The organism is Streptosporangium sp. NPDC050855 (genome assembly GCF_044456585.1).
Taxonomy (GTDB): Bacteria; Actinomycetota; Actinomycetes; order Streptosporangiales; family Streptosporangiaceae; genus Streptosporangium; species Streptosporangium longisporum.
On sequence record NZ_JBITFY010000009.1, the window covers coordinates 114963 to 170883 of the forward strand.

Sequence of the window (55921 nt, forward strand, 5' to 3'; positions counted from 1 at the left end):
GATCACCGCGCGGTGGCCGCCGGGATCCGTATCGGCGACGCCGGCCCACCCTGACGGCCACGGACGACACGGACGGCCGCGGACGGCACAGACAGCACAGACGGCCGCGGAGGCGGTGCCCGGCCTTCCCGGGAGAGGCCCGGTGTTCCGGGGAGGGCGCCGGGGCCCTCAGGTGTGGTCGATCTCCTCGATGATCTGGCCACCGAGCTCGCGCTGGATGAGGGCCATGCCGGTCAGCGCGTCGACGTCGGCGTCCGCGTCGTTCAGCGGGTCGACCTCGTCGGCGTCGGGGGCGGTGCCGCGCGAGGCGCGGCCGGGCACGGCGTCCGGCCAGGCCGCGGCCTTGGCGCCGTTCTTGCCCGGCGCCCTGGGGCCGGTCTGCGCCGCGGCCTTGGCGGCCGATCGGGCGGCGGCCAGCCCGGGACCGGGCGGGGGAGGCGATCCGGGGTCCTCCGGCATCGGCTCGTCCGGCCAGGACTCGTCCGTGGGGGACGAGACCGGCCGGGCGGGCGCCTCCCGTACCGCCGCGGGCGGTGCCTCGGCGGGGGCCTGCGGCGGCTGCGGTGCCCGCTGCCGGTCCGCGGGCTGCTGGGGGGCGTCCGGGCGGAGCGGTGCGGGCTGGGACGGGGCGGGCTGAGGGGTGACGGGCGGGGGGGAGGGCCGGCGCGGGGCCGGTGCGCGTCCCCCGGCCGACGGGGCGGGACCGCCGCCGACGACGGCCTCGACCTTCCAGGTGCCGCCGAGGACCTCCTTCAGGACCTCCGCGACGACCGCGTCCTTGCCGCCGCCGGTGAAGTTCCTCATGGCGCCGACCTGGGTGAACCCCAGGGTGACGATGTTGCCCTCGACCCCGGCGATCTGCGCGTTGGTGTTGACGTTGGCCCACACGACGATGCTGCGCCGCTTGAGCGCGGCGAGCACCTGGGGCCACGCCTGCTGCACCGTTCCGGTGGCGGAATCCGGGACGGCACCCGGGGCGGGCTCGGACGGCCCCGACGGCCCGGCCTCGTCGGCGGTGTCCGCCACCGCGCCGGCGGGCTGCTGGACGGGGGGCCGAGCCTGCTGTTCCTGGGCCGCCTGTTCCTGGGCCGCGCCGGGCCGGACCGTCTCGGGCCAGTCGTCGTCCGCACCGCCCGCGCCCTGGTCGGGGACGGGCGCCGTGGCCGCGGGCGCCTGCGACGGCTGCGGCGGGGGCGCCGTCTGGACCGGGGGCGCGGGTGTCTGGACCGCAGGTGCGGACGCCGGGGTCACGGCCCGCGGGGCCGGTGCCCGCGTGACGGCGGAGGCCGCGGGAGCGCCGGGGGCCCGCGAGATCGCGGGGCCGGCCGAGGCGGCGACCCCGCCCTGTTCCAGCCGTTCCACCCTGGCGAGCAGCGCGGCCTCGCCCTCGGCGGCCCCGGGGAGCAGGATCCTGGCGCACATGAGTTCGAGCAGCAGCCGGGGCGAGGCGGCCCCGCGCATCTCGGTCAGGCCGGTGTTGAGGATCTCCGCGGCGCGGGTCAGCTCGGCCGGGCCCATCGAGCCCGCCTGTTCCTGCAGGCGCTCCAGCTCGTCCGCGGGCCTGTCGAGCAGCCCGCTGGTGGCCGCCTCGGGCACGTTGGCCAGGATCACCAGGTCGCGGAAGCGCTCCAGCAGGTCCATGGCGAACCGGCGCGGGTCGTGACCGCCCTCGATCACCCGGTTCACCACCTGGAAGGCGCGCGCGCCGTCACGGGCGGCGAAGGCCGCGACCACGTCGTCGAGCAGGTCGCCGTCGGTGTAGCCGAGCAGGGAGACCGCGCGGGCGTAGGTGATGCCCGCCTCGTCGGACCCGGCGTACAGCTGGTCCAGGATCGAGAGCGAGTCGCGGGCCGAACCTGCACCGGCCCGCACCACCAGCGGGAGCGCGGCGGGCTCGAAGGGGACCTTCTCGGAGGTGAGGATCTCCTCCATGAGCGTGCGCAGCGCGGCCGGCGGGATCAGCCGGAACGGGTAGTGGTGGGTCCGGGACTTGATCGTCCCGATGACCTTCTCGGGTTCGGTGGTGGCGAAGACGAACTTCAGGTGCGGCGGGGGCTCCTCGACGAGCTTGAGCAGCGCGTTGAACCCCTCCCGGGTCACCATGTGCGCCTCGTCGATGATGTAGATCTTGAAGCGTGACGACACCGGTGCGAAGAAGGCCCGCTCGCGCAGGTCGCGCGCGTCGTCCACGCCTCCGTGCGAGGCGGCGTCGATCTCGATGACGTCGAGGTGGCCGGGACCGGTGGGCGCCAGGGCCACGCAGGACTCGCACTGCCCGCACGGGTCGGGGGTCGGGCCCTGCTCGCAGTTCAGCGAGCGGGCCAGGATGCGCGCGCTGGACGTCTTGCCGCACCCGCGAGGTCCGCTGAACAGGTAGGCGTGGTTGATCCGTCCGCTGCGCAGAGCCTGGCGCAGCGGCTCGGTGACGTGTTCCTGGCCCTTGACCTCGGCGAAGGTCCCGGGCCGGTACTTGCGGTACAGCGCAAGACTCATGCGGCGATCCCACCTGGAGGGGCCTGAAACGAAGAGACCCCTCGCACACCCGCCAGAGCCCGCTTATCCTTGCTGCCTTCCGGCCCTGGGGAGGTTCACAGGATGACGCCGCGCGAGGGGTCGGCCCCCAGTCTAACCTCAGATTCGAGTGGTCGGTGTCGGAAAATCGATGGTCCGTGCACCCCGAAAGTTGGGTAAGCTTCTCGACGGAGGATTCGCCTAGTTGGCCTAGGGCGCACGCTTGGAAAGCGTGTTGGGGGCAACCCCTCAGGAGTTCGAATCTCCTATCCTCCGCCAGCACCACCAGCCGTAACACGAAAGCCCGCTCCACCTCGGAGCGGGCTTTCGTGCGTCAGGGTCTCGGTCGGCCTGTTCGGAGGGCTTTTCGCTCCCGTGCGGCGCCTCTTCCGGAGCGACGGCCGCGGACGGCTCCCGCGCGGTCAGGCCAGGGTGTCCTTGACCTTGATCAGACCGTCGTCGATCACGAACTTCTGGTTGGTGTTGCTCAGACACTGCCACAGGTAGGCCTTGGTGAGATTGGTCCGGGCGTTGCTGACGTCCAGGCACATCGGGGTGGCGGAGGCGAGGGTGTCCTTGAGGGCGATCTCTCCCTTCCTGACGACCCAGATCTGGTTGGTGTTGTTGTTCTGGCACTGCCACAGGTAGACCTTGGTGAGATTGGTCCGGGCGTTGCTGGCGTCGAGGCACATCGGGGTGGCGGAGGCCAGGGTGTCCTCAACCTTGATCGTGCCGTTGTCGATCACGAACTTCTGGTTGGTGTTGCCCAGGCATTCCCACAGGTAGACGTGGGTGAGATTGGTCCGGGCGTTGCTGGCGTCCAGGCACACGGCGGGTCCCGCCACGGTGCGGCCGACGGGCGCGGCGGCCGCCGCGGGCAGGACGGTGACCGTGCTCGCGGCGATGACGGCGGCCGCGCCGGACAACAGACGACAGGTGAGCGACATGGTTCCTCCCAGGAAAGATCGACAGAACTCGATCACGTTCTCATAACGAATCGCAGTCGATCAATCACCGTCGGTGAGCGACACGTCGCGTGCGCCGTCACTTCGCGCCGGCCCTCCGACCCGGGGTCGCGGGGTGAGGGAGCGAGCAATCCCGATTTCGGGACTAATCCCCATAAAGGGGTACATAAGACGGCAGGCCACTCATCCCCCATCCGGCATGTCAGGCCTTTCTCAGGGCAGGGGAAGCGCCCCAAGCGGATCGAAGGGACGTCGGGCGATGGATTTCAAGGACGATGTCCAGCTGGACAACTCGCAGGTCGAGAGTCGCGGCAGGGGCAGGATCCCCGGTGGCGGCCTGGCCGTCGGCGGTGGCGCGGCCGGGATCATCGCGCTCATCGTGGCGCTGGTGTTCGGGGTCGACCTCGGAGGCATCACCGGCGGCGGCGGTGGCGGCGAACCCGCGGCCGTGGGCCCGAGCTCCGACCTGTCCGCCCAGTGCAAGACCGGACAGGACGCCGACCAGAACGAGGAGTGCCGGGTGGTCGGCGTCGTCAACAGCATCCAGGAGTACTGGCCCAAGGCCGTCCAGGGGTACGAGCCGGCCAAGACCGTGATGTTCTCCGGACAGGTCAGCACCGCCTGCGGGGACGCCGACTCCGCGGTCGGGCCGTTCTACTGCCCGGCCGACCGCCAGGTCTACCTCGACCTCAGCTTCTTCAAGGAGCTGGAGAGCAAGTTCGGCGCCAAGGGCGGCCCGTTCGCCCAGGCGTACGTCATCGGGCACGAGTACGGCCACCACGTGCAGAACCTGCTCGGCACGAACGCCAAGGCGCAGCAGGGCGACCAGCAGGGACCCCAGAGCGCCTCGGTCCGGCTGGAGCTGCAGGCGGACTGCTACGCGGGGGCCTGGGCCAAGAACGCCTACGAGACCGGCCTGTTCGAGAAGCCGTTCACGAAGACGGACATCGAGGAGGCGCTCAGCGCCGCGTCGGCCGTGGGTGACGACAGCATCCAGGAGCGGACCCAGGGCCGGGTCAACCCCGAGGGCTTCACCCACGGGACCTCGGCGCAGCGCGTCAAGTGGTTCACCACCGGTTACGAGGGCGGAGACCCCGCCAAGTGCGACACCTTCGCCGGGAGCATCTGAGGGCCCCGCGAGCTGGGATGCGAGGCCGACAGGGCGAAGGGCGGGATTCTCTCCTAAACTACGTACTGTGATCTTCAAGCTGATCGGCGATGAACGGCCCTATCCCGCGCACGGCCTCTCGCACCGAGAGTGGGCGCAGATACCGCCCCGGCAGGTCCGGCTCGACACGTTGATCACCACGAAAGCGGTGCTCGACCTGCACTCCCTGCTGGCCAAGGACTCCACGTTCTACGGCGACCTGTTCCCGCACGTGGTGCAGTGGCGCGGCGAGCTGTACCTGGAGGACGGCCTGCACCGAGCCCTGCGCTCGGCCCTGCACCAGCGCTCGGTCCTGCACGCCCGCGTCCTGGACCTGCCCGAGCAGGGCTGAGCCCTCACCGGAGGGCACGGGGGAGTCTTCGCCGGAGGCGGCCCGGGTCTGCACCGGAGGGCACGGGCCTGTATCGAGAGGCGCGCAGACGACGAAGGGCCCCCGCGCTCGCGGGGGCCCTTCTCGTGTGGCGGTGGAGGTGGGATTTGAACCCACGGATAGGTTGCCCCATCACACGCTTTCGAGGCGTGCGCCCTCGGCCACTAGGCGACTCCACCGCGGAGCAGCTTACCGGATAACCGCTATTGCTCGCGCATCCGGCGAGCGGTGAAGAACCCGGTGAGAACCGATGCGCACTCCTCGGCCAGGACGCCTCCGAGGACCTCGGGGCGGTGGTTGAGGCGACGGTCCCTGAGCACGTCCCAGAGCGAACCGGCCGCACCCGCCTTGGCGTCCTCGGCGCCGTAGACGACGCGGTCGACCCGGGCCAGCACGGCGGCCCCCGCGCACATGGTGCAGGGCTCCAGCGTGACCACCAGCGTGCAGCCGGTCAGCCGCCACTGTCCGCGTGCCCGCGCGGCCTGACGCAGGGCGAGGATCTCGGCGTGCGCGGTGGGATCGACCGAGGTCTCCCTGTCGTTCCCCGCGCCCGCGAGCACCGAGCCGTCCGGGCCGAGGACGACCGCGCCGACGGGCACCTCGCCGCGGGCCCCGGCCTCGGCGGCCCGCTCCAGGGCGACCCGCATCTGCCGCGCGTACCCGGCGGGCGCCTCGCCGGTCATCACGCGTCCGGCGGGACGGCCGGAAGGGCGACCGGCGTCCCGGCCGCCGCGCCCGCCGCGGGCGTCGTCACCGCAGCCGGTCGAGCTCGTCCGCGAAGGCCAGCCGCTCGGCGATCACCGAGAGCGTGTCCCCGGGGAGCGCGCCCTCCTCCATGCTGAGCTCGACGAGCTCGTCGGAGCTCAGGCCGAGGTCCTCCAGGAGCTCGAAGTCGCCCGCGGGCCGTACGCCCAGGTCGGGGGTGTCCTTGTCGACCGCCACCCCGGCGAGCTCGGTCAGCAGCTCGCCCAGGCCGTCGGAGAGGCCGGCGTGGACGTCGGACAGGAACGCGCGCGGCTCCAGGTCACCCTGGTAGCGGACGATCGCGAACCACTCGTCCTCCACCTCCACGCAGAGCAGCGCCAGCTCGTCGCCGGTGAGCCCCAGGTGCTCCTGGACGGCGTCGCCGAGGTCGTCGACGAGTTCGGCCTCGCCGAGGTCGACCTCCGCGCCGTTCCAGCCGTCCGCCGTGCGGACGAAGGCTGCGGAGAACACGCTGTTGCCGGATGGTGTGGAGGGCATGGCCGATCTCCCGGGTTCAACCGAACACAGAGTCGATGGCGCGCTCGAACGGCTCGGAGAACCCCAGCCGCGCGGCGATGCTGGACAGGACGTCCTCGGGCAGGAGGTCGATGTCCCCGGACAGGATGCCCAGCTCCATCTCGTCGAGACCGAGGTCCGCGAAGATCGAGAGGTCGCCCGCGGGGAGGGCCGTCTCCTCGTCCTGGAGGATCGCGTCGAGCTCGTCCTCGTCGGGGACCGGCACGTCCAGGTACTCCAGCGCCTGCTGAGCGAGCGGGAAGTCCCAGGACGCGGCGATGTCGGAGAGGAAGACCTCGACCCTCTCGCCGAACACCCGTAGCGCCACGAAGAACTCATCCCCAACGGCGACCAGGCCAATCGTGCCGCTCATGCTCGGCTGCTGGCGAAGGGCGTGGATGAGACCCTCGAGGTCGGATGTGAGCGCCACCGGGAGCATCTCCGCTTCCCAGCGGTCGTCCTCGCGGTAGATCACGATGGCAAAGTCCAGCGAGTCTTCGTCTGACATGGCCATCCCCACCGAATGCTTTCTCTACGGAGGTCAATGCTTTCAGAAGCGGGACACCCCCGTAGGCCTCTCCGACCAAATTGTGATCAAATCCGAGTGAGCGGGTGATGTCGAACGGACACCCGCCGGACGCGTGCCGGGGAACCCGGCTCGTCGCCGGTCACCGGCCCAGGATACCTTTGGCCACCATGGAAACCCTGGTCGTCGACCACCCCCTGGTGGCCCACAAGCTGACCGCGCTGCGGGACGTCACCACGGACTCGCCCACGTTCCGGCGTCTCGTCGACGAGCTGGTCACCCTGCTGGCCTACGAGGCGACCAGGCAGGTCCGCGTCACCGAGCTGTCGGTGCGGACCCCGGTGGCCCCGGCCACGGGGGTGCGGCTGGCGCAGCCGTACCCGCTGGTGGTCCCGATCCTGCGGGCGGGGCTGGGGATGCTGGAGGGCATGACCCGGTTGCTGCCCACGGCCGAGGTCGGCTTCCTCGGGATGATCCGCGACGAGTCCACGCTGCAGGCGCAGACCTACGCCACCCGGCTGCCCGACGACCTGTCGGGACGGCAGGTGTACGTGCTGGACCCGATGCTGGCCACCGGGGGCACCCTGGCCGCCGCGATCCGGTTCCTCTTCGACCGGGGCGCCGACGACGTGACCGCGCTCTGCCTGCTGGCCGCGCCCGAGGGCATCGCCCACCTGGACGAGGCCTTCGCCGGGACCGGCAGGCCGATCCGCCTGGTGACCGCGGCCCTGGACGAGCGGCTCAACGAGCACGGCTACATCGTCCCCGGCCTGGGCGACGCCGGGGACCGCCTGTACGGCGTGGTCTGACCCCCTCACCCTTCGCGGGATCGACGCCTTCACGGCCGGCGCGGGTTCCGCGGCACGGCCCGGTGGGGCCGTCCCCCCTCCTTCCCGGTAACGAGTCCCGGTGACGCCTCCCGCGCCCGGACGGCCGGACGTTGTGATGTCCTGACGTTTCCCGGGCCGTTCCTTTCCCCTGATGGACGGTTCCTCTACCGCTCGCCGGTTACAGCAGGTCGCCGACCGGGTACGAAGCGTGGCGAAGACATCTCTTCTGTGTCCCCGGTCCGCCGAGGCCGCGGGCGCACACCAGGGAGAACCATGAGCGAGCGAATCATCCCGGCCACCGAGCCGGACCCGTACGCGGACTTCAGCGCCGCGCTGAGGGACGAGTTCTCGAAGATCCATCCGGCCTCCACGGTGACCCGCTGCATAGAGGCGGCTCACTACGGAGCGCTGGAGGTGGTCGGCCACGCCCATCCGGCGCTGGTCGAGCGGATCGCCCGCAAGCACCTCGAGGTTCTCGCGCTGGTCGCGAGCGAGCGCGGGTGACGGCGCCGTCGCGGTGCCGATGACGGAGATCGCGGACGCGGGGATCGCGGGAGACCGGGATGAACGCGCGACACGGGGGCGAGGGTCCACGGGCGCCCCACGGGGCCGGTTACGGGATTGTCACGGCCGGTGTGAGACCGGATGAGCCGATGCGCTTTACCGCGGCATGGCCCTGGGTAATGTATACGACGGGTGCAGTGGGTGAGTGGTAGTAGGAGGCCAAGGTGCAGGTCAAGAAGGTTCTATCGTATAGCGCTGTCGGTTTCGTGGCGTTTTTCCTGTTCACACGACCAGATGACGCAGCCAACGCCGTGAGGGGTGCCATGGACACGGTTTACACAGCGGCCGATTCATTGGCCCAGTTCGTCTCACATCTCTCATGAGGCTCGTGACCCACGGGGACTCCGCTCCCTCGTCGGTCAACCGCTACCTGCTCCCCCACGAACACCAGGTCATCATGGTGCGGCGCCACCCGGCCGTGCTGCTTCGCGCGGTCGCCGAGGTCTTCGGCGGCCTGATCCTCGCCGGACTGCTGAGCAAGTGGTTCGGCGACCAGGGCGGCGGTGGCGTGCTCGTCGTCGTCTGGTGGGCCTGGCTGCTGCTGCTGATCCGCTTCGTGTGGAAGGTCGCCGAGTGGTCGGTCGACTACTTCGTCGTCACCTCCAAGCGGATGCTGCTCACCACCGGCCTGATCACCCGCAAGGTCGACATGATGCCGCTCGCCAAGGTCACCGACATGAGTTTCCAGCGCTCGATCCTCGGCCGAATGCTGGGGTACGGCGAGTTCGTTCTGGAGTCGGCCGGTCAGGACCAGGCACTGTCGCGGGTGAATTACATCCCCTACCCGGAGACGCTCTACCTGGAGGTCTGCCAGATGCTCTTCCCGGGAGGTAATGACTCGGATGATTAAGGGCTTATGTCCCTGATGGCAGCAATGTCCGTGATGACAGCAATGCTGTTTGATCGCCGACACTTTCTGGTAAGGATTTTTCACGTGGGGTTACCGGCTTCGGCCGCTTCGTGTCATCATGGCCAGAACGTTGACCATCCCCCGCCCTGAGAGATCAGATGCCGAGTCAGGGAACCATAGGTGACCGCGTCCGCGGCCTGAGACTGAGCAGACGCATGTCCCAGGCCCAGCTCGCCGGGCCCGACCTTTCCGACAGTTACGTCTCCCTCATCGAGTCGGGCAAGCGGACGCCGACCCCCGTGGTCGCACGCCTGCTGGCCGAACGCCTGGGATGCACCACCGAGTTCCTGCTGCACGGGATCGAGCCGCGCCAGCGCGTCGACACGGAACTGGGCCTGCGCCACGCCGAGCTGGAGCTGCTGCACGGCGACCCGGCCGTCGCGGCCGACCGGTTCGGTGAGATCGTCAAGGTCGCCGGCGAGGAGAACGCCATGCTGGCCGCGCACGCGCGGCTCGGCCAGGCTCGGGCACTGGAGATCCAGGGGCTGCTCGGCCCGGCGGTGGAGGCGTTCGAGTGGCTGCGCCGGGAGGCCGTCGCCCACCCGGAGCGCCTGGCCGACCTGCCGCTGGTCGTGGCGCTGAGCCGCTGCTACCAGCGCGCCGGGGACACCCTGCGCGCCCACGACCTGGCCGCCCACGCGCTCGCCGAGGTCGTGAGGCTGCCGCTGGCGCACGGGGAGCTGGCCGTCGAGCTGGCCGCCTGCCTGATGGAGGCCCCGGTGGCCGGCGAGGCCGCCATGTCGTACGTCCGGCACGTTCTCGCGGTCAACGGCGTCCCGGCCGCGGTCAACCGTTCCGCGGAGATCCACGCCCTGTGGCGGGCGAGCGTCGTCGCCTCCGACGGTGAGGACTCGGCCCTGGCCGTCCGCCTGGCCGACGACGCGATCGCCACCGGGCGCCCGGCGCGGATGGCCGCCCAGCTCGCCCTCGTCGCGATGCACTGGGTGCGTCAGACCACCCGCGCCGGCGGTCCGCTGGACGATGCCGACCGGCTGGCGACCTCCGCGAGCAAGGTCTTCTCGGTCTTCCCCGAACGCGCCAGGGAGCGGGTCGAGAGCCTGGTCGTGCTCGCCCAGGTGCGGCTGGGGACGGGCGACACCGCGGGCGCGGTCTCGCTCGCCGAGAGCGCCCTCGGCATGCTGGACGGCCGCGGGGGCGTCACCGCCGCGACCGCGCAGCTGATCCTGGCCCGGATCACCCTCGGCCGCGACCGGAGCGGTGTTCCGGCCGCGCTGGAGGCCGCCCGGCGGATGCTGGAGGAGGTCCGGCCCGGACCTTCCAGCCCCGATCGGGAGGCCGCGCGGGTCTGGCGAGCCCTCGGTGACCTCTATGGCGAGGTCGGTGCGGGTGACGATCAGGCCGCCGCGTATCGTAGGGCTCTCGAGGCCGCCGGAGTGCGCGAGACGATGGTGGGCGTGACGGTCGATCCGGCCCTGGTCCGGTGAGGCGGTCTCGTTTGAGGGGTTCCAGTTTGTTCTTGCGCCTCCGGAATAACTAGGGTCTACCAGTCATTGATTCGTAGGATGACTGGTTTCCCAGGAGGAGGCGGACGGTGAGTCTGCGTACTGCGCAGCGAGCATCCCTCGTCGACCAAGTGATCGACCAACTCAAGGAGCAGATCACTTCTGATTCCTGGCCGATGCACGCAAAGATTCCCACCGAGACCGTCCTCGCCGAGCAGCTCGGGGTCGGCCGCAACACCGTACGCGAGGCGGTGCGCGCGCTGACCCACGCGGGCCTGCTGGAGTGCCGTCAGGGTGACGGCACCTATGTCCGGGCCACCAGCGAGCTGTCCGGGGCCATGCTGCGGCGCCTGCGCACCGCCGAGCAGCTGGAGATCCTGGAGGTACGGCGCGCCCTGGAGGTGGAGGCCGCGCGGCTGGCGGCCACCCGGCGCACCGAGGCCGACATCCTGCTGATCGAGGCGGCGCTGGCCGAGCGGGACCGCGCCTGGGAGCGGGGTGAACCGAACGCGTTCGTCGAGGCCGACCTGGCCTTCCACATCGCGGTCGTCCGCGCCACGCACAACATGGTGCTGATCGACCTGTACGAGGACTTCTCCGCGGCGCTGCGCGCCAGCATCACCGCGGCGGGCACCTCGCTGAGCAGCACCCTGAACAGCACGTACATCCCCCACGACGCGATCGCCCGCGCCATCTCGGCCGGTGACGCCGCCGCGGCCGAGCATGCCGGGCACGCGTGCATGGAGCACATCCTGATCGCCCTGACCGAGGAGCAGGAACTCTCCGCCTGACCCGTTCCGTCCCGCCGTCGTGGCGCGGGGGCCTGTCCGGCCCCGCGTCCCGGCGGCGGTCGCGTCTCGTCGGGCGTCTCACCGATCGCAAGGTGGCGGAGGGCCTGCACGTCTCGTTCCCCGGTGCGGGCGCGGGGACGCCGGTCACGAGAGTGCACGCGTGTGCTGTCGTGGGTGCCGCGTGAGGTCACCGAGGGTTCGGGCGCGGGAACGCCGGTCACGAGAGTGCACGAGGGAGCGGAAGGTCGGCGCGTCTCGTCGGGCGCCCCCGGGTCTGCTCCGGATCGGGCGGCCCTCAGGTCAGGCGCAGGGACATCACGAGGTAGCGGAAGGCGGGCGCGGCGTCGCCGGGAACCTCGGTGATCAGCGCGGGCCGGCTCGGTGACTCCATGTTCAGCCGGACGAACTCGGTCTCGACCCCGCTCAGGCCGTCCAGCAGGAACTGGGACTGGAAGGCGATCTGGAGGTCGTCACCGGACAGCTCGGCCTCGACGACCTCGGTGCCGCGGCCGATGTCCCCGCCGCCCGCCTGGATCAGGACCTGTCCCTGCTCGAAGGAGAGCCGGATCGCGGTGTTGCGCTCGGCGACCAGCGCGACCCGCTTGATCGCTTCGATGAACGGGGCCGTCCGCATGTCGGCCCGGATCGACCAGTCGTCGGTCAGCCGCGAGCGGTAGTCGATGAACTGCTCGTCGAGCAGGCGGACCGTGGTGCTCCGGCCGACGCTCTCGAAACCGGCGATGCCGTCGCCCAGCGCCATCGACACCTCGCCGTCCCGCAGCGACCTGGCCACGTCGACGAGCACCCGCGCGGGCACCATGGCGGCGGCCGTGACGTCCGGCCGCTCGGGCCGCCAGTCGAACTCCCTGGCCGCGATGCGGTAGCGGTCGGTGGCGGCCATGGTCACGCCCTCGCCGGAGATGTCGACCCGGATGCCGGTCAGCATGGGAAGGGACTCGTCCCGGCTGGCCGCGGGGGCCACCTGGCCGACCGCGGTGGCGAAGATCCCGCCGCCGACCGCGCCGATCCTCGGCGGCATCTGCGGGAGGGCCGGGAAGTCCTCCACCGGCATGGTCAGCAGGCCGAACTCGGCGCTGCCGCAGGTCAGGACCGCCTCGGAGGCGTCGGTGACGACCTCCACCGCCTCACCCGGCAGGCTGCGCGTGATCTCGGCGAGGATCCGGCCCGGGATCAGCGCCCGGCCGGGCTCGGCCACGACCGCCTCGATCGAGACGCGGGCGGAGACGTCGTAGTCGAAGGCCGAGATCACGAGATCCTCCTCGTCGGCCTCCAGCAGCAGGCCCGACAGGACGGGCAGCGTCGGCCGGCTCGGCAGCGCCCTGGCCACCCAGGCCACCGCGTCGGCCAGGACATCACGGTTCACCCGGAACTTCACCTGATCACCCCTCCGTCCCGAACGGCGATCCCACACGGAAGCCGTACATGCAGCACGTTATCCGCTGCCACCGACGAAACGTCAGGGGTCGCGGGGGCCGGAGGAGGACGGGACGGGGGCGGTCAGCCGCGCGCGGCGTTGAGATAGGTCAGGACGGCCAGGACGCGACGGTTGTCGTCGTCGGAGGGGGCCAGGTCGAGCTTGGTGAAGATACCGGCCGTGTGCTTGCCGACCGCGCTCTCGCTGAGGAACAGGCGCTGGGAGATGGCCGCGTTGGAGCGGCCCTCGGCCATGAGCTCCAGCACCTCGCGCTCGCGCGGCGTCAGCGCGCCGAGCGGCTCGTGGCGGGCGGTGCTGGCCAGCAGCTTGGCGATGACCTCGGGGTCCATCGCGGTGCCTCCTGCGGCGACCCGGCGGACCGCGTCGACGAACTGCTCGGCGTTGAAGACCCGGTCCTTGAGCAGGTAGCCGATCGCGCCCGAGCCGTCGGCCAGCAGCTCGCGCGCGTACAGCTGCTCGACGTGCTGGGACAGCACCAGCACCGGCAGGCCGGGGACGGCGCGGCGGGCCGTCAGCGCGGCCTGGAGCCCCTCGTCGGTGAACGTGGGCGGCAGGCGCACGTCGACCACGGCCACGTCGGGCCGCAGGTCGAGCAGCGCCCGCAGCAGCTCGGGCCCGGACTCGACGGCCGCGACCACCTCGAAGCCGTGCGCCTGGAGCAGGTGCACCAGGCCGTCGCGCAGCAGGTAGAGGTCCTCGGCGATGACGACTCGGGGGCTCACCGCCCCAACCATAGGCGAGTCGGCGCGACCTCGGCCAGCCGGATGCGGCGGGCGTGCTGGAGGGGGACGAGCATGGCCGCGGCGTACATGGACAGGCCCAGCATGATGTTGAAGACGATCAGCGGCCACTGCAGCGGACCGGGCAGGTAGAGCGCGAGGAACCAGCTGCGGTTCTCGATGTCGATGATCTTCATGATCGCCGCCACCATGCCCTGCGGGAAGAGCGGGAGCCAGCCGAGCCCCCAGCCGAGCCCGACGATGACCATCTTGCCGCGCGGCAGGGGCGGCTTGACGGCCGGGTACTTCTCGGCGAGCGCGTTGGGCAGGTCGAAGGTGGCGGTGGTCGGTCCGCCCTGCGGGCTGTTGACCGCGAGCACCCCGTCGAAGGCCGCGAGCCTGCGCTCGATGCCGCGCAGGCCGCTTCCCCGCGCGGGGTCGGCGCCCCCCGAGCCGTCGTCGGTGACGACGACGCGCAGCGCGTGGCCGTGCCCGCTGATGTCGATCCACACCCGTTCGGCACCGCCGTGCCGGGCCGCGTTGGTGAGGAGCTCGCTGATCGAGAAGTAGGCGGCCGACTCCACGGGCGAGTCCGGGCGGGTGTCCAGGTCCACGGTGACCGCGACCTTGAGCGGGCTGTCCATCGCCAGCGCGCGGACCGCGTCGCCGAGACCGCGCTCGGCCAGCACCGGCGGGTGGATGCCCTTGACCAGGTCGCGCAGCTCGACCAGCGCGGTGGAGGAGGCCTCCCTGGACTTGGCCAGCAGCGCCTTGGCCGCCGCCGGGTCCTTGTCCATGAGCTCCTCGACCGCGCCGAGCGTCATGCCGATCGCCACCAGCCGGGCCTGCGCGCCGTCGTGCAGGTCGCGCTCGATCCGCCGCAGCTCGGACGCCTGGGAGTCGACCGTGGCCAGGCGGGCCTGGTCGAGGCGCTGGACCTGCCCGGTGAGCACCGACTCGGCCGTGGGGGAGAGCAGCAGGAGGTTCCACCAGGCGTACCCGCGCAGCAGGTGGGGGACGGCGGCCAGTGCCACGACGGCGGCGCACCCCAGGGCCACCGGCCACACGGGCGAGTCCTGGGACCCGGCGGCGAGCACGGCGCATCCGGCCAGCGCGAGGGGGAGCAGCAGGAAGACGCCGGCCAGCGGGCTGAGGAACAGCCACAGACCGTCCCGCCAGGTGGCCGTGTCGCCGACCAGCCACTGCCAGCGGTTGTTCCAGTCGGGCCAGCGGCCCGTCTTGTACAGCTGGCGGTCGTGCCGGTACCAGCCGTCGGGCTGGGGCCGCACCGGCAGCGGCTCCGGCAGGTACGGGGCCGGTATCCCGATCCCGAGCCACTCGGCGTTCAGCTTCCTGACCTGGCCCGTGCGGCACCTCATCGCCTGGGCCAGCGGCGGGAAGAGGAAGACCAGGCCCAATCCGAACGCCAGCACGACCCCGATCAGCATCAGGGCCACCATCACCACGTCCGCCAGGGCCATCACTCCGAGCGTCAGTGCCCTGCCGACCGCAACCGCGTACGTCCTCATGTCCCCAAGTGTCGGCCATGAGGCCCGGCGTTCCCAGTGGGGCCGCGCGCCGCCGGGGGGTGGAGGTAACCCCACCCCGGGCGGATGCCTGACCCGACCCGGGCGGGTGCCCAGCCCGATTCTCCGCGGCCCGCCGCGCTTCTAGCGTCGTCGGCATGAAGGTCATCGAGGTCAACGACCTCCGCAAGCGGTACCGCGATCACCTGGCGGTGGACGACGTCTCGTTCACCGTGGACGAGGGCGAGATCTTCGGAGTCCTCGGCCCCAACGGCGCCGGCAAGACGACCACCGTGGAGTGCGTCGCCGGCCTGCGCGTCCCCGACTCCGGCACGGTGAGCGTCCTCGGCGGTCTCACCGGCGCCGCGCTCAAGGAGCAGCTGGGCGTCCAGCTGCAGAGCTCCACCCTGCCGGAGAAGATCAAGGTGCGGGAGGCGCTCGACCTGTACGCCTCCTTCTACCGCACCCCCGCGGACTGGGGCGAGCTGCTCGAGCGGGTCGGGCTCTCCGCCAAGCGCGACACCCCCTACGGCAAGCTCTCCGGCGGCCAGCAGCAGCGGCTCTCGATCGCGCTGGCGCTGATCGGCAGGCCCCGCGTGGCGATCCTGGACGAGCTCACCACCGGCCTGGACCCGCAGGCCCGGCGGGACACCTGGGAGCTCATCGAGCAGGTCCGCGACAGCGGCGTGACGATCCTGCTGGTCACCCACTTCATGGAGGAGGCCGAACGGCTCTGCGACCGGCTCGCGCTGTTCGACGCGGGCCGGGTCGTCGCGGTGGACAGCCCCTCGGGCCTGATCGCCCGGGTCGACGGCCGGCAGATCGTCAGGTTCCGGCTCACCGGCCCGCTCGACGACGCCGTGCTGCGCGACCTGCCCGAGGTCGTCACGGTGAGCCGCAGCGGCGAGCAGGTGACGGTCACCGGGACCGGGAACCTGCTGCTCGCGATCGCGACCGGCCTGGCCGGCGCGGGCGTCACCCCCATCGACCTGCGCGTGGAGCGGACGACGCTCGACGACGCCTTCCTCGGCCTGACCGGAAAGAAGATCTCCTCATGAGGAAAATGCTGCTGATCGAGGCCAGGCTCCTGCTGCGGGAACCGGCCGCCGTGGTCTTCGCGATCCTGCTGCCGCTCGCGCTCCTGCTGGGACTGGGCAGCAGCATCCCGGCCATGCAGGAGGTCAACCCCGACCTGGGCGGCCAGCGGGCCATCGACACCCAGCTGCCGGGCATGATGGTGATCCTGGCCGTGGTGACGATGGCGTTCACCGTCCTGCCGGGAGTGCTGGTGAGCTACCGGGAGACCGGCGTGCTGCGCCGGATGTCCACCACCCCGGTCAGCCCGGTCCGGCTGCTGGTCGCCCAGGTGGTCAACAACCTCGTGGTGGCGATCGCCGCCACCGTCCTGCTCATCGTCCTCGGCCACCTGGTCCTCGGTTCGGTCCTGCCGCAGAGCCCGCTGGCCTTCGCGGGCGTGTTCGTGCTCGGCACGGCCTCGCTGTTCGGGGTGGGCCTGCTGATCACCGCCCTGGCGCCGAACGCCAAGTCCGCTCCCGCCATCGGGTCGCTGCTGATGTTCCCGCTGATGTTCATGGCCGGCATGTGGGTCCCCCGGGAACTGATGCCCGACCTCCTGCGCAGGATCGGGGACTTCCTGCCGATGGCACCGTTCGCCGACGCGCTCCGCGCCACCTGGGCCGGGCAGACGCCGCAGATGCTGCACCTGGTGGTGATGGCGGTGACCCTGCTGATCACCGGCGCGCTGGCCGCGCGGTTCTTCCGGTGGGAGTGACGGGCCCACGGCGGCCGGGCCGGAGTGACCGCCCACCGGCGTGACCGGCGTGACCGCTACGACTTTCCACTTTCCACGACCTCTGCGGCCGCTGTGGCCGCGTACGCGTACAGGATCGCCGTGATCCGTCCTTTGCAGGGGCAAGGGCGGGCCACGGCTTCCTCGTCACAGTCTTCCTGCCGTCTCCGCGGTCGTCCGGTGGCGGGGACCGGGCCGCCCCGGCGCGTCCGTACGAGCGGGCGCACGACCGTCCTGCACGACCGGCCGCATGACCCCGTCCTGCATGACCGGGCGCACGACCTGGCGGGGTCCCGGGCCCGGGCGGGAGAGCGTGCCGGGGCCGGTCACCCGGCGCGACCGTGCCCTCCGCGCGGGATGCCGGACGGCGGGGAGATGGTTATGTCACTCTTGGGTGATGCTGATCCTGGCGCACGTGAGTGACGTCCACATCGACGGTTCTCCCCGCAGCATCGACAGGGCCCGATCCGTCATGCGGCACCTGGAGAACCTTCCTGGGACACTGGACGCGGTCCTGGTGACCGGCGACATCGCCGGCAACGGCCTGATCGAGGAGTACGAGATCGCGCGCGAGCTGCTGACCACGCGCCATCCGACGCTCATCTGCCCGGGTGACCGCGACGTCCGCCCGGCCTTCCGCAAGGTCATGCTCGAAGAGGACGGCGACGGCCCGATCAACCAGGTCCTGCGTCTCAACGGCCTGACCGTGGCACTGTGCGACTCCAGCATGCCCGGCCGGCCGGAGGGCCTCCTGGACGACGAGACGATCGGCTGGCTGCACCGCGTGCTCGGCGAGGCCCCGGACACCCCGGCCGTCGTGGGCATGCACCACCCGCCGGTCTCCCTGGGCCTCCCGTACGCCGACGCGATCCGGCTGCGCCACCCGGAGCGGCTGGAGGGGATCGTACGGCAGTATCCGCAGGTGGTGGCCGTCCTCGCCGGGCACGCCCAGACCGCGGCCGGGACCGTCTTCGCGGGCCTGCCGCTCGTGGTCGCCCCCGGCGTCACCTCCACGCTCCGGCTCGCCCAGGAGCTGAGCACGCCGGTCCCGCTCGACTACGACCTGCCGCCGCAGATCGTCCTGCACGTGTTCGACGGCGGCCGTCTGGTCACGCACTTCCGCCCGATCCTGTGAGGTTCTGCGCGGTCCCGTGACGTCCTGCCAGGTTCCGTGATGGTCCGCCCGGCCGTGAGGTTTTGTTATGCGCTGCCGGGTCCCGCAGGTTTCGTCATGTCTGCCGGGCTCCGTGAGGTTCCGCCCGGTTGTGAGGTTCCGTCCGGTGCGCGTGAGGTCTCACGGGGACCCCTGAGGTCTCACCGTCCCGTGAGGGGCGGGGACGGCCCGCACCCCGGCCCGGAGCCGGTCCGCCCCCCTTCGTGCTCGCACCGCCCCCTGTCCCCACCCGGCCGGACGGTTGGGGGAAATCGTCTCTCGTGCCCGTTTGCCCGGTGAACAGGGCGCGAATTCGCACGATCTTTGAACCCATCCCGGCCCGTCGCCGTACTGCCTGCCGAGAGCGGAATCGTCCGGCGTCCGGAACGGGAGGGCAGAACGTGATCGCGAACGCCCGGTGGAGGCCCGCCTCGGCGGGTCCCGGCACGAGCACGGTCCCCTCCGGCGACCGGCGGAGCCGGCGCCGACGCCTGCGGCCGGTCGACCTCCCCGCCGACGAGGTGACGGTCGCGCTCACCTCGCTCTCCCCGGCGCACCGCGAGATCCTCGACCAGACGGTCCTGCGGAACCGGTCGGTGAACGACGCCGCCGCGGCGCTGGGCTTCCCGGTCGCGACGGTGAAGTCCCGGGTCCACCAGGCCCTGCGCGCGCTGCACGCCGCCCTTGAGGACAGAGGGGCGACGGCATGACCTCGCGGGTGGAGCACACCGACGTGGGGGCGTACGCCCTCGGCCTGCTGGAGGAGGACGACCGGGCGGCCTTCTCGGCGCACCTGCGCACCTGCGCGGCCTGTGTCGCGGAGCTGCGGGAACTGTCGGGGGTGGCGGACGCGCTGACCGGTGTCGGACGCCTGGGGGACGGCGGCGTGACACCCGGCGGCAGGAGGCGCGCCGAGGTGATCGACCTGCCGCGTCACCGCAAGGTCACCGACCGGCGTACCCGCCGTGGAACGTTCATGATCGGTGCCGCCGCGGCGGTGACCCTGGTGGCCGGCGGGATCGCCGCGGGAACGGCCTTCTCCACCGAGGGCACGAGCGCCCCGGCCGGCCACTCCGCGCCCGGACCGGCCGAGGACGCCTACCGGGGCGGCGTACCGCTCGCGGGCACCGGGGCCTCCGGGGTCGCCGGTGGGCTGGTGATCGAGACCAAGGGATGGGGCACCCACGCCGTCCTCGAACTCAAGGGGGTCAAGGGCCCGCTGGAGTGCGAGCTGATCGCCGTCTCCACCGCCGGTGAGCGGCGGGTGGTAACCGGCTGGGCGGTGCCGGAGAAGGGGTACGGGGTCCCCGGCTCCCCCGACCCCCTCTACATCCACGGCGGGGTCGCCTGGGAGCCCGCCGGGATAACCCGCTTCGAGGTGCGCACGACGGACGGGGACACGCTGCTCACCGTCGCCGTCTGACCGGGGCCCTGGCCCTCCCCGGGGGCCGGCTCTTCTCGACCTCGGGACGCCGGACCATGGGGCACGGCCTCCGGGCCGGGGGCCAGCCCTGCCGTACGGGCTCGGGCTCCTCGGCGGCGCGCAGGTCGTAGGCGGTGCGTGACGTCACGATCTCGGCGACGTTCTCCTCGCACCAGGTCCTGACGCCGTTCATCAGCCGTACCACGCTGTGTCCCAGCGAGCTGAGCCCGTACTCCACCCGGGGCGGGATCGTCGGGTAGACGGTGCGGATCACCATCCCGTCCCGCTCCATGGCGCGCAGCGTCTGGGTGAGGCTCTTCTGGGTGATCCCGTCGAGCCTGCGGCGCAGCACGCCGAACCGGACGGGGCCGTCCTGCAGAGCGTCCACCAGCAGGCAGGTCCACTTGTTGGCGATCGTGTCCAGGACCGTCCGGGAGGTGGGTCAATCCGATCGATCTCGTCGTCCGCGCCGGTTTCCACCCGCTGCTCGGCGACCCGCCCTTCACCCTCGGCTGGGACGTCGCCGGCACGGTCGAGTCCACCGGACCCGGCGTGTCCACCTTCGTCCCCGGTGACGAGGTGCTGGGCCTGCTCGCCTTCCCCGGTCCCGGGAACGCGTACGCCGACTACATGATCGCCTCGCACGACGAGATCGTGCACCGGCCCGCCGCCCTCTCCGTGCCGGAGGCGGGCGGGCTCCCGCTGGCCGGGCTGACCGCCTGGCAGGCCCTGGCCGGCATCGCCGACGTCGGCGACCCGGGCCTCACCCCGGAGCGCGCCGCCGAGCTGGGCGTACGGTTCGCGGTGGTGAGCGTGCGCCCCTCCGCGCCCGACCTGTCGCGACTGACCGCCCTGGCGGAGGCGGGCGGGCTCAGGGTCCACGTGGACCAGACGCTGCCGCTGACCGACGCGGCCAAGGCGCACGAGCTGCTGTCGGCCCGCCGTACCACCGGGAAGATCGTGCTGATCCCCTGACCCCGGCCGGGACGGCGGGCCCCGGATCAGGCGGCGGCGTACGGGCGCGCCGCCTTGCCGTCGCGCAGCGTCCGCGCCCACCAGGTGAGCTGGTCCAGCAGGACCTTGGCCGCGCCCTCGCACTCCTGCGGGCTGGTCGGGGCCCCGGCGTCGTCGAACCGGCTCCAGACACCGTGGAAGCTGACGGTGTCGCGGACGGTCACCGCGTGCAGCTCCGCGAAGACCAGGCGGAGCTGCTCGACCGCCCTCAGGCCGCCGGACAGGCCGCCGTAGGAGACGAACCCGACCGGTTTGGTACGCCACTGCCGGTCGTGCCAGTCGATGACGTTCTTCAGCGAGGCGGGGAAGCTGTGGTTGTACTCGGGGGTCACGACCACGAAGGCGTCGGCCGCGGCCAGTCGCGGGGTCAGGGACTCAAGGGTGCGGGCCGCCTCCGGGGCGGGCCCCGAGCCGAAGCCCGGTAACGCCAGCGGCAGCGGGAAGGCGGCCAGGTCGACGATGTCCACGTCCAGATCCTGGCGCGGGCGGGCCTGGTCGGCGAACCAGTTCGCGACCGTCGGGCCGATTCGCCCGTCCCGGACGCTGGCCACGATCACCGCGAGTCTGACGGTCTGCTCGGTCATGAGGATCCTCCGACGGTCGGGGCGCTCCGCATCCTTTACGGCGCCCTGCGAACAGGGTCGTACCTGAACCTTGGTTCAGGTCAAGGAGGAGAGGCGGGCCGCCGAGAGGTTTTCATCCGGCCCGGCGGCCGGCGGCCTGTCACCCGGGACGGCCGCCCCTGCCCCGCGTGAGGCGGCACGGCTCCGTCCCGGTCGCGAGCCCCCGGCCGGGAGAGGTCATACCGGGGTGGCACAGACCCTGGACATTGGGCCGATGCTCCGGCGAGGACCTCTCCGCCACGATGCTCACATGCCTGTGACCGTGTTCGGCCTGTCCCCCGTCGAGCTTCCTGCCCTGGTGGCAGCCGTCGTGCTGGTGTCGGCCCGCTGGCTGCCGCCCGGCGCGCGCCGGCTCTCCACAACGGCCGGTGCGGCGGTCCTCACGGTGTCCGCGGTCGCACTGATCGTGCTCGGGATCCGCTGGCAGCTCGTCCTCGTCCTCGCCGGGGGGGCCGCCGCGTCGGCGTTCACCGCCCTCCCTCTCCTGAAACGGCGTGCCGGGCGACCCACGTGGCGGGCACCGTGGTGGCTTGCCCTGCCGGGGTCGGCGGCGTGCCTGGCCCTGGTCCTCGCGGGCGCGGTGGCGGCGTGGGCGCTGCCCGTGCCCGTGTTCCCGGAACCACCGGGCGCCTACGCCGTCGGGACCACCGTCGCGCAGTGGACCGACCCCGACCGCGCGGAGGCCGCGACGTCCCGGCCCGACGACAGGCGGATCGTCGTCGTCCAGCTCTGGTATCCCGCGCAGGGCGTCGCACCGGGCGCCCCCCGGGCGCACTACCTCGGCCGTACGGCCCGGGAGGCGCGGCTCGTCGCCCGCGGCGAGGCCGACTACCTCGGCATCCCGGGTCTCCTGCTCGACGAGGCGGCGCGTGCCGGCACCCACGCGGTGCCCGGCGCCCCGGTCCCCGGCTCGGGCGGCCGGTTCCCCGTGGTGTTGTTCTCGCCCGGGCTCGGAGGGGTGCGGACCCAGAACACCGCATGGGCCGAGGACCTGGCCAGCCGCGGATACGTCGTGGCGGCCCTCGACCACCCCTACGACTCGGCCGTCGTCACCCTCGCCGACGGCCGGACGATCCGCACCCGGCTCGCGGCCACCGGCGACCAGGCCGAGGACGACAGGCGGGCGGCCGGGTGGACGGCGGTCAGGGCCGCGGACCTCGGCTTCGTCCTCACCATGCTCGACCGGCTGGACCGCGGCGAGATCCCGGGTCCGCTGACCGGTCGGCTCGACACCCGCCGGGTCGCGGCGACCGGTCACTCCCTCGGCGGCGCCGCCGCCCTGCTGGCCGCCCGCCAGGACCGCCGGTTCGCGGCCGTCGTGAACCTGGACGGCTTCCCCCGCGATCCGGCGCCACGGCCGTTCCACCAGCCCGTGCTCGCGCTCACCCACGACGTCGGACCGGGCGAGGAGGCGAAGTACGTCTCCCGCCTCACCGGGGTGCTCCGGCTCAGCACGGCGACGGGCTACCGGCTCACCGTCCCCGGCTCGGCCCACCTCACCTTCACCGACGCCCCGCTCTACCTGCCGCCCCTGCCCTCGCTCGTCGGCTCCATGGGCCGGACCGCCGGGCCGCGCCTCACGGCGGCGGCCACCGCCGTCTTCCTGGACGCCACGCTCCGTGGTAAGCCAGGCGACCTGGCCACGGCCCTGTCCGCGTACGGTCACCTGACGGTCCACTAGAGGCGGCCACCGGGAGGAGGCGGCACGCGGCTCGAAGCCCTGCGGCCGTCTCCTAGTGGGGCGCCATGTCGACGAAGCGGCTGTAGTGGCCCTGGAACGCCACGGTGACCGTGGCGGTGGGGCCGTTACGGTGCTTGGCCACGATCAGGTCGGCCTCTCCGGCCCGGGGCGACTCGCGCTCGTAGGCGTCCTCCCGGTGCAGCAGGATGACCATGTCCGCGTCCTGCTCGATGCTTCCGGACTCGCGCAGGTCGCTGACCATGGGCCTCTTGTCGGTCCGCTGCTCGGGACCACGGTTGAGCTGGGAGATCGCGATCACCGGAACCTCCAGCTCCTTGGCGAGGAGCTTGATGGCCCGGGAGATCTCGGAGACCTCGTTCTGACGGCTCTCGGTCTTCTTGGGCGAGGACATCAGCTGCAGGTAGTCGATGATGACGAACCGCAGGTCGTTGCGCTGCTTGAGTCGGCGGCACTTGGCCCTGATCTCCATCATCGACATGTTGGGCGAGTCGTCGATGAACAGCGGCGCCTCGGCGACCTCGCCCATCCGCCGGGCCAGCTTGGCCCAGTCGTCGTCGGTCATCGTGCCCGAGCGCATGGCGTGCAGCGCCACCCGCGCCTCGGCCGACAGCAGACGCATGGTGATCTCGTTGCGCGACATCTCCAGGGAGAACACCACGGTCGTCATGCCGTGCTTGATCGCGGCGGACCGGGCGAAGTCCAGCCCGAGCGTGCTGTTGTGGGTGGGGACGCACGTCCGTCCGGCGAGGTACATGTGGTCGGCGGCGTCGACCTCCACGCACCTCACCGGCCGCGAGGGCACCGGCCGGACGTCGACGATCCGGCGGACCTCGGTCGTCGCACCGGCGCCGGTCACCTGCCGGACGGCCTTGTCGGGCAGCCGGAACACCTTGTCGGACGCCATGAAGTCGATCACGTGGTGGCCGTGGGGACCGGCGTCGCCGTCCCCGGTGACCGGCGCCGTCATGGTCGCCAGGTGGCCGAGGCTCAGGACCAGCTCGAAGGCGTCCCGGGCGAGCCCGTCACCGGTGATCGAGAGCCGGATCCGGCCGTCGGGGTCGACGTGGCCCCGGGTGTCGAGGAGACCCGCCAGCAGGGCGCGCCGCTGCTCGCGGGAGGCCCGCAGGTACGTCCCGGGAATGCGCTCCTGGCCGAGGACACCGAGGAGACCGGTCGTCGCGAGGGTTCCGGGAAGGCCGTCGAAGGCGTCGCCGGGCCGGCCGGGGGCGCGGCCGGGCGAGTCATCCGGGCCCTCGGCGGCGATCCACGACTCCTCGGCCTCCAGGTTGAGGACGATCTCCGGGTCGAGCGCGACCGGCCACGGGCCGTCGCCCTCACCGGCGTTCCGGGGATCCGTGGTGTTCCCGACGTCCGTGGCGTTCCGGGCGCCCATGGTGTTCCGGGGGGCCGTGGTGTTCCGGGCGTCCATGGCGTTCCTGCCGACGTCTCGGCCGGTGACCTCGCCGATGTCACGGCCCGGGCCGGTGCCCCCGATGCGGCCTGCCTTCCCATCGGCGGTGCCGGCGCCCTCAGCGGCCCCGGGACGACCGTTCGCGGTGGCACCGAGCCGGACGCCGAGCCCGACCCCGAGCGCGTAGGGAGAGAACGGCAGATCCCGTTCGGGCAGGTCGAACGCGGCGGCGACGGCGACCGCGTGCTCCGACCGCCCGCCGGTCGAGGTGGCGCGCAGCGTACGGGCGATCTCCTCCGTCGTGACGACGCTCTGGTGCGCGTCGGCGGCCCGGAAGGCGACGGCGCCCGGACGCGCGACGGCCTGGTGCGCGGTGACGCTCCGGTGAGCGGCGGTCCCGGAGACGCCGGCCTCGGAGACAGCGGTCCCGAAGACAGCGGTCCCGGAGACGCCGGTCCCGGGGGCGCTCAGTGTCCGCCACTGGTGCTGCGCGTCGGCGACGATCACCGTGCCGTCGTCGAACTCCACCTCGTAGCAGGGGCGCCCGTGCATCACGCCGGTCGCCGCGACCACCCGGGTCGGCCTGCCGTCCGCGCCGATCAGCCGGTCCCCCGGCCTCACCTCGCCCATGGTCGTCCAGCCGTCCGGGGTGGGGAGCGGCGTGTCGAGGGCGAGCGCCTTGCCGATGGCGGGGCGGGCGGCGACGACGATCATCTGACCGGGGTGCAGGCCGTTGGTGAGCGCGTCGAGATCCTGGAAGCCGGTGGGGACGCCGACCATCTGGCCGCCCCGGCCGCCGATGGCCTCCAGCTCGTCCAGGGCGCCCGGCATGATGTCGGCCAGCGGGACGTAGTCCTCGGAGGTGCGGCGCTCGGTGACCTTGTAGATCTCCGCCTGGGCGCGGTCGACCAGGTCGTCGACCTCTTCGTCCTGCCCCCCGTAGCCGTAGGAGACGATGCGGGTGCCGGCCTCGATGAGGCGGCGCAGGATGGCCTGCTCTCGGACGATCCGCGCGTAGTAGCCGGCGTTGGCCGCGGTCGGCACGACGGCGGTCAGCGTGTGCAGGTAGGCGCCGCCGCCGATCCGGGCGACCTCGCCCCGTTTCTGCAGCTCGTCGAAGATGGTGACGGCGTCGGCGGGGTCACCGCGGCCGTAGAGGTCGGTGATGATGTCGTAGATGATCTGGTGGGCGGGCCGGTAGAAGTCGTCGGATCGCACGATCTCGACCACATCGGCGATGGCGTCCTTGGAGAGCAGCATGCCGCCCAGGACCGACTGCTCGGCCTCGATGTTGTTCGGCGGGGTGCGCTCGAATCCCGGCTGGAAGACCGGTGGCTCCGCGATGCTCACCGCACACCCCCTCTTTCGAACACAGTTGCGTTATCTCTATTTGTAGCCGACCGGGCTGACAGTTTCGCCGCTCCGCGCCATGCTGGCAACGCGGCCTGTAGACAGGGGTGTGGATAAGCTGTGCAGTTCTCCCCCCAGGGTGTGGGCGCCCTGGGGACAGCCTTGTGGATAACTCTTGTCCACATCTGTGGATAACCCTGTGACCAGCGGAAACGTCATCCACCGCCTGTGGAGAAAAGAAAGTTGGGGCGACACGCCGAGAGTGGCCCCAGATGGCAGGACCCGACCGCTTCCTCCCGCCGGTGATCCATCTGCGGGTAAGGGGCACAATAAATACGTGCCTCTTACTTCTGGCCCCGGGCGCCCCGGCCGCCGAGGTCGTCCCGCCCGCGACGGCCGGCCGGGCCGTGACGGCCGGCCGAGTCGTCCCGGTCCCCCGGACGATGACGAGAGCCCGGACGGTGACGAGAGCCCGGACCGCGACGGCCGTGCGGGCCGTGACGGGTCCCCGGGCCGTGACGGCCGTGCGGGCCGGGACGAACCCGCGGGACAGGACGGCCCCGCGGGTGGCACCGGACACGCGAACCGGGCCGGGGGGTCCCCGGGCCGCGAGTACGACCGGCAGATCCTGCGGCTCGCGCTGCCCGCGTTCGGAGCCCTGGTGGCCGAACCGCTCTTCCTGCTGACCGACACCGTCGTCGTCGGCCGCCTGCCCGCTCCCGCCCTCGGCGCCCTGGGCGTGGCGAGCACGGTGCTGAGCTTCCTGGTGGGGCTCTGCGTCTTCCTGGCCTACGGCACGACCGCGGCGGTGGCCCGGCAGATCGGGGCGGGCGAGACCGGCCGTGCCCTGCGGCAGGGTGTGGACGGCCTCTGGCTGGCCGCCGGGGTCGGAGTGGCGATCATCCTGGTGGTCTGGCCGCTGGCCCCCTGGCTGGTCCAGCTGATCGGCGCCGAGGGGGAGCTCGCCCGGCAGGCGGTGACCTATCTGCGGATCAGCCTGCTGGGCGTCCCGTCCATGCTGCTGGTGCTGGCGGGCACGGGCGTGTTGCGCGGCATGCAGGACACCACCACCCCGCTGCTGGTCTCGGTGGGCGCCTTCCTGCTCAACGCCGGGCTCAACGTCCTGTTCGTGCTGGGACTCGGCTGGGGCATCGCGGGCTCGGCCTGGGGCACGGTACTGGCCCAGTCGCTCGCCGCCGCCGTCTATCTCGGCCTGATCCTCGTCCGGCACCGCGCCCCGCTGCGTCCCGACCTGGCGGGCGTGCGCGCCGCGGGCTCGGCCGGGATCGCCCTGGTCGTCCGTACGGCCTGCCTGCAACTGGTGCTGGCCATCGCTGCCGCCGCGGCCACCCGCATGGGAGAGGACCAGATCGAGGCGCACACGATCGCCGCCAGGATCTGGACCCTGCTGGCGTTCGCCCTGGACGCCATCGCGATCGCCGGGCAGGCGATCACCGGCCGCGCCCTGGGCGCGGGCGACGTGGCGGGGGTGCGCGGGGCGACCTGGCGGATGGTGCTCTGGGGTGTCGGCTCGGGCGTGGTGCTCGGGCTCGCCGTGGTGGCCGCCCGGCCGTTCGTGCCCGGCCTGTTCGACGCGGGGCCCGCGGTGTCGGCACACCTGCTCGGCCCGCTCTGGGTGGTGGCCGCCCTGCAGCCGGTCGCCGGGGTGGTGTTCGTGCTGGACGGGGTGCTCATCGGTGCCGGGGACCGGCGCTACCTCGCCTGGGCCGGGATATGGACGACGCTCGCCTACCTGCCCGCCGCGTACCTGGTGGACCTGGGCGGCGGTGGCCTGGTGGCGCTCTGGCTGGCGCTCGGCCTGTGGATGGCCGCCCGGCTGGTGACCCTGTCGGTCCGGGCGTACGGGACGGCATGGCTGGTGGTGGGCGGCTGACCGGGCACCGCACGGGCCGACCGGGAACCGTGCCGGACGCCGTACGGACTTCTGGCCGAAAGCCGGACCTGAGCCGGGCCGGAAATCGTGCCGGGGTGGGGTCCGGGCGGGCGTGACTCCGCCGACCGGAGGGAGCGTCGCCCGGTTTCCCCGTTCCACAAGGGGATGCGGGCCGATTCACGGTGACCGGATCGGCGGGTGATGCGTCCGTGACGGCCGGTGCCCACAGGCCGGGTGATCCATGCGTGACACTGTGGTGTCCACCACGTAACCGGATAGCCCTTGTCCAGCGGAACTCTCCTACGGCACTGTGAAACAAGTCCGGCAATATGGGTTATTCACCCACCACGATTGGTCACATCGTGCCCGAAGGTCCTTCCCTGTCGATAGTCCGCCGTATGCCACCGAGCCATGCCACCGGCCGGTGGACCGGCGCGCGCCACGGCCTGCCCACCGCCTACCGCAGGAAGGACCTCATCGTCCTCGGCCTCGGTGTCATGATCGGCGCGGGCATCTTCAGCCTCGCGGGCCGTCAGGCGGCGTCCATGGCCGGGCCGGGCGTGATCCTCTCCTTCATGATCGCCGGAATCACCACCCTGCTCGTGGCCTTCTGCTTCGCGGAACTGTCCTCGGCCATGCCGAGCTCGGGAAGTGCCTACACCTTCACCTACGTCATCTTCGGCGAGGTGTGGGCCTGGGTGGTGGGCTGGTCCCTGGTGATGGAGCTGCTACTGGCCACCTCGGTGGTGGCCCGCGCGTGGTCGCTCTACGCCGCCCAGATGCTGACCGACTTCGGCGTGACCTTCCCGGACCTGATCTCCGGGGTGGTCGGCCAGCCCGAGGGGTTCGACCTCTTCACGCTGTTCATCCTGGTGGTCCTGACGGCCGTGGTGGCCCTGGGCGCCCGCGTCGGCCTCCGCGCACTGTGGATCATCGTGGTGGCCAAGCTGCTCGCCATCGGCGCGGTCATCGTGGTCGGTGCCCTGCACTTCGACCAGAACAACCTCGCGGCCATCCCGGTGCCGGCGGCGCCCGCGGCCAAGGCGGCGGACACCATGGACTCCCCGGTCCTCGGGATCATCTTCGGCCAGACGGGCGCCTTCGGCTGGTTCGGCATCTTCGCCGCCTCGGCGGTCATCACCTTCGCCTACATCGGCTTCGACGTCGTGGCCACCGGCGCCGAGGAGGCCGAGGACGCCCCCCGCTCGATGCCGAAGGGCATCATCCGCAGCCTGGTGATCACCACGGTCCTGTACATCTCGGTCGCCGTGGTGATGGTCGGCATGACCCCGTACGACGAGATCAACAAGGACGCGCCGCTCGCCAACGCCTTCCGCAGCGCCGGCGAGGGCTTCATGGTGCACATCATCAACATCGGGGCCGTGCTCGGCCTCACCACCGTGATCCTGGTGCTGCTCGTCGGCCTGACCCGTGTGCTGTTCTCCATGGCCCGCGACGGGCTGATCCCCCGCTCGCTCTCCAAGATCAACCGCAGTTACCACAGCCCGACGCGGGCCACGCTGATCATCGGCTTCCTGGCGATCCTGCTGGCCCAGTTCGTGAACGTGCTCACCCTCGAACCGCTGGTCGTGATCGGCGCCCTGTTCGTGTTCATCGCGGTGGCCGCGGGGGTGCTCAGGATGCGCAGGACGATGCCGGACCTGCCCCGCGGGTTCCGCACGCCGCTCTCCCCGGGCGTGCCGATCGCCTCGATCCTCGCCTGCCTGTGGCTGATGGTGAACCTCCAGCTCATCACCTGGCTGTACTACATCATCTGGATGGCCTTCGGCGTGCTGGTCTACCTGGTGTACGGCAGGCGCAACAGCGTGCTGGCCGAGCTGTCGCAGACACCGCCCGCGCCGCCCGAGCCGCCCGATGACCGCTCCCGCCGGGGACCCTTCGACCCTCCCGGCCCGTCCGATCGCTCCGGCCCCGGCGGACCCGGGCCCTACGGGTCTCCCGGTCCGTACGGACCGCCCGGACCCTACGGACCGCCCGGGGGTTCCGGCCCCTACCCCCAGCCCGGTGGTCCGGGACCCTACGGACCTTCGGGGCCTTCGGGTCCTCCCACGCCCCCTGGTCCGTACGGATCGCCGGGCCCCTACGGGCCTCCCGGACCCTACGGACCGCCCGGCGGTTCCCGGGGCAGGCACCGCCGCTGACGCGGCGCAGAAGGCTGATGCAGCGCAGAGGGCTCCCTCTCCCCGGGAGGGGGCCCTCGTGGGCCCTCGGCGGGCCCTTTCCTCAGTCCGTGCACCCCGCGCGGCCCCCGCACAGGCACGAAAGGGTACGAGGGCGGCAGGGCGCCCGGCGGCACAGGGACGCCGGGCGGCTCACATGCGCCCGGCCTCGAGCACCGTCTGCACGAACTCCCTGGTGCGGGCCTGCCGGGGAGCGGTGAAGATCTGCTCGGGAGTGCCGCGCTCCAGCAGCACGCCACCGTCCAGGAAACAGACGGTGTCGGCGATCTCGCGGCAGAAGCCCATCTCGTGGGTGGTCAGGATCATGGTCATCCCGCCCGCCTTGAGCTCCCTGATGATCTCCAGCACCTCCCTGACCAGCGCCGGGTCCAGCGCCGAGGTGACCTCGTCCAGCAGCATCAGCCGAGGCCTGGTGGCCAGGGCCCGGATGATGGCGGCGCGCTGCTGCTGGCCGCCGGAGAGCTGGTCGGGGTAGGCGCCCGCCTTGTCCGCCAGGCCGAACCTGTCCAGCAGTTCCCTGGCCTGCCGCTCGGCCTCCCGCCTGCCCACGCGGTGCACCTTGCGGGGCGACAGGGTGATGTTGTCCAGCACGGTCATGTGCGGGAACAGGTTGAACGCCTGGAAGACGATGCCCATCCGCTTGCGCACCTCGTCCGGGTCGGCCCGGGCGTCGGTGATCTCCTCGCCGTCCAGGAGGATCGTGCCGTCGTCGACGGTCTCCAGCAGGTTCACGCAGCGCAACAGCGTGGACTTGCCCGATCCGGACGCCCCGATCAGGCAGACCACCTCGTGCGGTTCGACCTTCAGGTCGATGCCGCGCAGCACGCTGTGACCGCGGTAGTTCTTCCACAGGCCCTCGACGCTCAGCAGGCTCATGACCCCTCCTCCGCCGTCACCGGGCGGCACACCCGGCCGTGACCGCCCTGACCGCCCTGACCGCCCTGAGCACCGTGACCGCCCTGGCCGCCGATCCGCCCGCTCACTGGCTCCGCCGCCGCTGCGAACGCGCCGCCAGGTAGTCGGTGAAGCGCGCCATCGGGATCGTGAGCAGGATGAACAGCAGTGCCGCCACCAGGTAGGGCGTGTAGTTGAAGGTGCTGGCCGCGTGGATCTGCGCCTGCCGCAGCGCCTCCAGCGGGCCGATGGTGGCGACGAGCGCGGTGTCCTTCTGCAGCGAGACGAAGTCGTTGAGCAGCGGCGGCACCACCCGTCGCGCCGCCTGCGGCACCACCACGTAACGCATGGTCTGGCCGTGGCTCAGCCCCAGGGAACGGGCGGCGGCGCGCTGGCTGGGGTGCACCGACTCGATGCCGGCCCGGAAGACCTCCGCCACGTACGCGCCGTAGGAGAGGGTGAGCGCGATGATGCCCAGCGTCGCCAGGTCCGTCGGCGTGCCCTGCAGGTCGAGCGCGGGCAGGCCGAACCCCACGAGGTAGATGATCAGGATCGTGGGGATCCCGCGGAAGATGTCGGTGTAGAGCACCGCCAGGGCGCGCAGCGGGAAGAACACCGGGGCCTGCAGGTTGCGGATCAGCGCGACCAGCAGCCCCACGACGAGGATCAGCGGCTCGGCGATCAGGAAGATCTTGATGTTGAGCAGGAAGCCGCTCAGCACGTCCGGCAGCGCCTCCAGGAACTGGCCGGAGTCGAAGAACGTCTCCCGTACCCGCGGCCATCCCGGAGAGGTGGTGAAGAGCCAGGCGAGCAGGACGATCACCAGGACGGTCGAGACCGTCGCGACGGAGCCGGAGCGCAGCGACGACCGCCTGCGCAGCCGTTCCCGCTCGATCTGACGGTCGCTCTTGGTCCAGCCGTCCGGCACCTGCAGGCGTTCGTCGTTCCTCATCGGACGTCGTCGGTCGTGCGGGGGCGTGACGTCACTTCAGCTCCGGGGCACCCGCGGCGGAACCGAGCCACCGGGTCTCGATCTTCGCCAGCTCACCGGACGTGGTCAGCTCCTCGATCGCCCCGTCCACGCAGCCCACCAGCGGGCTGCCCTTCTCGAAGACCGCGCCGAAGACCTCGGGAACACCGGAGGCGGTGCCGAACTGACCGACGATCCTGGAGTTGTCGACCTGGGCCGCGGTCACGTAGAAGGCCGTGGGCAGGTCCACCACCACGGCGTCGACCTGCTTGTTCTTCAGCGCGTTCACGGCGTCGATCTGCTCGTTGTAGACGTTGGGGTCGGCCGAGGGACGGATGACGTCCTTGACCGCCTGCAGCGAGGTGGTGCCGACCTGAACACCGATCTTGGCGTCCTTCAGGCCCGCCAGGTCGGTGGCGGAGGCGACCTTGGAGCCGTCCAGCGCGACCACGGCCTGCTTGACCGTGTAGTAGCCCTTGCTGAAGTCGACCACCTTGGCCCGGTCGGGGGTCACCGAGACCTGGTTGAGGTCGAAGTCGAACTGCTTGGCGCCGGGGGCGAACGCGGAGTCGAACTTCACCGTCGCCCAGGTGACGTCACCGGCGGCGAAGCCCAGCCGGTCCGCGATGGCGTAGGCCACCGCGCTCTCGAACCCCTTGCCGTTGGACGGGTCGTCGTCGGCGAACCACGGCTCGTAGGCGGGCTTGTCGGTGCCGATGGTCAGCTTGCCGGGGGTCTTCAGCGGCAGGCTCTCCTTGGCGCACGCTCCGGCTCCGGTCCCGGGTGAGGCCGTCCCGGTGGCACTCTGGGCCGAGGGGCTCGCCTGGGTCGTTTCCGAGGCCGGCGCACAGCCCACCACGGCCGCCGCGAGGGCGCCGAGGGCGAACAGCGTCGAGGGACGGACCATGACATGACCTCCAGATGAATCAGCGACCCCCGAATTGTACGTATCCGCGATGACCTGGGACGACAGGGGTGCACCGGAGGTGGCGGAGCGCTCCCGCGAAGGACACGGCGCGGCCTTCGAACGGCATGGACGGTCCCGGACAGGAACATGGCGGTTCTGGACGGCACGGGCGATCCACGAAAGGACACGGCTTTCCAGGAACGGGCACGGGCGGTCCAGGAACGGGCACGGGCGGTCCAGGAACGGGCACGGGCGGTCCAGGAACGGGCACGGGCGGTCCAGGAACGGGCACGGGCCCTCTCCCCGTCGGGGAAGAGGGCCCGTGTCAGGTAAGGCAGGTCAGGCCGCGACGACCTCGACGTCGAGGGAGGCGGAGACCTCCGGGTGCAGCTTGACGCTGACCCGGTGGGTGCCGAGGCTCTTGATCGCGGGAGCGATCTCGATGCGGCGGCGGTCGAGCAGGGGGCCACCGGCGGCCTTGACGGCCTCGGCGACGTCGCCCGTGGTGATGGAGCCGAACAGACGGCCGGACTCGCCGGCCTTCGTCTTCAGCTGCACCTTGAGGGCCTGGAGCTGGCCCGCGACCTCCTTGGCGGTGCCGAGGTCGCGGATCTCGCGGGCGTCACGAGCCTTCTTGATCGAGGCGATCTGCTTCTCGCCGCCGCGCGTCCACAGGATCGCGAAGCCGCGGGGGAGCAGGTAGTTGCGGCCGTAGCCGCTCTTGACCTCGACGATGTCACCGGGCGTGCCGAGGCCGGTGACCTCACTGGTGAGAATGAGCTTCATCTGTCCGACCTCCCTTAACGCGCGGTGCTCATGTACGGCAGGAGCGCCATCTCACGAGCGTTCTTGATAGCGGTCGCCACGTCACGCTGGTGCTGGGTGCAGTTGCCCGTCACCCGGCGGGCACGGATCTTGCCGCGGTCGGAGATGAACTTCCGAAGCAGCCCCGTGTCCTTGTAGTCGACGTAGGAGATCTTGTCGTGGCAGAACAGGCAAACCTTCTTCTTGGGCTTGCGCAATGCCGGCTTGGCCATCGTGGTGCTCCTTTCAGAGCCCCGCCTTCAGGCGGGAATGGTCGCTGCGGATATGGACCGGGGTGCGGGGCGCGATCGGGGCCGCCCCGCAGGAGTCTGGCTAGAAGGGCGGTTCGTCGCTGAAGTCGCCGCCGCCGAAGCCGCCGCCACCCTGCTGGCCGCCCTGCTGCTGGCCGCCGCCCCCGTAGTTGTTGCCACCGCCGCCGCCGAAGCCGCCACCTTGCGGTGCGGCGGGCGCCGCGGAGGCCCACGGGTCGTTGGCCGGGCCGCCGCCGAAACCGCCGCCACCGCCACCGCCCTGACGGGCGGTCTTGTTGACCTTGGCGGTCGCGTTCCTCAGGGAGGGGCCGACCTCGTCGACCTCCACCTCGTAGACGGTGCGCTTCTCGCCTTCCTTGGTCTCGTAAGACCTCTGGCGCAGCCGTCCCTGGACGATGACCCGCATGCCGCGCTGCAGGCTCTCGGCGACGTTCTCCGCCGCCTGCCGCCACACGTTGCAGGTCAGGAACAGGCCTTCGCCGTCCTTCCACTCGTTGGTCGTCTTGTCGAGGAACCTCGGAGTGGACGCGATGCGGAACCGGGCCACCGCTTGCCCCGTTGGGGTGAAGCGCAGCTCGGGATCGTCGACGAGGTTGCCGACGATGGTGATCGTGGTGTCGCCTGCTGCCATGGCTAGCGCTGCCCTTCCTGCGGCCTTCGCTGGTTATCGGCTCAGAGTACGGCTGCCGTCCGACAAAAGCCGGGGTTTAGTGCACGTCCGGGCGCAGGACCTTGGTCCGCAGGATTCCCTCGTTGAGGTTCATCTGCCGGTCGAGCTCCTTGACGGTGGCCGGCTCGGCGCTCAGGTCGATGACGGCGTAGATGCCCTCGGGCTTCTTCGCGATGTCGTAGGAGAGCCTGCGGCGGCCCCACACGTCGACCTTCTCCACGGTTCCGCCGTCGTTGCGGACGACCGTGAGGAACTGGTCGAGGGAAGGGGCGACCGTACGCTCATCGAGCGAGGGGTCAAGGATGACCATCACTTCGTAACGGCGCATGCTGACTTCCAACCTCCTCTGGACTGTTGCGGTCACGACACGGTGTCGTGACAGGAGGACGCTGACGTACCGCACCCCTGGCGCCCATTTCGGCGTCCGGGGTGGAGGGTGGGCGATAACACACCCGTTCGACGTAGCCGTGTCAGCCTACCAGTCCGGCGGGGGTTGGCCCGTCGCCTCGCCGGGCACGTCCCGGGGTGAGAAAGAGGAGGCGATGACCATGCCTCATGTGTTCGGTCCCGCCCGGCAGGGGCGCTTCCGGTTCACCCTGAACAGCGACGGACGGCCGCACACCGTGGAGAACGCGCTCAGCGTCGTCACGGTCGTGTGCGGGCTGGCCGCCTTCGCGGCCGGGTTCCTCCCGGCCATGCACGTCCTCGCCTCGTGGGCGGGGGCGCTGGGGTTCGGCGTGGGGCTGTACTCGCAGTACGTCTCGGCGACCAGGCCGGAGCGCGCGCTGAACATCGTGGGAATCGTCGCCTCGTTCGTCGGTGTGGCCTTCGGCGTCCACCACGGGGGCTTCCTCCCGTGACGCCCCGACGGCGGCCGAGGCCACACCGGCGATCGGTCGGTCAGGTGCCCAGGTGCAGGTCCACGCCCAGCAGCACCAGGAACCACAGGAGGATCGCGAGCAGTGCCTCGGCGATGTCCTTGAGCAGGGCGGGCGTGATGTAGTCGTACACCCAGGCGACGTACAGGCCGATCAGGACGTAGATGAGGAAGACGAGACTGATCCCTCGGCGACGGTAAGCCATGTGAACTCCTCGTTCTGGCCCGTGGGGGCGGGCGGTGGGGCGCGCCCTGCGACTGCCCCGGCCCCGGGCGTTGAAACGGCTACTCTCGGATACATGCCGCTTATCGGAGCTCATGTCGATCAAGACGATCCGCTGGCGCACGCCAGGGCGCGAGGCGCCGAGGTCGTGCAGTTCTTCCTCGGCGACCCGCAGGGCTGGAAGGGCCCGGTCATCGGCGAGGGGACCAGGCAGATCAAGGACTCGGACGTGGCGGTCTACGTGCACGCCCCGTACGTGATCAACGTCGCGACCGCCAACAACCGGGTCCGCATCCCCAGCCGCAAGCTGCTCGGCGCGCACCTGGCGGCCGCGGCCGAGCTGGGCGCGCGCGGGCTGATCGTGCACGGCGGGCACGTCGGGGCCGGTGACGACCCGCAGACGGGCTTCGACAACTGGCGCAAGGTGTTCGAGCGCCTGGAGGGGCACGACGTCCCGGTGCTCATCGAGAACACCGCCGGCGGCGGCAACGCGATGGCACGCAAACTGGAGCGCATCAGCCGGCTCTGGGACGCGCTGGACGGCTTCGACGTGGGCTTCTGTCTCGACACCTGCCATGCCCACGCGGGCGGGGAGGACCTGGCGGACGTGGTCGAGCGGATCATGGCGATCACCGGCCGCATCGACCTGATCCACTGCAACGACTCGCGGGACGCCTTCGACTCGGGAGCCGACCGGCACGCGAGCCTGGGCGCGGGCACGATCGACCCAGAGCTGATCCTGGGGGTGTGCCGGGCCGCCGGCGCGCCGATCGTGGTGGAGACTCCGGCCGACGGCCAGGCCCAGGACATCGCCTTCCTCAGGTCGAAACTGTAGACGGACGCGTGGACGGCGCGGCGGACGATCCACAGCCTGTGGATAACTTCATGGGATTACTTCTCCCCACGAATGGGTAAGGGTTCCGGCCGCGCCGCTCCGCCCCAGGTCAGCCCACCCAGGCACCGTCGACGAAGATCAGGGTGTTGAGGGCCATCAGCGGCCCCACCAGCAGGGCGTAGACGACGATGACCCATTTTCTCCACGGCGCCGGGCCGTTGCCCGCCCTGGCGATCAGGATGAAGAGCGGCCACCACAGCAGCGCCGAGCGCGGGACCGACAGGTAGTAGGCGGAGCAGAGCAGGGCGCCCACCTGGAGCCCCACGTACACGAACTCGCTCCACCTGCGCATCAGGAGCAGGACCAGCACGAGCACGATCCCGACGAGCGCCCCGGCGATCTCCAGCCGGAACGCCCAGGCGACCCTGCCCTCGCCCATGGCCGCGTTCCACGTCGTCATCAGCGATTCCCAGGGCCAGACCATGTGCCGTCCCCAGCCGGCCTCCTGCGCGGTCTTCCAGGCCAGCCAGTCGCCGGTACGGGAGTACTGGTAGGCGGAGTACAGGGCCAGCGGCACGAACGGGAGCAGCAGCCACCCGGCCCGCCGTACGGGCTGCCGCCGGGCGAAGAACTCCACGATCAGCGCGCAGGCCAGGAACAGGCCGGTGATGCGCGCGCAGGAGGCGCCCGCGGCCAGGACGGCGGCCAGCGGCCAGCGGCCCTGGCGCGCCGCGAGCCAGGCCGGCAGGGCGAAGGCCAGGAAGAGCGACTCGCTGTAGCCCGCGAACAGGAACACCGCCATCGGCCAGAGCAGCAGCGCCAGCACCGCGCGCCACCCGGTCCCGGGGCGCCCCTCGAACTCGGCCAGCCTGGCCAGCGCCATCATCGCGACCGCCCCGGCCGCGAACGAGATCAGCAGCCCGGCGACCGTCCAGTCGCCCACCAGCAGGTGCACCGCGCGGAGCATCAGGGGCATCCCCGGGAAGAAGGCGGGCAGTCCCCTGTCGGGTTCGGCGCCCGGAACGCCGTCGTAGCCGTGCTCGGCGATGGTGACGAGGAGGTTGGCGTCCCAGTTGCGCCAGCGCTCCAGGAAGGGTCGCGGGACGGCGTCCCCCTCCATCATCGCCTGCGTCCCGACGACGACCAGGGCGATGATCCCCACGCGGGAGGCCAGCCAGAGCAGCAGCCCCTCCGTCGCGGTGTCGCGCGGGGGCTCGACGGGGGTGGTCACCTCGGCAGGAGTGGTCACAAGGTGGAATTGTCGCGGATCACCCGGTCTCGCTGCCAGCCCCGGCGGCCATCGGAAGGATCACCTGGCCCGTCACGGGCCCGGGCGGATCGCCCGCCCCCCTGGGCCGCGGGCGGTGAGCCCCGGGCCGCGACCCGTGAGCCGCACAGCCCGCGGGCCCCGGCCCGTGAGTGGCACGGCCCGGGGCCACGGGTCGCCGACGCTAGGAGAGCGCGAGCCTGAAGCGGTCGGGCGCCCCGTCGAAGACGCCGCCCGCCCGGTCGTCGCTCCCGTCCTCGCGGATCACGTCTCCCTCCGGGACGAGGATGTCCCGCACCACGAACCCCATCATGATCAGGATGGTGATCACGCGCCCCCACACCGCGGTGAAGTACGTGTCACCGGCGATGCCCAGGGCCTCGTTGCCGGGCTGGATGCCCACCAGGTAGAGCCAGATCGCGAAGAAGTACCAGCACTCGGCGAGCTGCCACAGCGCGATCGGCTTCCAGCCCGGCCTGGCCAGGACCGCGAAGGGGATCAGCCAGAGCACGTACTGCGGCGACCAGACCTTGTTGGTCAGCATGAACGCCGCCAGCGTGAGGAAGCAGAGCTGCATCAGCCGGGGACGCGTCCTGGCCGACAGCGAGATCACCGCGATGGCCAGGCAGAACGCGGCCAGCGAGACGACGCCCAGCTTGTCCAGGAGCTCACCGTCGCCCAGGACCGGCCACTGCTTCTGCTGGAAGAAGTACCAGATCGAGCCCCAGTCGGCCGGGCGTTCCTGGCTGAAGACGTAGAACCGCTTCCAGCCGTCGAAGGCGAAGACCATGATCGGCACGTTGACCACGAGCCAGGCGCCCACGACGCCGGCGAGCGTCTGCAGGAACGGCTTCCACCTGCCGGTGCGCAGCGTGAGCAGGAAGAGCGGGCCGAGGAACATCAGCGGGTAGAACTTCGTGGCGATCGCCAGGCCCAGCAGGACGCCCGCCAGCCACTGCCTCCGCTTCGACCAGGCCAGCAGCGCGCCCAGGGCGAGGGCGTTGGCCGCCAGGTCCCAGTTGATGTACGCGGTGAGGATCAGCGCGGGCGCCAGGGCGTACCAGAGGGCGTCCCAGCGCCGGGCCGGGCCGGCCAGCGTGGCCATCAGCAGCACGCCGACGACCAGGCAGATCGCCATCAGGACCACGGTGAGGTCGTAGAACGCCGTCCCGGGATCGCCCATGGAGCTCACGATCCGGCGGAAGAACTCCATGATCCCGCCGATGCCGACGGGGTACTCGACCGGGTAGTCGAAGTAGGGGACCTTGCCCTCGTTGAGCTTCTCGTTCCACCACAGGGGATAGATGTCGGTGTAGCAGAAGTTCGTGAACTGCAGCGTCCCGTGGTTCCACGCCCCGCCGACGCGGCACGGCCACTTCCAGAACCAGGCCAGCACCGCCCCCAGCCCGGCGAACAGGGCCAGGGGCACGTACGGAAGGGCGCGGACGCCGAACTCGGGCAGCTCGCTCCGGGGCGAGGTGAGGTTCTTCATCAGGGCCGCCGGCCGTTCTGGGCGGGTACCGGCACGGTCGCCGCGGCGGGGGTGCCGTTCTGGCCGAAGACCCCCTCGGGCTGCTGGTCCCCGAAGTCGTCCTCGCCTCCGCCTCCACCGCCGTCCCCGCCGCCGCCGTCCCCGCCGCCGCCGTCGCCCCCGCCGCCGTCCTGGCCGACGTCACAGGAGCCGTCCCAGGGCAGGCACTCGCCGTCGGGGTTCTGGGTCCCGTCGTCGCCGCCGTCGGGCCAGTTGTTCTCGTCACCGTTCTCCTCGGGGAACGGCTCGTTCTCCTCGGTCGTCGGCGTCGGGGTGGGGGTCGGCGTGGGCGTGGCCAAGTTGTTCTGGATGCCCGAGTCGGCCCTCGGCGGGAACGGCACGACCTCGTGCTTGGCGGTCGCGACCTGCATGAAGTCGTGCCAGATCTGGGTCGGGGTGCCGCCACCGCCGATGAAGGAGGGCATGGGCTCCTCCTTCCACAGGATCTTCTCGTTGGGGATCTTCTTGCTGGGCAGGCCGTACTTGTCGACCTTGTACCTGCGCGTCCCGGCCCTGTTGTAGGGCACGTCCTTGGCCATGCCGACCGCGGTGACCAGCTGCGGGGTGTACCCGACGAACCAGGCGTCCTTGTAGCCGTTGTTGGTGCCGGTCTTGCCGGCCACCGGGCGGGTGCCGATGTTCGCGGCGGTGCCGGTGCCGCTCTTGACCACGGCCTGGAGCGCGACGGTCGCGTCGGCGGCGGACTCGGGGGTGATCACCGTCTTCTCCACGGCCAGTTCCGGGTACTCGACCGCGCCGTTGGGGGCGATCACCTTGACGACGGTGTGCCAGTCGACGTGCTTGCCCTCGTTGGCGAAGATCGAGTACCCGGCGGCCTGCTCGACCGCGGTGACCGAGGCGCTGCCGATGGTGACCTGGTACTTCTGCTGCTCGACCGCGTAGTCGACGCCGTTCTTGCCGCCGTAGGCGGGGTTCAGTTTGGCCCTCTCGCCCACGCCCGCCTCGGTGGCGATCCGCGCCACCTCCTTGAGGGTGACGGCCTCGCCCATCTGCACGAACACGGTGTTGACCGAGCTGGCCATGGCCTTGACCATGTTGATCGGCCCGAATCCCTGGTTGCCCGAGTTGCTGATCGGGGTGGTGCCCGGCATCTTGATCGTGGGCTTGCCGTCGACGTAGCTGTTGAGCGACTTGCCGCTCTCCAACCAGGCCGCGAGCACGTAGGGCTTGAAGGCCGACGCCGCCTGCTTGGTGGTGTCGAACGCGCGGTTGACCGAGTACCTGATGAAGTCGTCGCCGCTGTAGAAGGCGAGCACCCGGCCGTTCTTGGGGTTCACCGAGGCCATCGTGGCGTGGATGGTCGGGTCCAGCCCGGAGGTGCGGGCCTTCACCGCCTTCTGCGCCTCCTCCATGAGCTTCTTGTCGAAGGTCGTGTAGACCTTGTAACCGCCGGTCTCCAGCTCCTCGCGCGGGAGGCCGCGCGCCTTGAGCTCCCTCAGGACGATGTCGAGCATGTAGCCTTGGAGCCCCTTGAAGGGCTGACTGATCTTGTACTTGGCGAACTTCAGGTCCTCGAAGGGCTTGCCGACGTACTTGCCGTACTTCGCCGGGTCCATCTCCGCCATGTTCCGCAGGGCGATCTCGTAGCGCTCCTTGGTGGCGGCGTACTTCCCGGCCTTCTCCTGGACGTCGAAGGCGTTCGGGTTCTGGATGTGGCCGGCGAGGTAGGCGCCCTCCTGCACGGTCAGCTCGTCGACGTCCTTGTCGAAGAACTGCCGGGCCGCGGCCTGGATGCCGTTCGCGCCGCGGCCGAAGTAGATGGTGTTCAGGTAGCGCTCGAGGATCTCGTCCTTCGGCAGCTCTTTGCTGATCTTGACGGCGACGAAGATCTCCTTGATCTTGCGCTGCACCGACACTTCCTGGTTGAGACCCTCGTAGTAGGCGCGGGCCATCTGCTGGGTGATGGTGGAGGCGCCCTGCAGCTGGGTTCCGCTGACGGTGCTCCAGACCGAGCGGGCCATGCCGTATGGGTCGATGCCGCTGTCGGTGCGGAAGCTCTGGTTCTCCAGCGCGATGACCGCGTCCTGGACGTGCCTCGGGATCTTGCCGATCTCCACCGGGGTGCGCCTGACGCCCAGGCGGGCCAGCACGGTCTTGTTGTCGCCGTAGTAGATCACGCTGGCCCGGTCGTTCACGCTGTCCTTGGCGGTGGGGACCGGGGTGCCGGCGTAGGCGACCGCGATCATGCCGAAGACGCCGGCGGTGACGACCACGAAGCTGGCCATCAGGATCTTCCAGTTGGGCAGGAAGCGCGTCCACCTCTTCTTCTTCGGCGCGTCCTCCTCGCCGTCCCCGGGGCCGTGCCCGCCGGGACCTCCGGGGCCCCCGGGTCCGTCCGGTCCGGAGGCGGCCGGGCCTCCGGGAGCGCTCGTCGCCGCGGCGCCCGCGGCGCGACCGCGGCGCCTGCGCCCGCCGCCCTCGCCCGTCCCGGGGCGGGCGCCGCCCGCCTGCGCGGCCATCATCGACTGGGTGTCCTCGAACGCGGCCGCGGTGCGGCGGCCGGTGGGGTCGGTCTCGCTCCGGCGCGGATCACCGCCCCCGGCCCGTCCCGGTCCGGCCGCCGGTCCCTGCGCGGGGCCCGCGCCGTGAACGGCCTGCTCCTGCCGGGGCACGGCGCCACCGGGCCGGGGTGCGCCCTGAGGCGCGCCATGGGGTGCGCCGCCGGGGTAGGGCATGCCGCCGGGCTGGGGCATCATCGCGGTCCGGGGGTCGGTGCCCGCCCCCTGGGACGCCCCGGGGTGCCGGGGCGGTGACGCCGGAGACTGCGCGGGACCGGGCTGTGGCTGCCGGGACGGGTCCCACCCACCGCCGCTGGTTTGGGCGTTTTGCGATGGGGGAACTGCACGGGGAGCGGCTCCTTGGCCTGAGCGACGGCGCCGCCCCTGACGAGCCGAACCCTCGGCGCCCTCCGGGCGCCCGTTCGGCTCCGGGTCATTGCTGTGGCTGTAACTCACGCGTCCTCGTTCGGTCATCGGGGTCTACAACGGCGTGCAGGCGGGCGAGACTACCTCCTGGACCACCCTCCGGTCGCCGGAGACCTCGTCGCCTTGGCTCACTGCTGGCCGGCCTGTTCGGGTGGATCTCCGTTCCCGGGGACGAACGAGATCGTCAACTGGTTCCGGCAACAACCTTGGCAGACCTCTCCCGCACCGACGCGGGATTTCCCGTATTGGAAAGCGGTCCGCGTCCCGCGGAGGCCGGGCCTCATCACCGTCTGCTGTGACCACATAAGCGCCAGACTACGGCTTTTTTTTGTTTGCTCCCAACGACTTGGGAAAGTCGCTGATTGCAGACCTATATTGAATAGACGTATCCTGCGGATGTATCGGTTCGATACATCGACGCGAGAGGTGGTGGTTTCAGTGGCCGGCGGACGAGGCGGCGTGCTGGAGCTGGCCGTGCTCGGGTCGCTGCACGAGACCCCGCTACACGGCTACGAGCTGCGCAAACGGCTCAACGCCCTGCTCGGCATGTTCCGGGCGTTCTCCTACGGCTCGCTCTACCCGTGCCTGCGCCAGCTCCTGAACGACGGGCTGATCATCGAGGACGGGGACGCCCCCGCGGCGTCCGCGTCCGGCGAGGCGCCCACCGTGCTCTCCGGGCGCCGGTCGAAGATCGTCTATCGGCTGACCGCCGAGGGCAAGGAGCGCCTGCAGGAGCTGCTCACCCAGGCGGGCCCGTCGGCCTGGGAGGACGAGAGCTTCGGCGTTCACTTCGCCTTCTTCAGGCACACCGAGGCGGAGGTCCGGCTGCGCATCCTGGAGGGCCGCCGCAGCCGGCTGGAGGAGCGGCTGGACGGCGTGCGCACGGCCCTGGCCCGCACGCGCGAGCGGCTGGACAGCTACACCCTCGAACTTCAGCGCCACGGCCTGGAGTCGGTCGAACGCGAAGTGCGCTGGTTGAACGAACTGATCGCCACCGAGCGGCGGGCCTCACCGCCGGAGGCCGAACGGCCTCCGGCGCCCGAAGAGTCGTTCCGGGCGCCCGCGCCCGGGACGGGCACGACGGGGCGGCATGCCGTCCCCGAAGAGAACTAGATCACCACACAGAACAAGGGGAGCGAGTGCCATGGGTTCGGTGCGCGTAGCCATTGTCGGGGTAGGCAACTGTGCCGCGTCGCTCGTGCAGGGCGTGCACTACTACCGGGACGCCGACCCCGGCGCCAGGGTGCCGGGCCTGATGCACGTGAAGTTCGGCGACTACCACGTCGGCGACGTGGAGTTCGTCGCGGCGTTCGACGTCGACGCCAAGAAGGTCGGGCGTGACCTGTCCGAGGCGATCGTGGCCTCGGAGAACAACACCATCAAGATCTGCGACGTGCCGCCGCTGGGCGTCACGGTGCAGCGCGGCCACACCTTCGACGGCCTGGGCGAGTACTACCGGGAGATGGTCGAGGAGTCCGACGACGCCCCGGTCGACGTCGTGCAGGTCCTGCGGGACGCCCGGGTGGACGTCCTGGTCTCCTACCTGCCGGTGGGCTCGGAGGATGCCGACCGCTTCTACGCCCAGTGCGCCCTCGACGCCAAGGTCGCCTTCGTCAACGCGCTGCCGGTGTTCATCGCCTCCGACCCCGTCTGGGCCCAGAAGTTCGTCGACGCCGGGGTGCCGATCGTCGGCGACGACATCAAGTCGCAGGTCGGCGCGACCATCACGCACCGCGTGATGGCCAAGCTGTTCGAGGACCGCGGGGTCGAGCTGCTGCGCACGTACCAGCTGAACTTCGGCGGGAACATGGACTTCATGAACATGCTGGAGCGCAAGCGCCTGCAGTCCAAGAAGATCTCCAAGACGCAGTCGGTCACCTCGCAGATCCCCCATGAGATGCGCAAGGCCGACGTGCACATCGGCCCGTCCGACCACGTGCCGTGGCTGGACGACCGCAAGTGGGCCTACGTGCGCCTGGAGGGCCGCTCCTTCGGCGACACCCCGCTCAACCTGGAGTACAAGCTGGAGGTCTGGGACTCCCCCAACTCCGCCGGCATCATCATCGACGCGGTCCGCGCCGCCAAGATCGCCCTCGACCGGGGGATCGCCGGCCCGATCCTGTCGGCCTCCTCGTACTTCATGAAGTCCCCGCCGGAGCAGTACTCCGACGACGAGGCCCGCGAGTACGTGGAGAGGTTCATCCGCGGCGAGGTCGAGCGCTGACCTCCGGCGAGACGTCCCGCCCCGGAACGGGGTGACGGACTCCGGCAGGCCCCCGGTCCGCGTGCGGACCGGGGGCCTGCCGCGTCAGCGGGCGGCGGGCGGCAGGTCGGCGGGGTCGGCGGGCCGCCAGGTGAGCGGGTCGGCGCCGAGCTCGGCGAGCTGGGCGACCTGCTCCCGGCACCAAGGGGAGATCACCAGGTGCCCGCCGAGCACCCCGTCGGTGAACTCCTTCCACGGCATCCAGCGCACCTCCCCGACCTCGTCGGGGTTGGGCACCGCCTCGGCGTCGGCGAGCACCCGGTAGACCGGGCAGAGCTCCCGCTCGACGATGCCGTTCTCCATGACCGCGCGGTAGGAGAAGCGCGGCAGGAGCAGGTCGAGGCGGCCGCCCTCCAGGCCCAGCTCGTAGGAGAGCCTGCGGGTCACCGCCTCGGACAGCGGCTCGCCGGGCAGCGGGTGGCCGCAGCAGCTGTTGGTCCACGCCCCGGGCCAGGTGATCTTATGCGCGGCGCGGCGGGAGAGCAGCACCCGGCCCCGCTCGTCGAACACGTAGCTGGAGAAGGCCAGATGGAGAGGAGTGTCCGGACCGTGCACCGTGGCCTTGGCCGCCGTGCCGATCGCGTTTCCGTCGGTGTCGACGAGCACGACGTGTTCATCAGGCGTCACTCGAACGAGGGTACGTGACCATGTCGGCCCACCGAGCCCGCACGTGGATACCTGGGGAAAGGTCGCGAATGTTCTCCGTACATTCAGGGATGTTCCCGATACCGGCCCTGAGGGACCGCACATAGGCTGAGCGCGTGTCCTTCGCATCCGATCTACGCGTGGTCCTGCAAGGCAGGGACTTCCGGAAGCTGTACGCGACCCGCCTGGTCTCGCAGTTCTCCGACGGGATCTTCCAGTTCGCGGTGATCGGGTTCGCCTTCTTCAGCCCGGAGAACAGCACGAGCGCGGGGGAGATCGCCGCGGGCCTGGCCGTGCTGCTGCTGCCGTACTCGATCCTGGGGCCCTTCGTCGGCGTGTTCATCGACCGCTGGTCACGGCGGCAGATCCTGGTCGTCGCCCCGCTGGTGCGCGGCGTGCTGCTGCTGGGAGCGGCGATCCTGGTCGCCGCGAACGCGCCGGACGGGGTCTTCTACGCCGCCGCGCTCGGCGTGCTCGGGGCGAACCGGTTCTTCCTGGCCGCGCTGGGGGCCTCGCTCCCGCACGTGGTGCCCGCCGACCGGCTGATGGTGGCCAACGCGGTCACCCCGACCTCCGGCACCGTGCTCACCTTCGTGGGGGTGGGCGCGGGCTTCCTGCTGCGCGGGCTCTTCGGCGCCGGCGACCGGGGCACGGTGGTGCTGCTGATCGCCTCGGGGATCGTCTCCGCGGTCACCGCGCTCATCGCCCTGACCATGGGCAGGCGGCTGCTCGGCCCCGCCTACGACCCCGACCGGCCGCAGACCCGCGAGGCCGTGCGCCACGTGCTGTCCGGCCTGGCCGACGGCGCCCGGCACATCGTGAGCCACCGGGCGGCCGCCGCGGCGATGGGCGCGATGGCCACCCACCGGTTCATGTACGGCATGTGCACGGCCATGCTCGTGCTGCTGTCGCGGTACTACTTCGCCGAGAACGCCGAGGACGCGCTGGCCGCGGCCTCCCTGGTGGTCGCCACCTCGGGGGTCGGCTACTTCATGGCCATCCTGGTCACGCCGTGGGCCACCGAGCGGTTCGGCATCGAGCGGTGGGTCCCGGCCATGCTGGTCACCGCCGGGGTGCTGACGCTGGCGCTCGGCGTGCCGTTCCAGCGGTGGGGGTTCGCGGTGGCGGGCTTCGTGCTGGGCATCGCCGGGCAGAGCGTGAAGATCTGCGCCGACACCGCCGTCCAGCGGGACCTGCGGGACGCCTACCTCGGCCGGGCCTTCTCCATCTACGACATGCTCTTCAACGGCAGCTACGTGCTGGCCGCCGCGCTGGCGGCGGCGCTGCTCCCGCCGGACGGCAGGTCCCTGACGGTGCTGCTGATCATCGCCGCGGGCTACGTCGGCGGCGCGGTGCTCTACCGGATCGTCACGCCGTCCCGGGCGCCCGAGCCGCTGCCGTCATCGCCGTCGTGAGACGACCGGGACGACCGGCCCGGGCACCCCGGTCACCCGGGCACGCCGGTCAGGAGGTCACCCCGTTCTCCCGGGCCCACTCGCGCAGGGCCTCCTCGGCGGCCTGCCTGCCGATGACGCCACGGTCCAGGCGCATCTCCAGCAGGAACCGGTAGGCGCGGCCCACGGCCGGGCCCGGCGGCAGGCCGAGGACCCGCTGGATCTCGTTGCCGTCGAGCTCGGGACGGATCTTGCCGAGCTCCTCCTCCTCGGCCAGCCGGGCGATCCGCTCCTCCAGCTGGTCGTAGGTCGCCGACAGCGCCTGGGCCTTGCGCCGGTTGCGGGTGGTGCAGTCGGCCCGGGTGAGCTTGTGCAGCCGCTCCAGCAGGTGCCCGGCGTCGCGCACGTAGCGGCGCACCGCCGAGTCGGTCCACTCGCCCGAGCCGTACCCGTGGAAGCGCAGGTGCAGCTCCACCAGGCGCGAGACGTCGGCCACCACGTCCTTGGGGAACTTCAGCTCGGTCATCCGCTTCCTGGACAGCTGGGCGCCGACCACCTCGTGGTGGTGGAAGGAGACCCGCCCGCCCGGCTCGTGCCGCCGGGTCTTGGGCTTGCCCACGTCGTGCAGCAGCGCGGCCCAGCGCAGGATCCGGTCGGGACCGTTCTCCTCCAGGTCGATCGCCTGCTCCAGCACGATCAGCGAGTGCTCGTAGACGTCCTTGTGCCGGTGGTGCTCGTCGATCTCCAGGCGCAGACCGGGCAGCTCGGGCAGCACGTGCGCGGCCAGGCCGGTGTCGACCAGGAGCCTGAGCCCCTCGCGCGGGTGGTCGCCGCAGAGCAGCTTGTCCAGCTCGTCGCGGATGCGCTCGGCCGAGACGATGTCGATCCGGTCGGCCATGGTTCCCATCGCGGCCAGCGCCGCCGCGTCCACCGTGAAGCCGAGCTGGCTGGCGAACCGGGCGGCGCGCAGCATCCGCAGCGGGTCGTCGCCGAACGAGCGCTCCGGGGGGCCGGGGGTGCGCAGCACGCGGGCGTGCAGGTCGTCCAGGCCGCCGTAGGGGTCGACGAACTCGCGCGACGGCAGGCGCAGCGCCATCGCGTTGACCGCGAAGTCGCGCCGGGCCAGGTCGCCCTCGAGCGTGTCGCCGTAGGCCACCTCGGGTTTGCGCGACCTGGGGTCGTAGGACTCGCTGCGGTAGGTGGTGATCTCCAGCAGCCAGCCGCCCTTGCGGACGCCGACCGTGCCGAAGTCGATGCCGATCGTCCAGACGGAGTCGGCCCAGTCGCGGACGAGCTCCAGGACCGTCTCGGGCCTGGCGTCCGTGGTCAGGTCGAGATCGTTGCCGATCCTGCCCAGGAAGACGTCGCGTACCGAGCCTCCGACGAGGGCGATCCGGTAGCCCCGGGCGGCGAAGAGCTCGCCGAGCTCATCCGTCACAGGAGCGATCTTCCGGAACAGCTCGCTCATGCCGTGGCGCTGGCTCTGGGTCAGATTTGAAAGGGACAAGCCGGGTAGGTCCTTCGGTTACGGAACATGTTCCCCTGCGGAGATACACCTGGTGCGATCATCAGGTTACGGTCGGTCAGGAGAACCTCGGGGGCCGTGCGTCGAGGCAAGGAGCACACACATGAAGGATGCGCTCACGATCCACCGCTGGCTCCTCGCCCACCAGATCCATCATGAGATCGTACGCCTTCCTCGCGCGATGACATGTTCGGACGAACTGCCGGAGGTGCTGGCGGCCGATCCGGAGCTCTGCGTGGGGGTCACGGTCTTCGAGGTCACCACGCGGACCGACCGGGAGCCCGTGGCGGTCGTCGGCTCGGTCGGCACGCCCCCTCGCCCCGGCGTGATCGGCGGCCTGCTGAACGCCCGGCGGGTCCGCCCGGCCTCGGCCTTCACCGTCAACTCCGCCACCGACTACGCCGCCGGCCTGGTCTGCCCGCTGCTGCTCCCCCCTGCCCTGACCGTGCTGGTCGACGAGCGGCTGACCGGTGTCGCCACGCCCGTGTACGTACCCACCGGAGAGCGTCGTACGGCGCTGTCGATCCGGGCCGATCACCTGCTCAGACTGGTCGCGGGCAGGGTCGTCGACCTGACCCGGCCTGCTTCCCGGAGGGAGTCGGCGACCTTTCCCCTCGCCGGTTAGGCCATAGCATTGCGGTCGTGCGCCGTACTCGACCTCTGGCCGGAACGTGATCCACAAGGCCGCGCTGCTCGTCCTGCTCGCCACGCTGCTCATGCCCGCGGCCGTGGTCGTCCCGGGCACGGCGAACGCCCGGACGGCCTCGGTGAACCGCGCGGGCCTGCAGGTCGTGCTGGAGGCGATCGGCCCGGACGTCCCGCGTGACCCGACCACCGAGATCAAGATCTCCGGATCCCTGGTCAACTCGGGCAGCGAGCCGCTGACCGGGCTGCGCATCCAGCTGCGCTACTCGTCCCAGCCGTTCCTGCGGCGCGACGAGCTGACCGCCTACCAGTCGGGGCAGAGTCCCCCGCTGGGGGCGTACTGCTGCCAGAGCTACATCCAGGCCCCGATCGCGCCCGCGGGGAGGCTGCCGTGGGAGTTCGCCATCACCCCGGCGCGGCTCAGCCTCACCCGTTTCGGCGTCTACCCGGTCGTGGTCGAGGTGATCGACGCCCTCCAGCAGCAGGTCGCCGCCCTGCGCACCACCGTGACCTACATGCCGCGCGACGTCCGGGTCCCCCGCACCCGGCTCGCCGTGGTGCTGCCCGTCGTCGACCGGCCACGCCGCAGCGGCGACACCGTCTTCGCCGACGAGGGCCTGCCCGCGGCCATGGCCCCCGGCAAACGCCTGGGCGACCTGCTCACGATCGCCCAGGACACCGCGAAGGCCAAGGGGCTGACCTGGGTGGTCGACCCCGCCCTGCTCGACGACGCGCGCGCCCTGGGAAAGCCGCACTCGGCGCGGACCAAGGACCGCACCCAGCAGCGCCCGGCGAACCCGGAGGCCGCCCGGTGGCTGTCCGGCTTCCGCGACGCCGTCGCCGACCACCCGGTGGTGGCCACCCCGTACGGCGACCCCGACGTGCTCGCGCTCGCCCACAACGGCGTCGACGACCTCACCGCGACCGGGATCGAGGCGGCCCGGATCGTCTCCAAGGAGACCCTCGGCCGCGACGTGATCACCAACGTGAACTGGCCGGTCGACGGGATGGTCGACCACGACGGGCTGGACCTGCTGGCCACCGGCGGGGTCGGCACCGTGCTGCTGAACGCGCCGAACCTGCCGCCGGCGTCGCCCCCGGGCACCCCGCCCGGCACCGCCCCGGCCGTCACCCCGGACGCCTCGGCGACCCTGAACGGCGTCACCGGCCCGGTCACCGCGCTGGTCGCCGACGAGCCCCTGAGCGAGACCGTCGGCGCGGACACCTCCACCCCCGGCGCGGCCCTGGCCGGACGCCGGCGCTTCATCGCGGAGACGGCGATGATCGCCTCGGAGCCGGTGACCACGACCAGGACCGTGATCGCCGTACCGCACCGCCGCTGGGACCCCGAACCCGGGTACGTGACCGGCCTGCTGAAGACCGCCGCCGCCCTGCCCTGGCTGGCGCCGGTCACGCTGGACGCGGTCAAGCCCGCCAAGGGCGTCCCCGTCCCCCGGGCCGGGCTGACCTACACCGAGCAGGACCGGCGCCAGGAGCTGCCCAGGTCGTACATGACCGCCGTCAAGAGGGTCGGCGCCCGCGCCGACCTGACCGCCGCCGTCACGACCGCGGTGGACCTCGACGCCTTCGACCTCGCGATGCTGCGGCTGGTCTCCTCGGCCTGGCGCGGCCGGACCAACGCCGCGGCGCCGTACGTCGAGCAGGTCGGGGAGGCGGTCGACGGCCGGATCGCCATGGTCACCATCACCGGCAGCGAGCAGTCGCGGCTGCGCACCCTGGCCGGACGCGACGGCGACGTGCCGATCAGCGTGCGCAACCAGCTGGGCCGCGGGGACGCCGGCCGGGTGGTGGTCCGCCTGCGGGTGACCTCCGCCCAGCCCGAACTGCTTCGGATCGAGCCGTACGAGGACCGGATGGTGATCCAGGGCGGCCAGAACCAGACCGTCCGGATCCCGATGACCTCGACCACGGCCAGCGGCCAGACCACCGTGAGGGTCCAGCTCACCACCGACGACGGCCGCGCGTACGGCGAGCCGATCGAGTTGACCGTGCGCACCACCGGCTACACCGCGGTCGCGCTGGTCATCGTCGGGGCGGCCCTGGTGGTGATGCTGGCCGCCGTGGTGCTGCGCGTCCTGCGCCGGCGGGGAGGCCGCCGTCCCCCGGTCGCGGCGCCGGCGGAGCGCGAGCGCGAGCCGGCCGGCACGGAGTCGTGAGCGGTCCTGAGTCCTGAACGGCCCCGAGCGGTCCCGAACGATCCCCCGACAGCCCCCCGAACAGTCCTGAGCCCCCCGGCGGAGGAGAGCGCATGAGCAGGGTCCTGCGCGCGAGCGCGATCATGGCCGCGGGGACGATGGTCTCGCGCGTCACCGGTTTCGTCCGGACGGCGGTGCTCGCCGCGGCCATCGGCACCTTCGCGCTGGGCGACGCCTACAACGTGGCGTACACGATCCCGCTCGTCCTGTTCGACCTGCTCATCGGCGGGGTCCTGAGCAGCGTCGTGATCCCGATGATCGTCCGGCGGCAGCGCAGCGACCCCGACGGCGGCCGGGCCTACGAGCAGCGCCTGATGACGCTGGGCGTCCTCGCGCTGACCGTGCTGGCGCTGGTCGCGACGGCGCTGGCCGGCCCGCTGATCGGCCTCTACAGCACCGGCTGGAACGCCAGGAAGATCGAGGTCGCGGTCACCCTGGCGCACTACATCCTGCCGCAGATCGCCTTCTTCGGGATCGGCGCGATCGCGGGCGCGATCCTCAACACCCGCGACAGGTTCGCCGCGCCGATGTGGGCGCCGGTGCTGAACAACATCGTGATGATCGGTGTGGCGATCTTCTACTACGTGAAGCTCGGCGGCGCGGGCACCGACGTGGACACGGTGAGCGACGGCGACCTGCTGCTGCTCGGACTGGGCACCACCGCCGGCATCGTGGCGCAGTGCCTGGTGCTGGTCGTCTCGCTGCACCGGGTCGGCTTCCGCTTCCGGCCCCGGTTCGACCTGCGCGAGGCCGGGCTCGGCGAGATGGGCCGGACCGCGGTCTGGACGTTCGCCTACGTCGGCATCAGCCAGCTCGGTTTCCTGGTCACCACCAGGCTCGCCACGGGCGCGGGCGAGCGGGCGCCCGGCGCGGGCAACTCGGCCTACGCCTACGCCTACCAGTTCTTCCAGCTGCCGTACGGGATCATCGCGGTCTCGGTGATCACCGCCATGCTGCCCAGGATGAGCAGGTCGGTGAGCGAGGGAAGACCTGCGGAGATCGCCGGGGAGTTCGCCTCGGGGGTGCGGCTGGTGGCGGTGCTGCTGGTCCCGGCCGGGCTGCTGCTGATGGTGCTGGGCCCCGCGGTGACCGTGCTGATCTTCTCGTGGGGGAACATGACCGTCGACTCGGCGGTCCACATCGGCAACGTGCTGCAGATCTTCGGCCTGGCGCTGGTCCCGTTCTCCCTGTTCCAGCTGCTGCTGCGGGTCTTCTACGCCTTCGGCGACACCCGCACCCCGGCCTTCCTGGCCCTGGGGAACGTGGCGGTGAACGCCTCGCTCAGCCTGGTGGCGTACCACGTCCTGCCCGCCCGCTACGTGGTGATGGGCCTGGCTGCGGCGTTCACCGTCGCCTACGTGGTGGGCACCGCGGTCGCCTGGACGCTGGCCGCCCGCCGGGTCGGGGGGCTGGGAGGGCGCGAAGTGGCCGCCGGGCTGTCCCGGATGTACCTGGCCGCGCTCCCGGCGGCCGGTCTCGCGCTCGGCGTGCTCTGGCTCACCAGGGAACTCACCGGACTGAACGCGCTCAGCTCCGCCATCATGCTGGCGGTGGGCGGCGGACTCGGTATGGTTCTTTACTTGGCGATCGCCCACCGGATGCGCATCCCCGAAGTGAGTTCGATCGTTGGAATGGTGGCAGGACGGGTAGGCCGGTAAGCCAAAGGCTTGTCTCAAACGTCTGACAAGGCGAACACGGGCGGAACCGGTGCGGGACTACCATGGTGCGACGCGTGTGGTGACATGCGGCTAATGGAAGCAGGAGGGCGTGGGCGGATCCACCCAGCATCGCGTGATGTGTCGTGACGTGCCGACCTGGCGTGGTGCCGTCGTGCTCTCGGATGCGGGGCAGGTATGAGCTCACCCACGGTCGAGCCCGGCACCAAGCTTGCCGAGCGTTTCCGCCTTGAGGACCGCGTCCACGAGGCGGGCGGGGCCACGCTGTGGAAGGCCATCGACGAGGTGCTCGCCCGGCCCGTCGCCGTCCACACCTTCGACGCCGACTTCCCCCGCCTGAACGAGGTCGTCACGGCGGCCCGGGTGGCCAGCCGGCTGACCGACCCCCGCCTGACCCAGGTCTTCGACGCGACCGAGGACGACGGCCACTCCTACGTGGTCAGCGAGTGGGTGAGCGGTGAGACCTTCGGCGACATGATCGCCGGTGGCCCGCTCGACCCGGAGCGGGCCGCCGCGATGGTCGCCGAGGCCGCCGAGGCCATGGCCCACGCGCACGAGGCGAACCTCGCCCACCTGTGCCTGACCCCCGAGCAGCTGGTGTGGACGGCGGGCGGCACGGTCAAGCTGCTGGGCCTCGGGGTGGACGCGGCCCTGAACGACGTGACCAGCGACGATCCGGCCCGCTCCGACACCGAGGGCCTGGGCCGGCTGCTGTACGCCGGGCTCACCGGCCACTGGCCCGGGGACGAGCGCGACGGCGGCGGGCTTCCCGTGGCGCCCATGGGCGACGGGCACTTCTGCACGCCCCGCCAGGTCACCGCGGGCGTTCCCGGCTACCTCGACGCCATCGTCTGCCGGGCGATCCTGCCGGAGACCCGGCGCTCGCTGGAGCCGCTGACCACACCGGCCGACTTCGCCGAGGCCCTGGCCTCGGTGGCCAGGCCCAGCCCGATGCCGATGCCGGCCCCGATGCCCATGACCTCGCTGCCGGTGGCGGCCTCCCGCTCCGAGGGCGTCGAGACCGAGGCGCCCCGCCACCACGCGCCGCCCCCGCAGCACCATCACCGGCCGCAGCACCACCAGGGCTCCCGCCCCGCCGGTGGCGGGATGCTCAACAAGGTCGCCATGACCGTGGTCGTGCTGCTGGTGATGGTGGCCGTCGGGCTGGGCGCCTGGACGCTGGGCCGCAGCATCGGCAACGCGGGCACCCCGTCCCCCGGTGAGCGCAGCACCACGCCCACGCCGACCACGGCCGCCGCCACCCGGGAGGTGAAGCCCTCTGCGGTCATCGGCTTCGACCCGCTGGGCGACCGGGAGGAGGGCAGCAGGTGGACCTCGGGCGCGGTCGACGGGAAGGAGTCCACCGACTGGCACTCCGAGACCTACGACTCCGCCGACTTCGGGCGGCTCAAGAAGGGCGTCGGCCTGCTGCTGGACATGGGGAAGAGCGTCCCGGTCAAGCAGGTCTCGGTCGACTTCGGCGACACCTCGGGCGGCGCCGCGGAGCTGCGGATCGGCGACTCGGCCGAGCTGGGCTCCCTGAGCGTGGTCGAGAAGTTCAGCGGGCTCTCGGGCAAGAAGACGTTCACCGCCCCGGCCCCGAAAAAGGGCCGCTACGTGCTCGTCTGGTTCACCGAGATGCCCTCGTCCGCCGAGGGGTACCGCGGCCAGGTGGTGGAGGCGAAGGTTCTCGCGACCAAGTGACATCAGCTGATTCGATCTGTTTTAACCGTCTTCTTGCAGATCTTCGATGAATCCATGGCACCATCTATCCCGTAGTGGTGTTCTCCCCGGATCGGCAGCAGGACTCTCCTTGTGAATTCCCCACCAGACACCCCGCCGGCGGCGGATGAGCAGACGGCAAAGGCCCCCGTGCCCGACGCCGAGCTGCTCACCCGGCACATCGCCGGTGATCCGCACGCCTTCAGCGAGATCGTCAAGCGACATCGGGACCGCATGTGGGCCGTCGCCCTGCGCACGCTGGGCGACCCCGACGAAGCGGCCGATGCCGTTCAGGACGCCTTCGTCTCGGCCTATCGCAAGGCCGGGACCTTCCGCGGCGAGGCGGCGGTGACCACGTGGCTGCACCGGATCGTGGTCAACGCCTGCCTGGACCGCATGCGCAGGAAATCGGTGCGCCCGGTGGCCGACGACGAGCTCGTCGAGGCCGCGGAGCGCGAGACCCCCGTGCTCGACCAGACGTCCGAGCGCGAGGTGTCCATGGAGGTGTCGGCGGCCCTGAAGCTGCTGCCCTCCGACCAGCGCGCCGCGCTGGTGCTCGTGGACATGATGGGTTACTCGGTCGAAGACGCGGCCCAGGTCCTGGAGGTGCCGAGCGGCACGGTGAAGAGCCGATGCGCGCGCGGCCGGGCGAAGCTCGCCCCGATTCTTTCCCATTTGCGGAACCGATCGGACCTGACCCGCGTCTCATCCGCGAAGGGAGCAGAACTTCGTGACGGCTGATACGCACTACGACTTGGAGATCTTGGCCGAACTGGCCGAGGGGCTCCTCGACGACACCACGGCCATGCGGGTACGCGAGCATCTCGCGATCTGCGATCCGTGTGGCGAAAGCCTGGCCGACCTGGCGGCGGTCCGCGAGATGCTCGCGGCGACGCCCACACCGGCGATGCCGATGGGAGTCGCGCTGAGGATCGACCGCGCGCTGGCCGCCGAGGCAGAGAGCTTCCGTGGAGGTGGAGTGGGGCTGGTGGAGGCACCGGCCTGGGACGACATCATGCGCGACGCGCCGTGGGAGACGACGACCTCGTCCGAACCGGCGCCCTGGGAGAGCGTTCCCGCCGCCCAGCAGGAGGCGGCACCCGAGCCCGTGCGGCTGGGAGTCGTCGGCGACGACGGCACCGTGACCCCCGTGGTCCCGGCCAGGCGGCGCGCGAGCCGGCCACGCCGCTGGGCGATGCCCGCGGTGGCGGCGGGCGCCGCGGCCGCGGTGATCGGCGCGACCGCGCTGGCGACCGGGACGCTCACCGCGTCCGACCCCACCGGGCCCTCGACGGTTCCGGCCGTCGCGGCGGACAGGGGCGGGTACACGCTGACCGAGAGCAACTACAACTACACCGACGCCGAACTGCGGGGTTCGCTGCTCGACTACATCGGCCCGGCGACCATCCTCGGGACCGGGGGCAAGTCCGGGATCGACAGGTGCGTCAAGCAGGTCTCCGCCAAGGTCGGCACGTCGCCCTTCGCCGTGGACCAGGCCCTCTACAACGGCCAGGAGGCCAACATCCTGCTGTTCTGGAAGGACAAGGCCAGGAACAGGGTGAGCGTCCACGTGGTGGGACCGCAGTGCGACGTGGTGAGGAAGCCCGGTCTCGCCCGCTGGAGGTGACCGGCGCCACAGCGGCCCGGCTCCGGCCTGACACCGGTACACAGGGGCGCACGAGGTGGCGCGAGGTCCCCGGCGGCGGATGATCCACCGCCCGGGCCGAGGTTTCACGCGGGGCCCGGTACGGATTCGATCCGTACCGGGCCCCGCCGGTTTTCACCGACCGGCCCGTCCGGCGCAACGGGCGGGAATCACCGGCGCCTAGGATCTGTTGACGCCGGTGGCAACGACACAGGGAGAGGCGCGAGTACTGATGGACGTCCGGAATGTGATCATCATCGGATCGGGTCCCGCCGGCTACACGGCGGCGGTGTACTCCGCGCGTGCCGAGCTGAAGCCCCTGGTCTTCGAGGGGTCGGTCACCGCGGGCGGCGCC

Annotated in this window: 53 protein-coding genes, 2 tRNA genes and 1 other RNA gene (2 of these 56 only partly in view); 30 read left to right on the forward strand and 26 right to left on the reverse strand. The window is 71.4% G+C overall.

What is annotated here, in order from left to right; genetic code table 11:
* On the forward strand, positions 1-54 hold the end of the coding sequence (locus ACIBCT_RS19185) for a GAF domain-containing protein (protein WP_399190230.1). It extends 1482 nt beyond the left edge of the window; 54 of the gene's 1536 nt are visible here — the last part of the coding sequence; its start codon lies off the left edge, out of view; it ends in the stop codon at positions 52-54.
* 114 nt (positions 55-168) lie between these two features.
* On the opposite strand, the gene ACIBCT_RS19190 is transcribed toward ACIBCT_RS19185, so the two are convergent.
* Positions 169-2493 carry a DNA polymerase III subunit gamma and tau gene (locus ACIBCT_RS19190; protein WP_399190232.1) on the reverse strand — a complete coding sequence of 775 codons (2325 nt, stop codon included), beginning with the start codon at positions 2491-2493 and terminating at the stop codon, positions 169-171.
* A 29-nt stretch (positions 2494-2522) separates the two neighbouring features.
* Positions 2523-2618: signal recognition particle sRNA small type (ffs, locus tag ACIBCT_RS19195), an RNA gene on the reverse strand.
* Between the two features lie 83 nt (positions 2619-2701).
* On the opposite strand from ffs, the gene ACIBCT_RS19200 reads away from it, so the two are divergent.
* A tRNA-Ser gene (locus tag ACIBCT_RS19200) sits at positions 2702-2790 on the forward strand.
* 143 nt (positions 2791-2933) lie between these two features.
* On the opposite strand, the gene ACIBCT_RS19205 is transcribed toward ACIBCT_RS19200, so the two are convergent.
* The gene (locus ACIBCT_RS19205) at positions 2934-3458 is read right to left on the reverse strand and encodes an RICIN domain-containing protein (RefSeq protein WP_399190234.1); all 525 of its coding nucleotides are present in this window, start codon (positions 3456-3458) and stop codon (positions 2934-2936) included.
* A 277-nt stretch (positions 3459-3735) separates the two neighbouring features.
* Here ACIBCT_RS19205 and ACIBCT_RS19210 point away from each other — a divergent pair, with 277 nt between their 5' ends.
* Both ACIBCT_RS19210 and ACIBCT_RS19215 read left to right on the forward strand, forming a co-directional pair.
* Complete coding sequence (locus ACIBCT_RS19210) at positions 3736-4605, forward strand: neutral zinc metallopeptidase (RefSeq protein WP_399190236.1); 870 nt, start codon at positions 3736-3738, stop codon at positions 4603-4605.
* 67 nt (positions 4606-4672) lie between these two features.
* Positions 4673-4975 (forward strand): type II toxin-antitoxin system VapB family antitoxin, encoded by a 303-nt coding sequence (locus tag ACIBCT_RS19215; protein WP_344892560.1) that lies wholly within the window; start codon positions 4673-4675, stop codon positions 4973-4975.
* A gap of 128 nt (positions 4976-5103) precedes the next feature.
* On the opposite strand, the gene ACIBCT_RS19220 is transcribed toward ACIBCT_RS19215, so the two are convergent.
* The 4 genes from ACIBCT_RS19220 to ACIBCT_RS19235 form a co-directional block, all read right to left on the reverse strand.
* Positions 5104-5193, reverse strand: a tRNA-Ser gene (locus ACIBCT_RS19220).
* A gap of 24 nt (positions 5194-5217) precedes the next feature.
* Entirely contained in the window at positions 5218-5697 is a 480-nt protein-coding gene (gene tadA, locus ACIBCT_RS19225; protein ID WP_399190238.1) for a tRNA adenosine(34) deaminase TadA, read from the reverse strand.
* A gap of 67 nt (positions 5698-5764) precedes the next feature.
* Positions 5765-6256: a tRNA adenosine deaminase-associated protein gene (locus tag ACIBCT_RS19230; RefSeq protein WP_399190240.1), complete on the reverse strand. Its 492-nt coding sequence runs from the start codon at positions 6254-6256 to the stop codon at positions 5765-5767.
* 16 nt (positions 6257-6272) lie between these two features.
* A complete protein-coding gene (locus ACIBCT_RS19235; RefSeq protein WP_362798659.1) occupies positions 6273-6782 on the reverse strand; it encodes a tRNA adenosine deaminase-associated protein in 510 nt (169 codons plus the stop codon).
* Positions 6783-6970: 188 nt separating this feature from the next.
* Between ACIBCT_RS19235 and upp the strand changes: the two genes are divergently transcribed.
* The 5 genes from upp (at position 6971) to ACIBCT_RS19260 (ending at position 11358) form a co-directional block, all read left to right on the forward strand.
* On the forward strand, positions 6971-7609 hold the full coding sequence (upp, locus tag ACIBCT_RS19240) for a uracil phosphoribosyltransferase (protein ID WP_344892551.1): 639 nt from the start codon (positions 6971-6973) through the stop codon (positions 7607-7609).
* Between the two features lie 294 nt (positions 7610-7903).
* Positions 7904-8134 carry a hypothetical protein gene (locus ACIBCT_RS19245; RefSeq protein ID WP_344892548.1) on the forward strand — a complete coding sequence of 77 codons (231 nt, stop codon included), beginning with the start codon at positions 7904-7906 and terminating at the stop codon, positions 8132-8134.
* Between the two features lie 379 nt (positions 8135-8513).
* Positions 8514-9044, forward strand: a complete 531-nt coding sequence (locus ACIBCT_RS19250) for a PH domain-containing protein (protein WP_399190243.1) — start codon at positions 8514-8516, stop codon at positions 9042-9044.
* 158 nt (positions 9045-9202) lie between these two features.
* Positions 9203-10549: a helix-turn-helix domain-containing protein gene (locus tag ACIBCT_RS19255; RefSeq protein ID WP_399190245.1), complete on the forward strand. Its 1347-nt coding sequence runs from the start codon at positions 9203-9205 to the stop codon at positions 10547-10549.
* A gap of 107 nt (positions 10550-10656) precedes the next feature.
* Positions 10657-11358 (forward strand): FadR/GntR family transcriptional regulator, encoded by a 702-nt coding sequence (locus tag ACIBCT_RS19260; RefSeq protein WP_344892540.1) that lies wholly within the window; start codon positions 10657-10659, stop codon positions 11356-11358.
* A gap of 295 nt (positions 11359-11653) precedes the next feature.
* Here the strand turns inward: ACIBCT_RS19260 and dnaN are convergent, their stop codons facing one another.
* From dnaN to ACIBCT_RS19275, 3 genes are all read right to left on the reverse strand, one after another.
* Positions 11654-12754: a DNA polymerase III subunit beta gene (gene dnaN / locus ACIBCT_RS19265; protein ID WP_399190247.1), complete on the reverse strand. Its 1101-nt coding sequence runs from the start codon at positions 12752-12754 to the stop codon at positions 11654-11656.
* Between the two features lie 122 nt (positions 12755-12876).
* Positions 12877-13536, reverse strand: a complete 660-nt coding sequence (locus tag ACIBCT_RS19270; protein WP_399190249.1) for a response regulator — start codon at positions 13534-13536, stop codon at positions 12877-12879.
* Positions 13533-15062, reverse strand: a complete 1530-nt coding sequence (locus tag ACIBCT_RS19275) for a sensor histidine kinase (protein WP_399190251.1) — start codon at positions 15060-15062, stop codon at positions 13533-13535. The genes ACIBCT_RS19270 and ACIBCT_RS19275 overlap by 4 nt, the downstream gene beginning before the upstream one ends.
* Before the next feature lie 155 nt (positions 15063-15217).
* Here ACIBCT_RS19275 and ACIBCT_RS19280 point away from each other — a divergent pair, with 155 nt between their 5' ends.
* The 5 genes from ACIBCT_RS19280 (at position 15218) to ACIBCT_RS19300 (ending at position 19445) form a co-directional block, all read left to right on the forward strand.
* The gene (locus ACIBCT_RS19280) at positions 15218-16117 is read left to right on the forward strand and encodes an ABC transporter ATP-binding protein (RefSeq protein ID WP_399190253.1); all 900 of its coding nucleotides are present in this window, start codon (positions 15218-15220) and stop codon (positions 16115-16117) included.
* Positions 16114-16851 (forward strand): ABC transporter permease, encoded by a 738-nt coding sequence (locus ACIBCT_RS19285; protein WP_399190255.1) that lies wholly within the window; start codon positions 16114-16116, stop codon positions 16849-16851. The genes ACIBCT_RS19280 and ACIBCT_RS19285 overlap by 4 nt, the downstream gene beginning before the upstream one ends.
* Positions 16852-17284: 433 nt before the next feature.
* Positions 17285-18004 carry a metallophosphoesterase gene (locus ACIBCT_RS19290; RefSeq protein WP_399190257.1) on the forward strand — a complete coding sequence of 240 codons (720 nt, stop codon included), beginning with the start codon at positions 17285-17287 and terminating at the stop codon, positions 18002-18004.
* A 419-nt stretch (positions 18005-18423) separates the two neighbouring features.
* Positions 18424-18732 carry a sigma factor-like helix-turn-helix DNA-binding protein gene (locus ACIBCT_RS19295; RefSeq protein ID WP_399190259.1) on the forward strand — a complete coding sequence of 103 codons (309 nt, stop codon included), beginning with the start codon at positions 18424-18426 and terminating at the stop codon, positions 18730-18732.
* Positions 18729-19445 carry an anti-sigma factor family protein gene (locus ACIBCT_RS19300; RefSeq protein ID WP_399190261.1) on the forward strand — a complete coding sequence of 239 codons (717 nt, stop codon included), beginning with the start codon at positions 18729-18731 and terminating at the stop codon, positions 19443-19445. The genes ACIBCT_RS19295 and ACIBCT_RS19300 overlap by 4 nt, the downstream gene beginning before the upstream one ends.
* Here the strand turns inward: ACIBCT_RS19300 and ACIBCT_RS19305 are convergent.
* On the reverse strand, positions 19429-19869 hold the full coding sequence (locus ACIBCT_RS19305; protein WP_399190618.1) for a winged helix-turn-helix transcriptional regulator: 441 nt from the start codon (positions 19867-19869) through the stop codon (positions 19429-19431). The two genes, ACIBCT_RS19300 and ACIBCT_RS19305, sit on opposite strands and share 17 nt — an antisense overlap.
* A gap of 59 nt (positions 19870-19928) precedes the next feature.
* Between ACIBCT_RS19305 and ACIBCT_RS19310 the strand changes: the two genes are divergently transcribed.
* Positions 19929-20420 (forward strand): zinc-binding dehydrogenase, encoded by a 492-nt coding sequence (locus ACIBCT_RS19310; protein WP_399190620.1) that lies wholly within the window; start codon positions 19929-19931, stop codon positions 20418-20420.
* Positions 20421-20446: 26 nt separating this feature from the next.
* On the opposite strand, the gene ACIBCT_RS19315 is transcribed toward ACIBCT_RS19310, so the two are convergent.
* The gene (locus ACIBCT_RS19315) at positions 20447-21043 is read right to left on the reverse strand and encodes an NADPH-dependent FMN reductase (protein ID WP_399190263.1); all 597 of its coding nucleotides are present in this window, start codon (positions 21041-21043) and stop codon (positions 20447-20449) included.
* A 289-nt stretch (positions 21044-21332) separates the two neighbouring features.
* Between ACIBCT_RS19315 and ACIBCT_RS19320 the strand changes: the two genes are divergently transcribed.
* Complete coding sequence (locus tag ACIBCT_RS19320) at positions 21333-22763, forward strand: alpha/beta hydrolase family protein (protein ID WP_399190265.1); 1431 nt, start codon at positions 21333-21335, stop codon at positions 22761-22763.
* A gap of 52 nt (positions 22764-22815) precedes the next feature.
* Here ACIBCT_RS19320 and dnaB read toward each other — a convergent pair whose 3' ends face one another.
* The gene (dnaB, locus tag ACIBCT_RS19325; protein WP_399190267.1) at positions 22816-25545 is read right to left on the reverse strand and encodes a replicative DNA helicase; all 2730 of its coding nucleotides are present in this window, start codon (positions 25543-25545) and stop codon (positions 22816-22818) included.
* Positions 25546-26170: 625 nt separating this feature from the next.
* Here dnaB and ACIBCT_RS19330 point away from each other — a divergent pair.
* Positions 26171-27439 (forward strand): MATE family efflux transporter, encoded by a 1269-nt coding sequence (locus ACIBCT_RS19330; RefSeq protein ID WP_399190622.1) that lies wholly within the window; start codon positions 26171-26173, stop codon positions 27437-27439.
* Positions 27440-27837: 398 nt separating this feature from the next.
* A complete protein-coding gene (locus ACIBCT_RS19335; protein ID WP_399190269.1) occupies positions 27838-29601 on the forward strand; it encodes an APC family permease in 1764 nt (587 codons plus the stop codon).
* A 171-nt stretch (positions 29602-29772) separates the two neighbouring features.
* Here the strand turns inward: ACIBCT_RS19335 and ACIBCT_RS19340 are convergent, their stop codons facing one another.
* The 7 genes from ACIBCT_RS19340 to rpsF all read right to left on the reverse strand — a co-directional run bounded on the left by ACIBCT_RS19340 (position 29773) and on the right by rpsF (position 34485).
* Entirely contained in the window at positions 29773-30516 is a 744-nt protein-coding gene (locus ACIBCT_RS19340; RefSeq protein WP_399190271.1) for an amino acid ABC transporter ATP-binding protein, read from the reverse strand.
* Positions 30517-30619: 103 nt separating this feature from the next.
* Entirely contained in the window at positions 30620-31486 is an 867-nt protein-coding gene (locus tag ACIBCT_RS19345; RefSeq protein WP_399190273.1) for an amino acid ABC transporter permease, read from the reverse strand.
* Positions 31487-31517: 31 nt separating this feature from the next.
* Positions 31518-32411 carry an ABC transporter substrate-binding protein gene (locus ACIBCT_RS19350; RefSeq protein WP_399190275.1) on the reverse strand — a complete coding sequence of 298 codons (894 nt, stop codon included), beginning with the start codon at positions 32409-32411 and terminating at the stop codon, positions 31518-31520.
* 339 nt (positions 32412-32750) lie between these two features.
* The gene (gene rplI, locus ACIBCT_RS19355) at positions 32751-33197 is read right to left on the reverse strand and encodes a 50S ribosomal protein L9 (protein ID WP_399190277.1); all 447 of its coding nucleotides are present in this window, start codon (positions 33195-33197) and stop codon (positions 32751-32753) included.
* A 14-nt stretch (positions 33198-33211) separates the two neighbouring features.
* Positions 33212-33448 carry a 30S ribosomal protein S18 gene (rpsR, locus tag ACIBCT_RS19360; RefSeq protein ID WP_344892480.1) on the reverse strand — a complete coding sequence of 79 codons (237 nt, stop codon included), beginning with the start codon at positions 33446-33448 and terminating at the stop codon, positions 33212-33214.
* A 100-nt stretch (positions 33449-33548) separates the two neighbouring features.
* Entirely contained in the window at positions 33549-34118 is a 570-nt protein-coding gene (locus tag ACIBCT_RS19365) for a single-stranded DNA-binding protein (RefSeq protein ID WP_399190280.1), read from the reverse strand.
* 76 nt (positions 34119-34194) lie between these two features.
* Complete coding sequence (gene rpsF / locus ACIBCT_RS19370) at positions 34195-34485, reverse strand: 30S ribosomal protein S6 (protein ID WP_030919721.1); 291 nt, start codon at positions 34483-34485, stop codon at positions 34195-34197.
* Between the two features lie 214 nt (positions 34486-34699).
* On the opposite strand from rpsF, the gene ACIBCT_RS19375 reads away from it, so the two are divergent.
* Positions 34700-35017: a hypothetical protein gene (locus tag ACIBCT_RS19375; RefSeq protein ID WP_399190282.1), complete on the forward strand. Its 318-nt coding sequence runs from the start codon at positions 34700-34702 to the stop codon at positions 35015-35017.
* A 40-nt stretch (positions 35018-35057) separates the two neighbouring features.
* Here the strand turns inward: ACIBCT_RS19375 and ACIBCT_RS19380 are convergent, their stop codons facing one another.
* Positions 35058-35240, reverse strand: coding sequence for a hypothetical protein (locus ACIBCT_RS19380; RefSeq protein ID WP_399190283.1), 183 nt, complete (start codon positions 35238-35240; stop codon positions 35058-35060).
* A 93-nt stretch (positions 35241-35333) separates the two neighbouring features.
* Here ACIBCT_RS19380 and ACIBCT_RS19385 point away from each other — a divergent pair, with 93 nt between their 5' ends.
* A complete protein-coding gene (locus ACIBCT_RS19385; protein ID WP_399190284.1) occupies positions 35334-36092 on the forward strand; it encodes a deoxyribonuclease IV in 759 nt (252 codons plus the stop codon).
* A gap of 109 nt (positions 36093-36201) precedes the next feature.
* Here the strand turns inward: ACIBCT_RS19385 and ACIBCT_RS19390 are convergent, their stop codons facing one another.
* The 3 genes from ACIBCT_RS19390 to ACIBCT_RS19400 form a co-directional block, all read right to left on the reverse strand.
* Positions 36202-37341, reverse strand: a complete 1140-nt coding sequence (locus ACIBCT_RS19390; protein WP_399190285.1) for a hypothetical protein — start codon at positions 37339-37341, stop codon at positions 36202-36204.
* A 202-nt stretch (positions 37342-37543) separates the two neighbouring features.
* Complete coding sequence (locus ACIBCT_RS19395) at positions 37544-38851, reverse strand: glycosyltransferase family 87 protein (protein ID WP_399190286.1); 1308 nt, start codon at positions 38849-38851, stop codon at positions 37544-37546.
* Positions 38851-41523: a transglycosylase domain-containing protein gene (locus tag ACIBCT_RS19400; RefSeq protein WP_399190287.1), complete on the reverse strand. Its 2673-nt coding sequence runs from the start codon at positions 41521-41523 to the stop codon at positions 38851-38853. The genes ACIBCT_RS19395 and ACIBCT_RS19400 overlap by 1 nt, the downstream gene beginning before the upstream one ends.
* A gap of 750 nt (positions 41524-42273) precedes the next feature.
* Between ACIBCT_RS19400 and ACIBCT_RS19405 the strand changes: the two genes are divergently transcribed.
* Both ACIBCT_RS19405 and ACIBCT_RS19410 read left to right on the forward strand, forming a co-directional pair.
* Complete coding sequence (locus ACIBCT_RS19405) at positions 42274-42948, forward strand: helix-turn-helix transcriptional regulator (protein ID WP_399190288.1); 675 nt, start codon at positions 42274-42276, stop codon at positions 42946-42948.
* A gap of 31 nt (positions 42949-42979) precedes the next feature.
* Positions 42980-44059 carry an inositol-3-phosphate synthase gene (locus ACIBCT_RS19410; protein WP_399190290.1) on the forward strand — a complete coding sequence of 360 codons (1080 nt, stop codon included), beginning with the start codon at positions 42980-42982 and terminating at the stop codon, positions 44057-44059.
* A gap of 84 nt (positions 44060-44143) precedes the next feature.
* On the opposite strand, the gene idi is transcribed toward ACIBCT_RS19410, so the two are convergent.
* Positions 44144-44725, reverse strand: a complete 582-nt coding sequence (idi, locus tag ACIBCT_RS19415; protein WP_399190292.1) for an isopentenyl-diphosphate Delta-isomerase — start codon at positions 44723-44725, stop codon at positions 44144-44146.
* Between the two features lie 134 nt (positions 44726-44859).
* On the opposite strand from idi, the gene ACIBCT_RS19420 reads away from it, so the two are divergent.
* Positions 44860-46158 (forward strand): MFS transporter, encoded by a 1299-nt coding sequence (locus ACIBCT_RS19420; RefSeq protein ID WP_399190294.1) that lies wholly within the window; start codon positions 44860-44862, stop codon positions 46156-46158.
* A 49-nt stretch (positions 46159-46207) separates the two neighbouring features.
* Here the strand turns inward: ACIBCT_RS19420 and ACIBCT_RS19425 are convergent, their stop codons facing one another.
* Positions 46208-47605 carry a CCA tRNA nucleotidyltransferase gene (locus ACIBCT_RS19425; protein ID WP_399190624.1) on the reverse strand — a complete coding sequence of 466 codons (1398 nt, stop codon included), beginning with the start codon at positions 47603-47605 and terminating at the stop codon, positions 46208-46210.
* A gap of 160 nt (positions 47606-47765) precedes the next feature.
* Here ACIBCT_RS19425 and ACIBCT_RS19430 point away from each other — a divergent pair, with 160 nt between their 5' ends.
* The 7 genes from ACIBCT_RS19430 to trxB all read left to right on the forward strand — a co-directional run.
* Positions 47766-48287 (forward strand): aminoacyl-tRNA deacylase, encoded by a 522-nt coding sequence (locus tag ACIBCT_RS19430; RefSeq protein ID WP_399190296.1) that lies wholly within the window; start codon positions 47766-47768, stop codon positions 48285-48287.
* Between the two features lie 46 nt (positions 48288-48333).
* A complete protein-coding gene (locus tag ACIBCT_RS19435; protein WP_399190298.1) occupies positions 48334-50484 on the forward strand; it encodes a hypothetical protein in 2151 nt (716 codons plus the stop codon).
* A 92-nt stretch (positions 50485-50576) separates the two neighbouring features.
* A complete protein-coding gene (gene murJ, locus ACIBCT_RS19440) occupies positions 50577-52181 on the forward strand; it encodes a murein biosynthesis integral membrane protein MurJ (protein WP_399190300.1) in 1605 nt (534 codons plus the stop codon).
* Positions 52182-52376: 195 nt separating this feature from the next.
* Entirely contained in the window at positions 52377-53903 is a 1527-nt protein-coding gene (locus ACIBCT_RS19445; RefSeq protein ID WP_399190302.1) for a protein kinase family protein, read from the forward strand.
* A 168-nt stretch (positions 53904-54071) separates the two neighbouring features.
* Positions 54072-54662, forward strand: coding sequence for an RNA polymerase sigma factor SigM (sigM, locus tag ACIBCT_RS19450; RefSeq protein ID WP_399190304.1), 591 nt, complete (start codon positions 54072-54074; stop codon positions 54660-54662).
* Complete coding sequence (locus ACIBCT_RS19455; RefSeq protein WP_399190306.1) at positions 54652-55548, forward strand: zf-HC2 domain-containing protein; 897 nt, start codon at positions 54652-54654, stop codon at positions 55546-55548. The genes sigM and ACIBCT_RS19455 overlap by 11 nt, the downstream gene beginning before the upstream one ends.
* Positions 55549-55795: 247 nt before the next feature.
* A protein-coding gene (gene trxB / locus ACIBCT_RS19460) for a thioredoxin-disulfide reductase (protein ID WP_399190626.1) crosses the window boundary here: on the forward strand, positions 55796-55921 show its 5' portion. 810 nt of this gene lie beyond the right edge of the window; only the first 126 of its 936 coding nucleotides appear in the window; its start codon is at positions 55796-55798; its stop codon lies off the right edge, out of view.

Bases quoted from the DNA above. Each gene is read 5' to 3' on its own strand.
- ACIBCT_RS19190 (WP_399190232.1), bottom strand. From the start codon at position 2,493: ATGAGTCTTGCGCTGTACCGCAAGTACCGGCCCGGGACCTTCGCCGAG.
- ACIBCT_RS19205 (WP_399190234.1), bottom strand. From the start codon at position 3,458: ATGTCGCTCACCTGTCGTCTGTTGTCCGGCGCGGCCGCCGTCATCGCC.
- ACIBCT_RS19210 (WP_399190236.1), top strand. From the start codon at position 3,736: ATGGATTTCAAGGACGATGTCCAGCTGGACAACTCGCAGGTCGAGAGT.
- tadA (WP_399190238.1), bottom strand. From the start codon at position 5,697: ATGACCGGCGAGGCGCCCGCCGGGTACGCGCGGCAGATGCGGGTCGCC.
- ACIBCT_RS19230 (WP_399190240.1), bottom strand. From the start codon at position 6,256: ATGCCCTCCACACCATCCGGCAACAGCGTGTTCTCCGCAGCCTTCGTC.
- ACIBCT_RS19235 (WP_362798659.1), bottom strand. From the start codon at position 6,782: ATGTCAGACGAAGACTCGCTGGACTTTGCCATCGTGATCTACCGCGAG.
- upp (WP_344892551.1), top strand. From the start codon at position 6,971: ATGGAAACCCTGGTCGTCGACCACCCCCTGGTGGCCCACAAGCTGACC.
- ACIBCT_RS19245 (WP_344892548.1), top strand. From the start codon at position 7,904: ATGAGCGAGCGAATCATCCCGGCCACCGAGCCGGACCCGTACGCGGAC.
- ACIBCT_RS19250 (WP_399190243.1), top strand. From the start codon at position 8,514: ATGAGGCTCGTGACCCACGGGGACTCCGCTCCCTCGTCGGTCAACCGC.
- ACIBCT_RS19255 (WP_399190245.1), top strand. From the start codon at position 9,203: ATGCCGAGTCAGGGAACCATAGGTGACCGCGTCCGCGGCCTGAGACTG.
- ACIBCT_RS19275 (WP_399190251.1), bottom strand. From the start codon at position 15,062: ATGAGGACGTACGCGGTTGCGGTCGGCAGGGCACTGACGCTCGGAGTG.
- ACIBCT_RS19280 (WP_399190253.1), top strand. From the start codon at position 15,218: ATGAAGGTCATCGAGGTCAACGACCTCCGCAAGCGGTACCGCGATCAC.
- ACIBCT_RS19285 (WP_399190255.1), top strand. From the start codon at position 16,114: ATGAGGAAAATGCTGCTGATCGAGGCCAGGCTCCTGCTGCGGGAACCG.
- ACIBCT_RS19300 (WP_399190261.1), top strand. From the start codon at position 18,729: ATGACCTCGCGGGTGGAGCACACCGACGTGGGGGCGTACGCCCTCGGC.
- ACIBCT_RS19315 (WP_399190263.1), bottom strand. From the start codon at position 21,043: ATGACCGAGCAGACCGTCAGACTCGCGGTGATCGTGGCCAGCGTCCGG.
- ACIBCT_RS19320 (WP_399190265.1), top strand. From the start codon at position 21,333: ATGCCTGTGACCGTGTTCGGCCTGTCCCCCGTCGAGCTTCCTGCCCTG.
- ACIBCT_RS19335 (WP_399190269.1), top strand. From the start codon at position 27,838: ATGCCACCGAGCCATGCCACCGGCCGGTGGACCGGCGCGCGCCACGGC.
- ACIBCT_RS19340 (WP_399190271.1), bottom strand. From the start codon at position 30,516: ATGAGCCTGCTGAGCGTCGAGGGCCTGTGGAAGAACTACCGCGGTCAC.
- ACIBCT_RS19345 (WP_399190273.1), bottom strand. From the start codon at position 31,486: ATGAGGAACGACGAACGCCTGCAGGTGCCGGACGGCTGGACCAAGAGC.
- ACIBCT_RS19350 (WP_399190275.1), bottom strand. From the start codon at position 32,411: ATGGTCCGTCCCTCGACGCTGTTCGCCCTCGGCGCCCTCGCGGCGGCC.
- rplI (WP_399190277.1), bottom strand. From the start codon at position 33,197: ATGAAGCTCATTCTCACCAGTGAGGTCACCGGCCTCGGCACGCCCGGT.
- rpsR (WP_344892480.1), bottom strand. From the start codon at position 33,448: ATGGCCAAGCCGGCATTGCGCAAGCCCAAGAAGAAGGTTTGCCTGTTC.
- ACIBCT_RS19365 (WP_399190280.1), bottom strand. From the start codon at position 34,118: ATGGCAGCAGGCGACACCACGATCACCATCGTCGGCAACCTCGTCGAC.
- rpsF (WP_030919721.1), bottom strand. From the start codon at position 34,485: ATGCGCCGTTACGAAGTGATGGTCATCCTTGACCCCTCGCTCGATGAG.
- ACIBCT_RS19375 (WP_399190282.1), top strand. From the start codon at position 34,700: ATGACCATGCCTCATGTGTTCGGTCCCGCCCGGCAGGGGCGCTTCCGG.
- ACIBCT_RS19380 (WP_399190283.1), bottom strand. From the start codon at position 35,240: ATGGCTTACCGTCGCCGAGGGATCAGTCTCGTCTTCCTCATCTACGTC.
- ACIBCT_RS19385 (WP_399190284.1), top strand. From the start codon at position 35,334: ATGCCGCTTATCGGAGCTCATGTCGATCAAGACGATCCGCTGGCGCAC.
- ACIBCT_RS19395 (WP_399190286.1), bottom strand. From the start codon at position 38,851: ATGAAGAACCTCACCTCGCCCCGGAGCGAGCTGCCCGAGTTCGGCGTC.
- ACIBCT_RS19410 (WP_399190290.1), top strand. From the start codon at position 42,980: ATGGGTTCGGTGCGCGTAGCCATTGTCGGGGTAGGCAACTGTGCCGCG.
- ACIBCT_RS19425 (WP_399190624.1), bottom strand. From the start codon at position 47,605: ATGAGCGAGCTGTTCCGGAAGATCGCTCCTGTGACGGATGAGCTCGGC.
- ACIBCT_RS19430 (WP_399190296.1), top strand. From the start codon at position 47,766: ATGAAGGATGCGCTCACGATCCACCGCTGGCTCCTCGCCCACCAGATC.
- murJ (WP_399190300.1), top strand. From the start codon at position 50,577: ATGAGCAGGGTCCTGCGCGCGAGCGCGATCATGGCCGCGGGGACGATG.
- ACIBCT_RS19445 (WP_399190302.1), top strand. From the start codon at position 52,377: ATGAGCTCACCCACGGTCGAGCCCGGCACCAAGCTTGCCGAGCGTTTC.